The organism is Streptomyces sp. NPDC000594 (assembly GCF_040299965.1).
Lineage (GTDB): Bacteria > Actinomycetota > Actinomycetes > Streptomycetales > Streptomycetaceae > Streptomyces.
On record NZ_JBEPCY010000013.1, the window covers coordinates 135,605 to 190,668 of the forward strand.

Annotated in this window: 61 protein-coding genes (1 of these 61 cut by a window edge); 26 read left to right on the forward strand and 35 right to left on the reverse strand. The window is 72.7% G+C overall.

Annotated features, from left to right (window positions below):
• Positions 1-30: 30 nt before the first annotated feature.
• From ABT354_RS20025 to ABT354_RS20085, 13 genes are all read right to left on the reverse strand, one after another.
• Positions 31-405, reverse strand: coding sequence for a hypothetical protein (locus ABT354_RS20025; RefSeq protein WP_351495545.1), 375 nt, complete (start codon positions 403-405; stop codon positions 31-33).
• Positions 406-434: 29 nt separating this feature from the next.
• Positions 435-797, reverse strand: a complete 363-nt coding sequence (locus ABT354_RS20030) for a hypothetical protein (RefSeq protein ID WP_351495547.1) — start codon at positions 795-797, stop codon at positions 435-437.
• A gap of 52 nt (positions 798-849) precedes the next feature.
• Positions 850-1,098 (reverse strand): hypothetical protein, encoded by a 249-nt coding sequence (locus ABT354_RS20035; RefSeq protein ID WP_351495549.1) that lies wholly within the window; start codon positions 1,096-1,098, stop codon positions 850-852.
• A 90-nt stretch (positions 1,099-1,188) separates the two neighbouring features.
• Positions 1,189-1,803 carry a hypothetical protein gene (locus ABT354_RS20040; RefSeq protein ID WP_351495551.1) on the reverse strand — a complete coding sequence of 205 codons (615 nt, stop codon included), beginning with the start codon at positions 1,801-1,803 and terminating at the stop codon, positions 1,189-1,191.
• Positions 1,804-1,873: 70 nt separating this feature from the next.
• Positions 1,874-2,503: a vWA domain-containing protein gene (locus ABT354_RS20045; RefSeq protein ID WP_351495553.1), complete on the reverse strand. Its 630-nt coding sequence runs from the start codon at positions 2,501-2,503 to the stop codon at positions 1,874-1,876.
• 288 nt (positions 2,504-2,791) lie between these two features.
• Positions 2,792-3,028, reverse strand: coding sequence for a hypothetical protein (locus ABT354_RS20050; RefSeq protein ID WP_351495555.1), 237 nt, complete (start codon positions 3,026-3,028; stop codon positions 2,792-2,794).
• Between the two features lie 61 nt (positions 3,029-3,089).
• Positions 3,090-3,467, reverse strand: a complete 378-nt coding sequence (locus tag ABT354_RS20055; protein ID WP_351495557.1) for a hypothetical protein — start codon at positions 3,465-3,467, stop codon at positions 3,090-3,092.
• A gap of 24 nt (positions 3,468-3,491) precedes the next feature.
• Complete coding sequence (locus tag ABT354_RS20060; RefSeq protein ID WP_351495559.1) at positions 3,492-3,842, reverse strand: hypothetical protein; 351 nt, start codon at positions 3,840-3,842, stop codon at positions 3,492-3,494.
• 319 nt (positions 3,843-4,161) lie between these two features.
• On the reverse strand, positions 4,162-5,247 hold the full coding sequence (locus ABT354_RS20065; RefSeq protein WP_351495561.1) for a DUF6744 family protein: 1,086 nt from the start codon (positions 5,245-5,247) through the stop codon (positions 4,162-4,164).
• A gap of 64 nt (positions 5,248-5,311) precedes the next feature.
• Positions 5,312-6,931 (reverse strand): vWA domain-containing protein, encoded by a 1,620-nt coding sequence (locus ABT354_RS20070; RefSeq protein WP_351495563.1) that lies wholly within the window; start codon positions 6,929-6,931, stop codon positions 5,312-5,314.
• A gap of 27 nt (positions 6,932-6,958) precedes the next feature.
• Positions 6,959-8,173 (reverse strand): AAA family ATPase, encoded by a 1,215-nt coding sequence (locus ABT354_RS20075; RefSeq protein WP_351495565.1) that lies wholly within the window; start codon positions 8,171-8,173, stop codon positions 6,959-6,961.
• Between the two features lie 275 nt (positions 8,174-8,448).
• Positions 8,449-8,736, reverse strand: a complete 288-nt coding sequence (locus tag ABT354_RS20080) for a hypothetical protein (protein ID WP_351495567.1) — start codon at positions 8,734-8,736, stop codon at positions 8,449-8,451.
• A 34-nt stretch (positions 8,737-8,770) separates the two neighbouring features.
• Complete coding sequence (locus ABT354_RS20085) at positions 8,771-12,475, reverse strand: coiled-coil domain-containing protein (RefSeq protein WP_351495569.1); 3,705 nt, start codon at positions 12,473-12,475, stop codon at positions 8,771-8,773.
• A 546-nt stretch (positions 12,476-13,021) separates the two neighbouring features.
• Here ABT354_RS20085 and ABT354_RS20090 point away from each other — a divergent pair.
• The 6 genes from ABT354_RS20090 (at position 13,022) to ABT354_RS20115 (ending at position 15,813) form a co-directional block, all read left to right on the forward strand.
• The gene (locus ABT354_RS20090; RefSeq protein ID WP_351495571.1) at positions 13,022-13,339 is read left to right on the forward strand and encodes a hypothetical protein; all 318 of its coding nucleotides are present in this window, start codon (positions 13,022-13,024) and stop codon (positions 13,337-13,339) included.
• The gene (locus ABT354_RS20095) at positions 13,336-13,521 is read left to right on the forward strand and encodes a hypothetical protein (protein WP_351495573.1); all 186 of its coding nucleotides are present in this window, start codon (positions 13,336-13,338) and stop codon (positions 13,519-13,521) included. The genes ABT354_RS20090 and ABT354_RS20095 overlap by 4 nt, the downstream gene beginning before the upstream one ends.
• A complete protein-coding gene (locus tag ABT354_RS20100) occupies positions 13,518-14,783 on the forward strand; it encodes a site-specific integrase (RefSeq protein WP_351495575.1) in 1,266 nt (421 codons plus the stop codon). The genes ABT354_RS20095 and ABT354_RS20100 overlap by 4 nt, the downstream gene beginning before the upstream one ends.
• Before the next feature lie 24 nt (positions 14,784-14,807).
• On the forward strand, positions 14,808-15,089 hold the full coding sequence (locus tag ABT354_RS20105; RefSeq protein ID WP_351495577.1) for a hypothetical protein: 282 nt from the start codon (positions 14,808-14,810) through the stop codon (positions 15,087-15,089).
• 183 nt (positions 15,090-15,272) lie between these two features.
• Positions 15,273-15,497 (forward strand): hypothetical protein, encoded by a 225-nt coding sequence (locus ABT354_RS20110; RefSeq protein WP_351495579.1) that lies wholly within the window; start codon positions 15,273-15,275, stop codon positions 15,495-15,497.
• Positions 15,463-15,813 carry a hypothetical protein gene (locus ABT354_RS20115; RefSeq protein WP_351495581.1) on the forward strand — a complete coding sequence of 117 codons (351 nt, stop codon included), beginning with the start codon at positions 15,463-15,465 and terminating at the stop codon, positions 15,811-15,813. Before ABT354_RS20110 ends, ABT354_RS20115 begins: the two co-directional genes overlap by 35 nt.
• A gap of 239 nt (positions 15,814-16,052) precedes the next feature.
• On the opposite strand, the gene ABT354_RS20120 is transcribed toward ABT354_RS20115, so the two are convergent.
• A complete protein-coding gene (locus tag ABT354_RS20120) occupies positions 16,053-16,469 on the reverse strand; it encodes a hypothetical protein (protein WP_351495583.1) in 417 nt (138 codons plus the stop codon).
• A gap of 193 nt (positions 16,470-16,662) precedes the next feature.
• Entirely contained in the window at positions 16,663-18,120 is a 1,458-nt protein-coding gene (locus ABT354_RS20125) for a hypothetical protein (RefSeq protein ID WP_351495585.1), read from the reverse strand.
• Between the two features lie 222 nt (positions 18,121-18,342).
• Between ABT354_RS20125 and ABT354_RS20130 the strand changes: the two genes are divergently transcribed.
• Complete coding sequence (locus ABT354_RS20130) at positions 18,343-18,819, forward strand: hypothetical protein (protein ID WP_351495587.1); 477 nt, start codon at positions 18,343-18,345, stop codon at positions 18,817-18,819.
• Positions 18,820-19,259: 440 nt separating this feature from the next.
• Here the strand turns inward: ABT354_RS20130 and ABT354_RS20135 are convergent, their stop codons facing one another.
• Both ABT354_RS20135 and ABT354_RS20140 read right to left on the reverse strand, forming a co-directional pair.
• Positions 19,260-19,922 (reverse strand): hypothetical protein, encoded by a 663-nt coding sequence (locus tag ABT354_RS20135; RefSeq protein WP_351495589.1) that lies wholly within the window; start codon positions 19,920-19,922, stop codon positions 19,260-19,262.
• A 183-nt stretch (positions 19,923-20,105) separates the two neighbouring features.
• Positions 20,106-20,363, reverse strand: coding sequence for a hypothetical protein (locus tag ABT354_RS20140; RefSeq protein ID WP_351495591.1), 258 nt, complete (start codon positions 20,361-20,363; stop codon positions 20,106-20,108).
• A gap of 4 nt (positions 20,364-20,367) precedes the next feature.
• On the opposite strand from ABT354_RS20140, the gene ABT354_RS20145 reads away from it, so the two are divergent.
• Genes ABT354_RS20145 through ABT354_RS20155 form a run of 3 tightly spaced genes read left to right on the forward strand, consistent with a single transcriptional unit; the run spans position 20,368 to position 21,652 of the window.
• Complete coding sequence (locus ABT354_RS20145; protein ID WP_351495593.1) at positions 20,368-20,559, forward strand: hypothetical protein; 192 nt, start codon at positions 20,368-20,370, stop codon at positions 20,557-20,559.
• Positions 20,560-20,564: 5 nt separating this feature from the next.
• Complete coding sequence (locus ABT354_RS20150) at positions 20,565-21,188, forward strand: hypothetical protein (protein WP_351495595.1); 624 nt, start codon at positions 20,565-20,567, stop codon at positions 21,186-21,188.
• Positions 21,185-21,652: a hypothetical protein gene (locus ABT354_RS20155; protein ID WP_351495597.1), complete on the forward strand. Its 468-nt coding sequence runs from the start codon at positions 21,185-21,187 to the stop codon at positions 21,650-21,652. The genes ABT354_RS20150 and ABT354_RS20155 overlap by 4 nt, the downstream gene beginning before the upstream one ends.
• 256 nt (positions 21,653-21,908) lie before the next feature.
• Here ABT354_RS20155 and ABT354_RS20160 read toward each other — a convergent pair whose 3' ends face one another.
• The 3 genes from ABT354_RS20160 to ABT354_RS20170 all read right to left on the reverse strand — a co-directional run bounded on the left by ABT354_RS20160 (position 21,909) and on the right by ABT354_RS20170 (position 23,511).
• Positions 21,909-22,229, reverse strand: a complete 321-nt coding sequence (locus ABT354_RS20160; protein WP_351495599.1) for a hypothetical protein — start codon at positions 22,227-22,229, stop codon at positions 21,909-21,911.
• A 139-nt stretch (positions 22,230-22,368) separates the two neighbouring features.
• Entirely contained in the window at positions 22,369-23,130 is a 762-nt protein-coding gene (locus ABT354_RS20165) for a hypothetical protein (protein ID WP_351495601.1), read from the reverse strand.
• Between the two features lie 150 nt (positions 23,131-23,280).
• Positions 23,281-23,511, reverse strand: a complete 231-nt coding sequence (locus ABT354_RS20170) for a hypothetical protein (protein WP_351495603.1) — start codon at positions 23,509-23,511, stop codon at positions 23,281-23,283.
• Positions 23,512-24,052: 541 nt separating this feature from the next.
• On the opposite strand from ABT354_RS20170, the gene ABT354_RS20175 reads away from it, so the two are divergent.
• The gene (locus ABT354_RS20175; RefSeq protein WP_351495605.1) at positions 24,053-24,748 is read left to right on the forward strand and encodes an HNH endonuclease family protein; all 696 of its coding nucleotides are present in this window, start codon (positions 24,053-24,055) and stop codon (positions 24,746-24,748) included.
• Between the two features lie 279 nt (positions 24,749-25,027).
• On the opposite strand, the gene ABT354_RS20180 is transcribed toward ABT354_RS20175, so the two are convergent.
• Complete coding sequence (locus ABT354_RS20180) at positions 25,028-25,975, reverse strand: serine/threonine-protein kinase (protein ID WP_351495607.1); 948 nt, start codon at positions 25,973-25,975, stop codon at positions 25,028-25,030.
• A 1,012-nt stretch (positions 25,976-26,987) separates the two neighbouring features.
• Between ABT354_RS20180 and ABT354_RS20185 the strand changes: the two genes are divergently transcribed.
• The 3 genes from ABT354_RS20185 to ABT354_RS20195 all read left to right on the forward strand — a co-directional run bounded on the left by ABT354_RS20185 (position 26,988) and on the right by ABT354_RS20195 (position 30,069).
• Positions 26,988-27,632 carry a hypothetical protein gene (locus ABT354_RS20185; RefSeq protein WP_351495609.1) on the forward strand — a complete coding sequence of 215 codons (645 nt, stop codon included), beginning with the start codon at positions 26,988-26,990 and terminating at the stop codon, positions 27,630-27,632.
• A gap of 368 nt (positions 27,633-28,000) precedes the next feature.
• Positions 28,001-28,876 carry a radical SAM/SPASM domain-containing protein gene (locus tag ABT354_RS20190; protein WP_351495611.1) on the forward strand — a complete coding sequence of 292 codons (876 nt, stop codon included), beginning with the start codon at positions 28,001-28,003 and terminating at the stop codon, positions 28,874-28,876.
• 41 nt (positions 28,877-28,917) lie between these two features.
• Entirely contained in the window at positions 28,918-30,069 is a 1,152-nt protein-coding gene (locus ABT354_RS20195; RefSeq protein WP_351495613.1) for a methyltransferase domain-containing protein, read from the forward strand.
• Positions 30,070-31,964: 1,895 nt separating this feature from the next.
• On the opposite strand, the gene ABT354_RS20200 is transcribed toward ABT354_RS20195, so the two are convergent.
• The 3 genes from ABT354_RS20200 to ABT354_RS20210 form a co-directional block, all read right to left on the reverse strand.
• Positions 31,965-32,174: a DUF8847 domain-containing protein gene (locus ABT354_RS20200; protein ID WP_351495615.1), complete on the reverse strand. Its 210-nt coding sequence runs from the start codon at positions 32,172-32,174 to the stop codon at positions 31,965-31,967.
• Positions 32,175-32,180: 6 nt separating this feature from the next.
• The gene (locus ABT354_RS20205) at positions 32,181-32,840 is read right to left on the reverse strand and encodes a lambda-exonuclease family protein (protein ID WP_351495617.1); all 660 of its coding nucleotides are present in this window, start codon (positions 32,838-32,840) and stop codon (positions 32,181-32,183) included.
• 214 nt (positions 32,841-33,054) lie between these two features.
• Positions 33,055-34,290, reverse strand: coding sequence for an IS110 family transposase (locus tag ABT354_RS20210; protein ID WP_351495697.1), 1,236 nt, complete (start codon positions 34,288-34,290; stop codon positions 33,055-33,057).
• 150 nt (positions 34,291-34,440) lie between these two features.
• On the opposite strand from ABT354_RS20210, the gene ABT354_RS20215 reads away from it, so the two are divergent.
• Together ABT354_RS20215 and ABT354_RS20220 are read left to right on the forward strand one after the other, a co-directional pair.
• A complete protein-coding gene (locus tag ABT354_RS20215; protein WP_351495619.1) occupies positions 34,441-34,857 on the forward strand; it encodes a helix-turn-helix domain-containing protein in 417 nt (138 codons plus the stop codon).
• Positions 34,858-34,985: 128 nt separating this feature from the next.
• On the forward strand, positions 34,986-35,879 hold the full coding sequence (locus ABT354_RS20220; protein ID WP_351495621.1) for a hypothetical protein: 894 nt from the start codon (positions 34,986-34,988) through the stop codon (positions 35,877-35,879).
• 137 nt (positions 35,880-36,016) lie between these two features.
• Here the strand turns inward: ABT354_RS20220 and ABT354_RS20225 are convergent, their stop codons facing one another.
• The 3 genes from ABT354_RS20225 to lexA all read right to left on the reverse strand — a co-directional run bounded on the left by ABT354_RS20225 (position 36,017) and on the right by lexA (position 38,055).
• Positions 36,017-36,499: a hypothetical protein gene (locus ABT354_RS20225; protein ID WP_351495623.1), complete on the reverse strand. Its 483-nt coding sequence runs from the start codon at positions 36,497-36,499 to the stop codon at positions 36,017-36,019.
• Between the two features lie 176 nt (positions 36,500-36,675).
• Positions 36,676-36,951, reverse strand: coding sequence for a hypothetical protein (locus ABT354_RS20230; RefSeq protein WP_351495625.1), 276 nt, complete (start codon positions 36,949-36,951; stop codon positions 36,676-36,678).
• Between the two features lie 417 nt (positions 36,952-37,368).
• Complete coding sequence (gene lexA, locus ABT354_RS20235; RefSeq protein WP_351495627.1) at positions 37,369-38,055, reverse strand: transcriptional repressor LexA; 687 nt, start codon at positions 38,053-38,055, stop codon at positions 37,369-37,371.
• 229 nt (positions 38,056-38,284) lie between these two features.
• On the opposite strand from lexA, the gene ABT354_RS20240 reads away from it, so the two are divergent.
• The 3 genes from ABT354_RS20240 to ABT354_RS20250 all read left to right on the forward strand — a co-directional run bounded on the left by ABT354_RS20240 (position 38,285) and on the right by ABT354_RS20250 (position 40,059).
• Complete coding sequence (locus ABT354_RS20240) at positions 38,285-38,659, forward strand: hypothetical protein (RefSeq protein WP_351495629.1); 375 nt, start codon at positions 38,285-38,287, stop codon at positions 38,657-38,659.
• 203 nt (positions 38,660-38,862) lie between these two features.
• Positions 38,863-39,366 carry a hypothetical protein gene (locus tag ABT354_RS20245; RefSeq protein WP_351495631.1) on the forward strand — a complete coding sequence of 168 codons (504 nt, stop codon included), beginning with the start codon at positions 38,863-38,865 and terminating at the stop codon, positions 39,364-39,366.
• A gap of 45 nt (positions 39,367-39,411) precedes the next feature.
• Positions 39,412-40,059 carry a 2'-5' RNA ligase family protein gene (locus tag ABT354_RS20250; protein ID WP_351495633.1) on the forward strand — a complete coding sequence of 216 codons (648 nt, stop codon included), beginning with the start codon at positions 39,412-39,414 and terminating at the stop codon, positions 40,057-40,059.
• A 127-nt stretch (positions 40,060-40,186) separates the two neighbouring features.
• Here the strand turns inward: ABT354_RS20250 and ABT354_RS20255 are convergent, their stop codons facing one another.
• Positions 40,187-40,708 carry a hypothetical protein gene (locus tag ABT354_RS20255; protein WP_351495635.1) on the reverse strand — a complete coding sequence of 174 codons (522 nt, stop codon included), beginning with the start codon at positions 40,706-40,708 and terminating at the stop codon, positions 40,187-40,189.
• A 377-nt stretch (positions 40,709-41,085) separates the two neighbouring features.
• On the opposite strand from ABT354_RS20255, the gene ABT354_RS20260 reads away from it, so the two are divergent.
• Positions 41,086-42,009 (forward strand): tetratricopeptide repeat protein, encoded by a 924-nt coding sequence (locus ABT354_RS20260; protein WP_351495637.1) that lies wholly within the window; start codon positions 41,086-41,088, stop codon positions 42,007-42,009.
• Positions 42,010-42,311: 302 nt separating this feature from the next.
• On the opposite strand, the gene ABT354_RS20265 is transcribed toward ABT354_RS20260, so the two are convergent.
• Entirely contained in the window at positions 42,312-43,253 is a 942-nt protein-coding gene (locus tag ABT354_RS20265; protein ID WP_351495639.1) for a hypothetical protein, read from the reverse strand.
• 227 nt (positions 43,254-43,480) lie between these two features.
• Here ABT354_RS20265 and ABT354_RS20270 point away from each other — a divergent pair, with 227 nt between their 5' ends.
• The 4 genes from ABT354_RS20270 (at position 43,481) to ABT354_RS20285 (ending at position 46,891) form a co-directional block, all read left to right on the forward strand.
• A complete protein-coding gene (locus ABT354_RS20270) occupies positions 43,481-43,819 on the forward strand; it encodes a DUF6087 family protein (protein ID WP_351495641.1) in 339 nt (112 codons plus the stop codon).
• Positions 43,816-44,295: a hypothetical protein gene (locus ABT354_RS20275; RefSeq protein WP_351495643.1), complete on the forward strand. Its 480-nt coding sequence runs from the start codon at positions 43,816-43,818 to the stop codon at positions 44,293-44,295. Before ABT354_RS20270 ends, ABT354_RS20275 begins: the two co-directional genes overlap by 4 nt.
• Before the next feature lie 301 nt (positions 44,296-44,596).
• Positions 44,597-45,115: a hypothetical protein gene (locus ABT354_RS20280; RefSeq protein ID WP_351495645.1), complete on the forward strand. Its 519-nt coding sequence runs from the start codon at positions 44,597-44,599 to the stop codon at positions 45,113-45,115.
• Positions 45,116-45,361: 246 nt separating this feature from the next.
• The gene (locus tag ABT354_RS20285) at positions 45,362-46,891 is read left to right on the forward strand and encodes a nuclease-related domain-containing protein (protein ID WP_351495647.1); all 1,530 of its coding nucleotides are present in this window, start codon (positions 45,362-45,364) and stop codon (positions 46,889-46,891) included.
• A 232-nt stretch (positions 46,892-47,123) separates the two neighbouring features.
• On the opposite strand, the gene ABT354_RS20290 is transcribed toward ABT354_RS20285, so the two are convergent.
• Entirely contained in the window at positions 47,124-47,375 is a 252-nt protein-coding gene (locus ABT354_RS20290; RefSeq protein WP_351495649.1) for a hypothetical protein, read from the reverse strand.
• 369 nt (positions 47,376-47,744) lie between these two features.
• Between ABT354_RS20290 and ABT354_RS20295 the strand changes: the two genes are divergently transcribed.
• A complete protein-coding gene (locus tag ABT354_RS20295) occupies positions 47,745-48,893 on the forward strand; it encodes a hypothetical protein (protein WP_351495651.1) in 1,149 nt (382 codons plus the stop codon).
• Between the two features lie 36 nt (positions 48,894-48,929).
• Here ABT354_RS20295 and ABT354_RS20300 read toward each other — a convergent pair whose 3' ends face one another.
• On the reverse strand, positions 48,930-49,310 hold the full coding sequence (locus ABT354_RS20300; protein ID WP_351495653.1) for a DUF6907 domain-containing protein: 381 nt from the start codon (positions 49,308-49,310) through the stop codon (positions 48,930-48,932).
• A gap of 265 nt (positions 49,311-49,575) precedes the next feature.
• On the opposite strand from ABT354_RS20300, the gene ABT354_RS20305 reads away from it, so the two are divergent.
• Positions 49,576-51,948, forward strand: coding sequence for a hypothetical protein (locus ABT354_RS20305; protein ID WP_351495655.1), 2,373 nt, complete (start codon positions 49,576-49,578; stop codon positions 51,946-51,948).
• Here the strand turns inward: ABT354_RS20305 and ABT354_RS20310 are convergent.
• The 4 genes from ABT354_RS20310 to ABT354_RS20325 all read right to left on the reverse strand — a co-directional run.
• Positions 51,863-52,522, reverse strand: a complete 660-nt coding sequence (locus ABT354_RS20310) for a DUF6461 domain-containing protein (RefSeq protein WP_351495657.1) — start codon at positions 52,520-52,522, stop codon at positions 51,863-51,865. The two genes, ABT354_RS20305 and ABT354_RS20310, sit on opposite strands and share 86 nt — an antisense overlap.
• Before the next feature lie 5 nt (positions 52,523-52,527).
• Positions 52,528-53,484: a DNA polymerase Y family protein gene (locus ABT354_RS20315; RefSeq protein WP_351495659.1), complete on the reverse strand. Its 957-nt coding sequence runs from the start codon at positions 53,482-53,484 to the stop codon at positions 52,528-52,530.
• A gap of 19 nt (positions 53,485-53,503) precedes the next feature.
• Positions 53,504-53,761, reverse strand: a complete 258-nt coding sequence (locus tag ABT354_RS20320; protein WP_351495661.1) for a DUF8825 domain-containing protein — start codon at positions 53,759-53,761, stop codon at positions 53,504-53,506.
• Between the two features lie 85 nt (positions 53,762-53,846).
• Positions 53,847-55,064, reverse strand: the 3' portion of a protein-coding gene (locus ABT354_RS20325) for a hypothetical protein (protein WP_351495663.1). 873 nt of this gene lie beyond the right edge of the window; 1,218 of the gene's 2,091 nt are visible here — the last part of the coding sequence; its start codon lies beyond the right edge, outside the window; the stop codon is at positions 53,847-53,849.

A 55,064-nucleotide genomic window follows, 5' to 3' on the forward strand; every position in this document is an offset into this window, starting at 1 on the left:
GTGGCCCGGTCGGGCCACCGCGCGGTTCGGTCACTTCGCGGGGGCGGTCCCCTTCAGGAAGCACGCCGCGAGCGGGATGACGTCGATCTGGTACTCCATCTCGTCCTCCGGTATCCAGTAGCGCTGGCGGAGGCGTTGGGTGGACTCGGCGTCGAGACGGATGACCGTGCTCTGCCTGCTGCCACGGGACGGTGCGGAGATGTGGGTGAGCGTGCCGTTCAGACCAGCGAAGTACTTCGGCCTGATCTCGGCGGTGGTGATCTCGTCACCGACCTTGAGCGCGGACACGCGCATGATCCTCAGGGCCTCCCGTCGCTTCCTGATGACGGGGCGGAGGGTCTCGATGTGGCCGTCGTTCGCCTGCTCGGCGAGGAAGGCGTTGACGGCGTCGGCGGTGGTGGCCATCGCGGTCTCCTTTCGGTGGTGGTCGGGCGTCAGGCCGGGTAGCAGCCGGTTGCGTGCAGGCGGGTCACGGTGTGCTCCTTCTGACCGTCCGGGACGGGCTGGAAGGACGCGAACCGCTGGGTGGACTCCTCGTCGAGGCGTACGGCGGCGTAGACCGTCTTCCGCGGCTGGCGGTCGAGGTGGGTGATCGTGCCCGTCAGCCCGTTGAGCCGGGCGTCCTTGTACTTGTCGAGGCGGACCTTCTGGCCGGGGGCGAGGTTGTCCACACGCTCCGTCTGCAGAGCGCGGCTTCGCTTCTGTGTGGTGTCGTCGAAGCGGTCGAGGTCAGCGTCCGTGGCCGAGTGGCGGACAAAGGTGAGCACGTCGTCGAACGTGATGGTGGTGGCTTCCATGGTCTTCTTTCCGGGGAGTGGCCGGGGCCGGTCTCCCGGCCCCGGCGGCGGGTCAGCCGAGGTCGTTCAGGAACCGGTGCACTTCGGACTCGGTGAGGGGGCGCAGGGTCGGAGGGCGGGTGCCCTGCGTGTCACGCGCGGTCGGGGCGCCAGCTTCGCCGGGGCCTCCGGGGGCACCCGGGCAGTCGTGGGTGAGCAGCAGCGCGGCGAGGAGGTCGGGCGGAAGGAGCACGGTCGTCGGTTCGGGGGCGGCGCGCCGGGTGATGACGACATGCACGGTGATGTGCCGGAGTGTGGTCACGAGAGTCCTCGGTTTCAGTAGTGCGTGGCGTTCGAACCGGGGTTTGCCCTCCCCGTTTCGACATGTATTACTTTACCTTGCTGTCGGTGGTTACGTCAACTCTTCGACCCGGCTGGACATCGAGCGCACCAGTTCGGCCACCCTGACGGCTTCGTCCGTCGAAAGGCCGCTGATGGAGAGCGTCACGGACGCTCCGCCGGCGTCGATGACGGCGGCGACCCAGGGAGACGGCGCGAGCGCGAGGCTGACGGAGGTCTGGCCCCGCATCGGCGTATCCGGTGAGATGGTGGCCCGTCCTGCCACCGGCGAAAGGGTGTAGGCCAGTCTCCGCGCGCTCTCCGCACGGCCCCGCCGCTCCGAATCCCGGGCGGCCACCAGCTCCGCGAGCCGGGCGCGGGCGGTCTCGTACTTCGGCAGCAGCCGCCGTGCGATGTGCTGGGCGACGTGGGCGGGACTGTGGGGGGTGACGCCGATCTCGGGAGAGGAAGGGCGCCGCTTGAGGGAGTAGGTGTCGTGCACCTCCGGGAGGATGGCGCGTACCGCTCCGGGCAGCAGCACGAGGTGCGAGCCGCCGCCGTCGGTCAACTGGTAGCGGCCGGGGTGGGTGGCAGAGGGCTCCGGGCTCCACTGCGGGCCGAGGTCGGAGGCGACGGCGCTGGCGAACTGGAGGCCGGCGGTCGGGCTGGTGTCGGGTTGGCTGGTCACGGCATGGCGCCTCTCGCGGTGAAGGGGGCCGCCCCGGGGTCTCGCGCCCCGGGGCGGCCGTACGGCGGGCCTACTCGCCCGTACGGGAGGCTGCGGACCGCTCTTCGTCGGAGAAGGTGAACTCTCCGGTGCGGGTGCCGCGCGCGATCATGTGGCCCGTCGCGGTGAGGGTGTCCTGCGTCCGGCTCGTGTCGAAGCTCATCGTGGTCGCCCGGGAGACGCCCAGACCTCCCGCGACTTCGAAGGCGTCCTGGTTGGCCCCGAGGAACAGGGTCGTCCAGCCCCGGCCCGCGACTCCGTCGAGAAGGTGACGGACCAGTCCCGGTTCATACTGCCTGGACACGTTGTCCTTGCCGTCGGTGAGGATCACGAGGATGACCTCGGACGGCCTCTCGGAGGGCGGCAGCTTGCCGATGCGGCTCTCCTCCTTCCATACCGTGGTGCCGATGGCGTCCATGAGGGCGGTCATCCCGCGCGGCTGGAAGGAGAAGGCGGGGATCTCCGTCAGCGGCTTGCCGCTGTAGACGGTTTCGACCTCGTCGTCGAACTGGACGAGGGTCACGGTGGTGCCCTCGCGGTTCACCTGGCGCTGCTCGTCGAGCAGGGCGTTCAGACCGCCCTCGGTGTCCTCGCGGACCCGGTTCATGCTGCCCGAGCGGTCGAGGATGACGATGATGTGGCGACGGTCGGGGGTAGACATGCGGACTCCTTGATCGGGGTGTTCATGGTGCTCGGACCGGGGTTTGCCCTCCCCGTTCCGACGTGTACTAATTTACCCGCTCTGGTGATGCGTGTCAACTCGGAGTTCCCTGCGCCACAGCCTCTCTTCGGCGCGCTTCGCCTCCCGGCGGTTCCAGCGATGCGTACAACGCCGCCTGACAGCGCTGGCGGGGCCCGGCTGCCTCTCATCGGGCCAAACCGGCGTGATGCGGTAGTTCAGAACAGCCATGTACCCTCCTTCCGGGCGCTGCGGCTTCGCCGCCGGGCCCTACGGCTTCGTCGCGTCCGGGGCGGCGGGGGCAGGCTCGTTCCGGCACTTGTGATGAAAGATGCTCTTCCGGGTGGCCAGCACGCCCACGAGTCCGGCGGCGGAGATGCGCACGCCGCAGGCGCAGTCGAGTTCCGCGTACGGCGGGGTCGAGGGCTGGCGCCGCCCCCAGAAGCGGGGGAAGCGCCGCTCGGCCGGACGGGCGGACACGGCGGCCGCCTCGGGCAGGGCGCTCACCGCTCACCTCCGGAAAGGCTGCGGGGGCGGTCGAAGAGGGGCTGGACCTCGGTGAGCGCCATCAGCTTGCAGCCCAACCGAACAGGAGCCACGCCGGGCAACCGCCGACCGGGTGCAGCGGCAGGGCGCCGGCCGGACCCCACTTGTTCCGGATGCGGCCGTCGTCCAGGTCGAGCAGCCTCTCCACGCGAAGGCGCGCGTCCCCCTCCTCCCTCGGCGGTTCGTCGATGAGCGTGACCTCCTGCTTCATTCCGATCGTGCCGGAGTACGAATGGGCACCGTACTCACGCTGCGCTTCCGCCACCGCTTCGCGGAACGCCGCGTCGAGCGTTGGCCCGGTTGCGACTTGACTGAAGGGACGGCCTGCCATGGGGATCTCCTTGAGCTCGTTGGTCGTGGTGGTCGCCGCGAGGCTTGCCCTCCCCGTTTCGACATTCATTATTCTACCATACTTGGGTGGGGTTCACACTCCCGGGGCCAAGGTCGGACGGCGGCGCCGGGGGCGTCCCCAGAGCCTCAGCACGGTCCGGTAGGCCAAGCCGGGGGCACCCCCCTCGCAGAGCTTCTGGTACGCGGTGCGGCGGGCAGCGTCCTCCCTGGCCTGACCGGTGAAGTCCTGGGCGATGGCGAGCGCGTACCCCTGGTACACGGCACCGAGCATTGCGTCCGACAGGTCGCTCAGGACGGCTTCTTCCGTGACCTCGTCCCGCCGGGCCGCGCGGTGGACGAGTGCGGCAACGTCGTTCACGGCCTGGCTCTGGGCCTCGGCAGGGATGACGTGGTCGGTGACGGTGGCGGACTGCTGCGGCTTCATCTGTCTTCTCCAGTTGGTCGTACGGGTTGGTCGGGTGCGGCGGGATGTTCCCCCGGGCCTCTGCCCGCGGACCGTTTCTTTCCCGCCTTCCCTGCGCTTGTAGATGTCGGGGGACGGGGGACGGAGTGCAGGGGAGGCAGGGAGTACCGCAGCCGGTAGAGCGACGAAGGAGCGGGCCGGCGAGGACACGCACCGAACGACCTTGCACGCAGCCCCCCGACCCCCAAAATCGAAAAGCAGGGAAGGCGAAACCCCGTACGGGCCGGAGCGCAGCGCAGGACCGTACGCGACAGAACGGCCCCGGCAGCGCCGGGGTCCGCTACTCCTCCTCGGTCGCCGAGGCGAGCAGTCCTCCCAATTGGATCTTGACGAGCTGGAGGGCGGCCTTCGTGTCGTCCAGAGAGGTGGAGAGCAGGTCGGAGTGCTCGTTGGTCGCGACCTGGAGGGTGGTGAACCGCTGGTAGAGCTTCTGCGCCTCTGCGACCTTCCCATTCCGCTGGGCGGCGGCGATGTCACGGGCAAGCTCGTCCAGCTCGTCCTTCGCCTTGGTGGTGAAGGCCGTGATGATCATTTCGCGCATCTCCTCCTGGTCCGGGAGGGGGACTCGGACGAAATGGCTGCCCTGGCCGAAGCGGCCGACGAGTTCTCTGAGCGCGCCGAGCACTTGGGCGTGCTGCCGGTGGACGAAGTAGACGCCTCCGGTAGGCCGGACCCGAATGGCGTTGAGGTTCTCGACGTACTGGCGGACCACCGAACGGAGCCGGTCGCTGGTCAGGTAGGTGCACCGCCGGCTGAAGGAGTCAGCCACCTCGGCGAGCATCTGACGGACGGTGGCCTGCTCAGCCTCGGGGAGACGGGCGATGGCGGACCGGTTCTCTTCGACCGTCAGCGTGCCGGCCCCTTCGGCACTGCCTTCGGAGTTGTCGCGGTCGAAGGTGCAGATGGCGATGCGGGTGTCGTACTCAAGGTTCGACCGCTCTTCGTCCCGGATCTCCCGTACGACGTGGCGGACGATCTGGCCTCCGTCCCGCCGGACGGGGCGCACCATCAGGGTGACCGTCGTGACGTACTCATTCCGACCGCGGCGCCGGCCGTACTTGCTGGCCGGACCGATGGCGCTCGGATCGTCCAGGGGGTAGCTCATCTTGACGCCGTTGGGTCCGGTGACGCGTTCGTAGGCGTCGGTGTGCCGCAGGGGGGGCGGCAGGAGGGATTCGTCCAGGTCAAGCTCGGCGAACCATCTGGCCAGGTCGTCCCGCGTGACCTGGCCATCGAAGACGCTGTAGAGCACGAGGTGACCGAGGAGGGGCGCCTTGTCGCTCCCCATGGCCTCGGCGTAGGCGTCGAAGGTGGCGTCGCCGGTCCTGAGCTCCGGACCCGGGGTATCGGGCGGGGGTGTGGACATGCGTTGCGGCTCCTTTGCGAAAACGGACGTTTGGGTACTCGACGGCGGGACTTGCCCGCCGCTCTCAGATGAGACGGAAGAGGTCGGCTGCGGCCCGCGGGTCCGCGAGGTCGGTGAGATTGCGAAGGTTGTCGCAGAGCGCGTCGAGCACGGATCCCGTGCCGGTCGAGGCACCGTTCCCGATGGCGATGCCGAAGGTGCGGAAGTCCAGCTGCCGCTTGGCCTCGTTCCAGCGGTGCATCCACTCCTCGCTGACCTCGCACTCTCCGTCGGTGATGAACACGATGTCGCCCCGGGCCCGGCCGGCCTCGTTGAACTCCTTCTCCAGGAGGTCCGCCGCTGCAGTGAGCGGGGTCTCGAAGTCTGTTCCGCCGGCGAAGAAGGTCTCGGCGAAGTCGATGACATCGCTGATCGGGGGCACGGTGGCGGCGGGGAAGCGGTGGACGCTGCGTTCGGTCGCGGAACCGAAAAGGATGCCGACGAAGTCGCGTTTGGACTGCCGGGCCTGGTCAAGGAGTGCGAGGGCGCAGGCTTTGGCCCATGCCTCCCCGGTGGTGCCGTCGGCGCCGAGGGGGAGTTCCATGGAGTAGGAGGTGTCGATGCAGGCGATGATCGCGCCCTGGCCGGTGTTCTGTTCTCCCCGGCTGTCGTAGAGCATGAGGCCGGCCTCGGCGTACCGGGCGGCGAAGACGGCCCGCAGGGCGGGGACGGCGAGGTTGGGGAGTTCGGAGGGGACGAGGCGGGAGAGGTCGTCGCCCAGGGTGATCCCGACGAGTTCGCCCGGCGCGTGTTCGACCCTGCGGGCCCGTTCGCCGACGGCCATGATCCGGAACCGGCCGATGAGGTCGGCGAAGTCGCCGAGGCGGCTGGTGCGGAGGCGTTCGGCGAGCCGGGCCCGTTCCTCGAACGGCATCCGCTCCAGCCGGCCGGGGTCCAGGCCCCAGGCCCGCATCAGGGCGTCCTCCTCCCGGGCCGCCTCGGCGGCCCGGGCTGTCGCGCGGCGGATCGCCGTCCGGATGGCCGGAGTGACGGCGCCGAGGGCCTGCGCGGCCGTCTGCTCGGCCCCGCGGGCCGCTTCGTCCGCGTGCTCAGCTCCCTCGATCGACTGGTCCACGGCGGCGGCCGACCCGTGGGGGACGGTGCCCTTCGCGTCCTCCGCTTCACCGGCCCGTGCCAGCGCCTCAGCCACGGCCTGGGCGGCGGAGACGGCGTCCTGCTGGGCGTCCCGGGCCTCCTGCCCCTTCTCCTGGGCCTCCCGGGTCTGTTCGAGCAGACGCCGCAGGGCCTCGGCCTGAGCGAGGACCGCCATGGCGGCGGCGTACGGGTCGCCTGCGGTCTCGCGGTGGAGTTCCTCGTACTCGGGGCTGGTGAGCATCGACTCGACGACCTGGTGGTTGACCAGACGGGAGGGGTCCATGTCCGTGCGGCCGCGCAGACGCGGTGCCGCCTTGAACGCCGCGAGGAACAGATCGCGGATCAGATCCGTGGTGTGGTCGAACCGGTCGGCGAGTTCGTCCGCCAGGTCACGGAGGGCGGGGGCCTGGTCGTAGGTCTCGCGCCAGGTCATGTCGTCGAACCGGTCGGACACGACCGCGGTGGTGGCGCGGGCCGGCGGCTGCGCGAGCCCGAGCCACCGTCCGGCCCGCGCGGCCAGGTCCTTGAGCTTGGTGAGCGTCTTGCCCACGATGTCCTCCCTCTTCCCCGGTCCCGGTCAGACCTGGGCCTGGATCACCGAGGCGTCCAAGCCGAGGGCCTCGGTCAGCACACGGGAATGGACGGCCTTCTGCCGGGCGATGACACGGTCGATGGACACCGTCGACCGGCCGGCCGCCTGCGCGTCCGAACGGAGCTGGGCGAGCTTCTTCCCGGCGCGGCTGAGCTTGGCGTTGGCCTCCTTGATTGCCCAGTCCGACAGAGCCTCGCGGGACTGGCCCGCCTTGGCGTCGAGTTCGGCGCCCAGTTCCTCGATCGCGTCGGCGATGTCCAGCGCTTCGCGCGCATCAGGGTTCACCATCTGCAGGACCTCCCGCTCCACGGCCGGCCGCTGGGCGGGGGAGTCCCACAGGACGTGTGTGAGCAGCGCGAGGTCGTTCTCGGCGACCTCCGCCCGGCCGTCGAGGAGCGCGGATGCCTGGAGCAGCCGTACGGAGATTCGCCAGCGCCGGTCGGAGGCGATGATCTCCCGGTGGCGCAGGGCGGCCCGCAGGGTGCACAGGGCATCCAGGATCATGTCAGGGACGCCCACTCCCGGCACCCCGGCGGATACGGCGTGCTGCAGTTCGGTGAGAGTGACCGTGGTGCGCCCGGCCGCCGTCGGCTGCTCTACTGCGGAGCGGACGAGGGCGGCGAAGTTGCTCGGGTCGGTCAGGTAGTCGACTTCCAGCCGGACCAGGAGCCGGTCGTAGATCGCCACACTGTCCTCACCGGAGGGCAGCTCGTTGGAGGCGGTGATGGCGCTGATCAGCGGGCACCGGATCGGCGCTCCGCCGTTCTCCGGGTGGTAGATCCGCTCGTTCAGGAAGCCCAGGGTCTCGTTGAGCGCGGCCGTGGAGCACTTGAAGATCTCGTCGATGAAGGCGATGTGCGCGGTCGTGGCCCGGCCCTCGAACACCTGCCGGTACTCGCCCCGGCTCAGGGCGGCGACGTCGATCGGGCCGAACATCCGGGTGGGGGCGGTGAACTTCGACAGGAGGATCTCCCAGAGGTTCGCCCCCTCGACCCGGGAGGTCAGCTCCCGCGCCAGCTCCGACTTCGCCGTACCCGGGGGGCCCAGCAGCAGAGCGTGCTGCCCGGCGAGCATCGTCGCGACCAAGGTCCGGACGACATCCTCCCGCTCGTAGAAGGCGGCGGACAGCTCCTCCACCACCGCCCGCAGACGGCCGGCGGTCTCCACCGCGCCCTTGTCAATGCCTGATGCCACCGTCATTCCAACCTCCCAGATACACAACCCACTTGGACTCCACAGCGTAGCGAACGTGGATGCAAAAACGTGCGTTTTCGCATTCTTACGTGGCGCTGTCCAGACGGGGAGGCCCCTCCGTTCCGGCTGGTTTCCCCGTGGGGGAGACTGGGGGTGCCCGGTGGCCCTCCACGCGTCCGGCCGATGCTGCCGCCACCGGGCACTTCACCCGATCGCGTCAGCCGCCCGCATGCCCACGCGTAGTTGCCGGCGCACGGTGAGCACGTTGACAGGAATCGCGATCAGCGCGACACCGGCCGCAGTGGCAGCACCAGCTCCTTGAAGTTCCCCAGCGGAATCGTCCCGGATCCTGACCGCCGGCAAACGTCCTTGTCGTAGGAGGGATCGTGGCGTGGCCCGCCAGGAACGGCCGAGCGGATGTGCGCCACCGCCGCCCCGGGGGACGGCAGCCCATCGATGAACACGACGACCGGAGTGTCGCAGCTGGGGAAGGCACAGTGCACGGAGGCTCCGAAGAGCAGCCGCTCAGTACGGGCAGTGGGTCTCTTCGGCGTCTTGGGCTTCGGCATGAACGGCGTTCCTGGTCGGGTGGGCGCGGCTCGGTCAGACGCTGTCGCTTCCGGCACTCCGAGCGCTGGTGTAGTGCTCGCGGACCTTCTGCAGGGCCGACCACAGCCGGGTCGCCGGATAGCTGTCCGCGGCGCCGAGGTCTTCCCGGGAGACGTCGAGGAGGAGCGTGAGCTGGTCGCCGGGGATGCCGTCCGACGCCCGGGCCGCCGTCTGGAGCGCGGCGTGGAGTGCGGTTCGGTGCTCGGTGGGCCTGATCTCTGCGAGTCGGCCCGCAGTGATGTCCATGCGGGCCGCGGCCCCGGTCAGCGCGGCGCGGAGGTCGGCAGGGATCCGCTGGTGCGCGGCGTCGTCGAGCAGCGGGAGCGGCACCCAGATGCTTTCGGCCCGGATGATCGAGCGGACTGCCGCGTCGTCGCTGGTGTGGCGTCCGGGGCCGGGGGCGGTGGTGCGCCGCCGGTGGGTGGCGGTCCACCGGCCGCTCGGCTTGCCCTGGTGGAGGTGTGGGGTGATGGCCCCGACCGGGGTGTCGTCGGCGAGGACGAGGTGGCCGCCTTTGTGGTCGGGGTCGGGGCGGCGGGTCCAGCGCCGGCCGTCGTGTTCGCCCACCTCGACGGTGTCAGGGTGGTCCGGCTGTTCGGTGCGCGGGGCGGGAAGGCCGGGGGACGGGGAGGGGGGGCGGACGGAGGCGAGCGCGGTGGCGAGGCGAGTGGCCTCCGGTCCGAGCGCGCGCACCTGGGCCCCGGTCAAGAGGGTGAGGTCGTCGTCGTGGGGGGCGCGGGTGGCGAGCCGGAGGGCCGCCTCCCGTACGGGCACCGGCGCAGTCGTGGCGGCAGCGAGCGGCACGGCGGCGCGGGCGATGGTGGTGGCCTGCTGCGCGTCGAGAGCCGTCCACCACCCCGGGCGCCCTGCCGACGACTGAGGCACCTGCCGCAGCACGGCGCGGATGGCCGCCTTCGCGGCGTCGCCGCGCTCGCCGAAGTACCGGCCTCGCTTGGGGCGCACGGGAAAGGCGTTGCCGTCGGCGCTCCAGCCGAGATCGGAGGAGTCGTCTGCTGCGAGGGCATGGCGCTGGACATTGCCGGTGCGCTGACCGTCGCGCAGCAGGGTCCACAGGTGGTGGTGGCTGGCGCTGCGGGCGAGGGCCCAGCCGGAGCCACCGTGCTCACCGAGGTCTTCGATCCGGTCGTACATCGGCCCGCGGGCGGGCGCGGTGTCCTCGTGCGGCGCGTGTTCATCGTGGGCCCCGCTCTCCGGGGCGCCGACGGCGGCGTCGGTGGTCCCGTCGCCGGGGGCGGGTTCTTGGGCGGTGGGGGCGGGGGCTGTTGCGGTCCCTTCGGTGTCCGGGGCGGGCTCCGCCCCGGACACGGGCGAGCCGGCCGTGTAGTGGGCGCGGATCATCTGGAGATACCCGTACAGGTTCGGCGCGGCAGTCCCGGGGAAGTCGGCCGGAGCGGCGTCGAGCAGGATGTTGAGGCTGGTGCCGCGGATGCGCCCGGTGGTTGTCCGGGCGAAGTCCTTGAGTGCGGCCAGGAGCGCCTTCTTGTACGCGGCGGGTTCCACTCCGGCGAGGGGGTCCTTGCGGCGCCGGCGGCCGAGGAGCTGCTGGACCTCGCCGAGGGCGGCGCTGCGGGGCCCGCGCGGCATGGTCTGGTACGCGCTGTCGTCCAGCGGCGGGAGCGGCACCCACTCCTGCTCGGCCGTGAGGATGGCGTGGGCGCCGGACTCGACGCCGGGGAAGTGGCTGCCGCCGGTGGAGGAGGGCAGGATGCGGCGCCGGTGCGCGGCCGTCCACTGCTGCTGGCCCCGGGCGCTCCCGCGGGGGGTAAGGGTCCCGACGGGGGCGCCGTCGGCCAGGACGAGGTATCCGCCCTCGTGGTCGGGGTCGGGGACGAGCTGGCAGCGGATACCGAGCATCGTGGTCAGTTCGGTGAGTTCGACGAGTTCGGTCGGTCCTGACGGGGGCCCGGCGGGCGGAGTGTTGGCCGCAGGTGCGGGGTCCGGGAGGGGGAGGGGCTGGGCGGCGCTCAGGGGCTGGAGCGCGGCTAGAAGGTCGCGGGCGTGCCGGGTGCGGCCGAGCGTCCGCGCATCGAGGCCGGCGAGCAGGGGGAGGTCGCCAGCCTGGGGTGCCCGGGTGGCGGTGCGCAGGGCGGCGGCCCGGTTCGTGTCCGCGAGGCGGCCGAAGGCGCTGCCGTCGTCGGGCCGGGCGGTGATGAGCGGGATGAGCGTGGCGACGAGCTGGGCCGCGGCGTCGTCATCCAGGGCGGCCCAGTCGGCGGGCGGCAGGGGGGCGGTGCGCTCGGGAGTGCGCCGGACGGCGGAGTCGATGACGGCGTTGGCGGCGGCATCGCGGCTGGGCCAGTGCCGGCCTCCGCGCAGCACGGGCACGGTGAAGAATCCGTGCTTGGCGGACCACCCGAGCAAGGAGCCACGCCCGGTGATCGCGCGCTCCGGCTCGACCGTGCCGACGTGCTCCGCGTCGCGGAGAACACTCCAGGTGTCACCGCGGTCGGCGTAGCGGACGAGGGTCCAGCCGGACCCGTGCCGGATGCCGAGATCGACGAGCGCGACGACCGAGGTGTCCCTCTCCTCTTCACCATCGTCGTCGGTGCCGGTGGAGTCGACCGGGGCGTCGTCCTGGTCCCGGGGGCCTGCTGGGCGGCCAGCGGCGTCGGCGAGGTCGCGCCGTATGGCGTCGAGAGCGTTGAGGTGCTCGGCCCTCTGCCGGGCGATCTGCTCGTCGTGCGCGGCCCGTACCTCGGTGAGCTGCCGGTCGAGCCGGTCGGCCCGGGCCGTCTGCTGCTCCGCCTGGCCCGCGAGCTCCTGGGCCCGGGCGGTGGCCGCCGCCAGCTTCCCGTCGGCGGTACGGAGTTCCTTCTCCAGCTCGGCGTGCCGCTCGGTGAGCGCGGCGTACTGGGGACGCAGGGCGTTCAGTTCGCCCTCCAGCCGCCCGGCCCGGTCGACTAGGACAGTGTGCCGCTCGGTGAGGCTGGTGTGCGCGGTCTCCAGGGCCTGGTGGCGGTCGGTGAGTTGGTCGTGGGCCCCGATGAGTTCCTGGTGGCGGCCGAGGAGGGCCTGGTGCTGGGCGGCGAGTTGATCGAGCGCGGTCCGGGCGGCGCAGGCAGCGGTGTCCGCGGCGGCGGCTTCCTTGAGCGCGGTGGCGGCCTCCCGGGTGGCGGCCTGCCGCTCGGCCTCGGACTCGATGGCTGCTCGGTCGCTGGCCTCGGCCGTACGGCGGGCGGTGTCGGCGGCCAGGAGGGCGTGGTCGCGTTCAGCGGCGGCGTCCCGGACGCGTTCGGCGGCCGCGGTCTCCACGGCGGCGAGGTGGGCGTCGACCGTGTCGGTGTCGGCGGCGGCCTCCTGAGCGGCGGTGATGGTGTCCACGGCGGCGAGGAGGCGGGGGAGGAGCGCGGTGAGGACGCCGGTCTCGCGGGTGCGGCGGGTCAGGAGCTCGGGGAGCGGGTCGCGCTCGGCGGCGGCGCTGTCCTGTGCCGCGCGGGCTTCCGCTTCTGCTTTGCGTTTGTCCCGGGCCCGGTAGGCGCGCTGTTTGTCGGCTGGATTGTTGTGGGCAGGACAAAAAGCGGACGGGCGGCCGGGCTTCCCCTGCCGCGGGAGCTCGCGCTCCTTGGTGCACCCCTCGAAGAGACAGTCGTCGGCGACGCCGTAACCCGCCTGCCGGTACTTCCGCTCGGTCCACGTGTCGGGGCCGCCGGCCCCGCCCGTCGTCTGCTCGTCCGCCACGCCCACGCCTTCTCCCCTGAGTTGCTGCCGCAGAGGCTAGCGGTCCGGCGGGAGCGGCACGGCGTTCTCCGGCCGTTCCGGCGGGCCGGGGTCCGGCCGCACGTCCTCGTCGGAGCCGGCCCGGGCCCCGAGGGGGGTAGTCGCGCGCCGTCCGGCCGCTGATCTGCGGTTTCACTGACCCTAGTCGCCCCCTCATTCTTTTTCAATTCAACTCACACATGATTAACGTTGAGATTAAATATATGAGTAAGAACCTGCGTTGACCTGCATAGATTCACTGTGCGGCGATCTGAGACGTGATGAAGATTCCCGGCGCGAAGGGGCGCGTGAGGGAGCATCGAGCGCTCAGAGAGCCCCTCGCGCGGCGGAGTGTTTCGGACGGGGGCGGGTTCCGGCCGGATTCGGCGGGTGGCGAAGGGGTCGCCCGGGTGGGCGCGTTGGGCTGCGCGCGGTTCCTGATTCCGGATACGCTTCCCTTAGCTGGAATCAGAAACCGGCGCGGACATGACAACGAATCCGGGGGAGTCCGGGGACCAGGAGGGGAAGATGACCGGCGAGATCCCGCAGACCCCAGGCTCGGCGCCGGCGGCGGTGACGCCCGCTCACCTGGGCGCCCTGACCCCGCTGGTGGACGAGCCCGCCCGGGACCGGTCCGTGCTGGTCGCCGACCGCGACGGGAACCTGACCGTCGCCGCGGCAGCGGGCTGCCTGGCGGGGGAGTGGCGGCTGCTCGCCACCCGCGCCGACCTGCTGGACGCCGGACTCCGTGAGCCCTGGCGGGCCGGACGGCTCACCGGCCCCGTGGTGGACGTCTGCACCCGCGAGGCTGCCGCCCTCAACTCCTACGAGCGGAGCGTCGCGTGAACACCCGCCGGCCGACCAGCCTTCCGGCCGTCCGTACCGGGGGCAGCCGCCTCCTCCCCCCGATGGTGCCGGTGCTCGACGAAGCCGCCCACCTCGCCCGGCTGGCCGCTCCCGGCCCGCAGGCACCCCTTGACCGTCTTCTGCGGCAGAGCGCCACCGCCGGTGAGGAGCAGCCGTCATGACCGCCCTCGTCCCCGCCGCCCCGGGCACCGCCGTACCCCGCCGGGCCCGCGCGCATCCGGATGTCTCCACCGGCGGGATGCGGATGACCGGGGCCGCCGCCCGCCGGCTCATCGACTCGGTGCCCCGCTCCAGCCGTGACGCCCGCACCAGCCGCTGGGGCAGCTACACGGACTGGTGCGCCGAGAACGGCTGGACGACCACCGAGCCGGGCGCCGTGCTCTCCCACCTCGCCGACCTGGCGGACCGCGGGCACCCCACCGGCACCCTGGAAGCCCACTTCGGCACCCTGCGCGGGCTGCGCGCCATCGGCACCGCCCCGCTCGGCGACGCGGAGATCAAGGCGTGCCAGCGGATCATCGTCCACCGGGCGGGGGAGGAGGCCGACGACCCGCTCGTCGAGCCCGGCTCGCTTCAGGCCGACGGGGTCACCCCCGACGACCTGCGCGCCATGGTCCGCAAGCTCGACCGGACCGCCGTCCGGGGCAAGCGGGACGCCGCCGTGCTGCTGGTCTCGTGGTGGATGGCCGCCCGCGCGAGCGAACCGGCCCGCCTCAACCTCCACGACGTCAAGATCACCACCGTGAAGGTCGACGACCCCGCGGGCGGCACCGCCCGGGTGAAGGCCCTGGTCATCAAGCTCCGCCGGTCCAAGGCCGACCAGAAGGCCCGCGGGCACGAGATCCGCATCCTCGCCCCCGGCGACGACGAACTCTGCCCCATCCGCGCCCTGGAGGAGTGGCTGGCCGTCCTCGCCGACGACGGCCAGCTCACCCCCGGGCCGCTGCTGCGCCGCATCGACCGGCACGGCAACATCGGCGCGAAGGCGGCCGGACGGCACACCGCCGACCCCAAGCGCCGGGGCGGCATCACCGCCGAGACCGTGAGCGACATCGTCACCGCCACCGCCCGGGCCGCCGAACTCACCCCCACCCCCACCCCGGAGGAGACGGCCGCCGCCGCCCAGGCCCGCCAGGCCGCGTACGAGGCCGCCGCCGCCGCGCCGACCGCCGAGGACGCCGGCGTCATCCTGAAGACGTGGCGGTCCGCCAAGCGCGCCGCCCAGAAGGCGGTCCGGCGGATCACCGGACACTCCATGCGGCGCGGCTGCATCCAGGCCATGCTGGCCGCCGGACACCCGGCCGAGAAGGTCGCCCTCCACTCCCGGCACAGCCCGTCCAGCAGCGCGTTCGACGTGTACCGGAAGAAGACGCTGACCTGGAACGAGGCCACCACCCGCGGCGTCCTCGACCTCGCCGCCTGAACCACCACCGCGAAGGAGCCCATCGTGCCCACGACGTACCCGACCAGCCTCCCCGCCGTACCGGCGGACCGGTGGGACGCCGAGAAGCTGGGCGACCTCGGGATCGAACGGCCCGCAGTGGGCCGGCCGGTCGCGGTCGCCGACTTCGTCCTCACCGCCGACTCCCCGGAGCAGGCCGAAGCCCGGCTGCTCGCGTACATCGACAACGACTACGACGACGACCTGCGCGGCGCCAGCGCTACGGCGGCGGGGGAGTCGGCGCCGGGCAGATGGAAGGTGATTTTGCGGGTGCCGGGGGAATTCTGACCCAGCGCCGTACGAGAAGTATCGCGATGTGGGGCAGGCGGCGGGACCCTCCGAGCACAGGGCTGGGTTGAGGGGCAGGACCCTGCGTGCGGCGTCCACCGCGAGACGGGGCAGTCACTCGTCCGAGCGGTTCGGCCCCTGTTCCGCCGCATGTCACCCCGCCGGGGCGTAGGACATGGTGGCATGGGACTCGGAGACCGTCACCAGAAGAAGGACGTGGAGGCCGCCCTCAAGCGCGCAGAGGCAGCCGGGCTGAAGGTGAGGCACGACAAGAACCGCCACAACTGGGGTGCCGTTCTGTGCTGCCCCTGCAACGATTCCGTGCGCATCTCCTGCACCCCCCGAAACCCCGGAGACGAGGCGAAGAAGATCGATGCCTTCATCAACGACCACCGAGCCTGTGCCTGAGCAGACCTGGCACTTCAACCTCGTACTGGACGCCCCGCTCACCCCGGAGCAGTCGGACACACTGGACGGACTCGACCGCTTCCACGAAGGAGGCATCGGGCTGGCCGAACGACCCGGGTATTCCCGGTTCATCTGCGTCGTCCAAGCTGAAACCCTCACCGGTGCCATCGCCGACACACTGAGCCGGTTCGAGGATCTGCCCGGTGTTCTCGTCCGAAGCGTCGAGCTGAACCACATCGCCCTGGCCGAGAACGGCATGGCCACCCCCGCCGTGGTCCCCGTGCCTCGGTTGGGCTCAGTCCCTCCGGCGGCGTGACGACGAGGGTTAACCGCACTCGTCGCCCCCCTCCTGAGAACAACCGGACGGCGAACGGACGCTCTCGGCCCTGTTCTCCCGAAGCTACGGCGAAGTGGCATGTAGCTCTCTGTGATCAGAGTGACGCTGGGTCAGGCTGATGGGGAACGGGTCCGGGGCGGGGCGCGCGCGTGCTTGACGTGGGTTCGGGGAGGCGGGGCGCCAGGGCCCGCACGCTCCGGTCATGAGCGGTCACCCGTTCACGATCGGTCCCCGTACGCGGCCTCCTGCATCGCCCGCAGGACCAGCCGGAACTCGCTGTCGTCCACGGCCCGGATCACCTGTCCGAGCTGCACCCCGCAGCGGTTCACCAGGGAGGCGGCAACCTCCAGCACGGCCAGCTCGCTGCTGGAACCGCCGAACGCCAAGGGCCTGGAGAGCATCAGCAGCCCGATCGCGTCCCAGTCCACTGAGGGGTGCGTGCCGCGCCGGTCGATCACCGGCTTGTCGGCGGCCGTGGTGAGCTCCTGCTCCTGGTCAAGGAACCGGCGCAGCCAGAACCCGCCACGGTGGCGGCCGAGCAACGTGGTGGCCGCCCTCATTGGCTCGGCGCCCACGCCCTGCAGCAGGCTGTCGGCGAGTTGCTCGCCCGTGATGCTCTCGCTGATCGACGTCACCGTGGTCTCCGTCTCCTGGGAGGTCGGGGCCGGAGCCGGCCCCGGCACTCACTCTGCGCGACCGTGCCCGTCCTTCCGCGCTGAACACGCCGGACGATCGCCCTGGTGCCTACCCGTCGGCCCCTTTCCCTTCTGTTCTGGACGCGGGCGGTGTCCGACGGTGTACGGGCATTCGTGGGAGAGAACGGGCCGGTCAGGGCTTTCCCCACGGGTAGGCGCTCCACGCTTCGTCCAGGACCGGGTTGATGACGGATCGCCCGTCGGCGAGGGCCCGCAGCGACCATCCCACGGGCTCTTCGATCCAGGTGAGCAGGGCCTGTTCAAGACCGGGGTCGGTGGCCGTGACGGCGTCTTCCAGCTCGCTGACCGAGGCGATCAGTGTGGGCACGTCCGTGTCCGGCAGGACATGACGGAAGTCGGGGGAGTTGATCAGGTGGTAGGGCTCCATGGTCACGACCAGGCCGAAGACGGGCCGGTCGTGGGGGATGTGGGCGAGCTTCGGATGCCGGTCGCGGATCAGGCCGGCGGTGGTGGGGATCTGCTTTCCCACGGCCTTGCCGAGCTTGGTGAGCAGTTCCTTGCCGAACTCCTGCTGAGGGCCGAGGCGCAGGCCGGCGGTGGGGCGGGCCGATTTGGCCTCCACCAGCAGGACGAGGCCGGGCAGGACCACGATCCAGTCGACGGTCTTCTCCCCGTTCGGGCCGTAGATGATCTCGGGGTGGACCTCGGTGCCGGGCAGCAGCCGCAGGTGCCGGCCGACGTACTGCTCGAACAGCTCGCCCAGGTCGCGGGTGAACGCGGTGAACACCTTGTCGTCCGTGTAGTGGTCGCGGCCGGTGTAGTAGAGGCCCATGGGGCTGACCTTGCCGAGGACGGCAGGGGTGACCGGGACGAGGTAGTCGCATCCGTAGCCGCGGACCAGGGGGCGGGCCCGCAGCGGGTTGGGGGCGTACCGGCGCAGCCGGGGATCGGCGGCGAGCGGTCCGGTGGCGGCCCGGGCGCGTTCCCGGGCGGCGTCGGTGGCGAAGTGCCGCTCGATCACCGCCTCGATCGACGCCCTGCTGGTCAGATCCTTGAAGAAGGTGAGCTCCTGCTCGGGCAGCCAGGCGAGGTCGAACCGGCCCTCCCGGGTGGTCGCCGCGGTGTGGAGGAGCTGTCCGAGCCCGACGTAGTCGGACAGCGGGCAGCCGAGGAGGTCCCGTTCCCATCCGGGGGTGAGAACCTCCAGCGGCCGGGTCGGCTCGGTCTGGACGAGCAGGGCGAGACTGCGGGCCAGCTCGGAGAAGTCGTCCTCCTGCCAGGTGAACTGCTGCCCGGCGACCCGCAGGAGGAAGCCCTCCAGACGCTCGCCGACGGGCAGTTTCCGGTACGGGTCGTCCAGGGCCAGGTATTGGGCGAGGATCTCCCGAAGGTCGTCCTCGGTGGCCTGCTGCTGGCGGTGTTCATTGCCGCGGGCCAGTGATACCCAGGCCGCGTCCGCGAGACCCCACGGCCGGGACAGCCCACTGGGATCGGTGGTCCACGCCTCCTTCGTCGGCCGCCGCGCGCTCTCCCGGGCGATCAGCGGCAGGAGGGAGCTGGGCGGGTGCCGGCGCACCCGCTGCACGTACTCGTGGTCGGGGACGGGGAAGTGAAAGAACGAGCGCGCCATGACCGTGATTCTCCTCCACGAACACACCCGGGCAGGCCGAAATCCCAGACGCAGCTGCCCCGGCGGGCGTGTGCTGTCTGGGCACCTCGCCCCCTCGACCGCGGAACTGCCCGTCTGCCACCCGACCGGGAACTCGGTCTCGGGTGATCCCGGGTCGGGAGCAGGTCGAGGACGGGCCTGGTGGGGGCAGATACCCCGGGCGGGATGTCTCGTTGTATCGGTATGGCTCAGACGACGATTCCGATCCGCGCGGCGCTTGGTTGGGCGGAGGACGCCAGTGGCTGGGAGATCGCCTATGCCCTGGTGGATCAGAAGCCGGTGCGGCCCGCCTGGCTGTCCGCCGGCGGGGAGCGGAGTACGGCGATCGTGTCCCGGGCCCTCGCCGCCGGGCTGCACCTTGCGACGCTCGGCGGGAACACCTGCCGGCGGGCGCCCGCTTGCCGGGCCTCCTACCGGCAGGGCGTGTTCTCCGTGACCTCAACACGGCTCGGCGGGGCACTGGTCGATCCCATGCCGCTCGACGTTCCTTCCGGGTGGGTCAGGGCCGCCCGGAAGAGGGGAGTCGTGAGCGTGATCGTGGGGGACGACATCGTGGAGCTTCTGCCGCAGAGGCCGGCGGCGAGCGAGGCATTCGAGTTTCTGACGCCGGCGGCTGCCCGGGGTGCGCTGGCCATGGGGTCCGTGCCTTTCGGCAGCTGAGATCTGTGAGCGGGCCGGGGAGCCCGACCGCGGAAACCGAGCCGCGCGAGGGGCCGGCCGCCCAGCGCTCCGCGCGGCACCGAAGCCGACCGCGAGCAGGGCCACCCGTGATCCCCCACCCCGCCGGATGAAAGGCAGTGCGCTCTCCCCGGGGGCGCCACCCGGGCAGGGGTGAGAGGGAAATGATGGCGACTCGGAAGCAGCGGGCGCCCGGGAGGCGTCGAGGATGCGATCGGACGACGAGTGGCTGGAGGTCGCGGCGCCGTACAGCGGGCGCTGGGTGGAAATCGCCCGCCATCTCCCCGACTTCCTCACCGAAGTCCTCCACCCCACCTACCTCCTGCTGCGCTGCGGCTCCCGTCCGGACGGGCCGGACGGGAGCCCCGGTTTCCGGGCCGAAGGACCCCCGGTCCGCGTCGGGGCGCGGGGAAGGGCCGTTCTCAGGCGCGGTCGTACTTGCCGAGCAGGTCGGAGTCGAGCACCGGGAACTCGCGGGCCCACACCCAGCCGTACCGGTCGTTGCCGTATTCGATCAGCGCGTCGCACAGGAGGTACTCCATGCGGGCCGCGTCGTCCGGGGTGTCGGCGTTCACGACGCCGGCGAAGGTCAGTCCTTCGAACACCATGCCCGCCTCGGCGTCCGCGGCGCGGAGTTCGTCCAGGCGCCGGTCGGCCGCGGCGACGTCCCGCAGGAACTCGTCCTGGGGGATCCCCTCGTCCTGGTAGTACATCAGGCGCTGGAGCCGGGCCGGGGTCTGGGCCGCCAGATCGGCCCGGGTCTCGGCGTCCTTCTTCTCCCAGGGTTGGAGCCCCGGGCCGGTCCATCCCCGGGCGATGACGGCCGGGGTCGTCGTCCCGCCCGGGCCGACGACCGCGGCCACGAACAGCTCGCCGGGAACAGGCGCCGGCGGGAGCGGTGGAACCGGGGTCCGCGCGATAGCCCGGCACTCCTCGGAGCCGGGGGCGTGGAAGTGCATGGTGGGCCGCCGCCGTCGGCTGTGGTGCTCGCAGGTGCGGCTGAGGCGGGTGACACCTCCGCATGGCTGGAGTTCGCAGGGGCAGGGGCCGCGGAAGCCGCTGACCGGGATGCCGTGGTAGTCCACTCTCAGATCCTCTCGTCCGGAACGGTCACCTATAAGCCGCCACGTCAAGGCACAAAGCAGCACATATCGGTCACGATGGCGGAAGGATGGCCGCTTGCTTGCGGAGAAGGGCCGGAACTCGTCCTCCGGGAGGGCATCGGGAGCCGGGCGTCGCGAGGACGGCCGGAGCTCTGGCAGGCTCCGTCACCGCACCCGGCTGTTCCGCTCGATCCCGTAGCGGGCCAGCACGCGGTACAGGGTGCGCTCGTTGATCTCGAAGGACTCCGCGATACGGGCCATGGGCTCGCGGCGCCAGTAGCGGCGCGCCATCGCCCCGATCGGCAGGAACCCTGCCTGGGCGAGCAGGCTCTCCAGTTCGCCGGGCTCCAGACCGTGATCCTCGGCCAGGTGTTCCAGCTCGCCTCCGGCGAGGTAGTCCGCGGCGATCACGCGCAGACGCAAGCGCGTGAACTCCCCGATGAGGGAACGATGCGGAACCGGCACACCCTGTCAACGCCGAGCTCTGCGGAAAGTCGCGCACCGGGGCCCCGACGCTCCCGGCCTCGCCCTGCTGGAAGCCGTCCGCGCGGGCGACGACGGCACCGTGCGGGACGCCGCCACCGGCGCGCTGCGCCAGCTCACCACAGAAGTAAAGTGACTGCCATGCAGCTCACCACCGTCACCCTGCCCGACGGCACGGCCGCCGTCGTCCACACCGACAGCACTCTCTGGAGCGACGGCGACGGACGCCGGGGCGGCCGCGCCGCGCTCGTCCAGGAAACCCTGGGCCTGGTCTCCACCGAGGCTGCGGCCCTTGGATGCGCCGCGCTGCGCCGAGCTGGCACAGAGGCCGGGAGCGTCTCCGTCGAGACGCTGGACCACGGTCTGCTGTCGGCCACCGTGCGGGTCCTGTGCACCAGCGCAGAGTGCCGGTCCCTCGCCGAGCACTGCGAGCGGGCCGGGGAGCCCGACCCCAGCGCCCCCGCCGCGCGGACCTGGGCACTGGCCCAGATGCCCGCCGACGAGGAGGCCATGGACATGGCGTGGGAGCGGACAACCGCCGCGGTGCAGGACGCCAACCTCGCCCGGCTCCGCTCCACCGACCCGGACGCCGACCTCCTCTTCACGGAGGGGTGCTTCACCGCCTACCTCGCCGACCCGCGCTCCGGCTTCGACCTGGGCGGAGCGCTGGAGAACTACGGGGCCGCCAAGCACGCCGAAGGCCGTATGGACCGGTTCTACGCTCTGTTCGCCGGACTCGACGACGTCGAGGAGGTATCCCGGTGAGCCTCGGCGTCCGCACCTGGGGCATCTGGCACCCCACCGGTGAAGAGATCATCCCTCCCGGCGAAACCGGCGCCCGCCCGCTGGAGTGGTGGCCCTCGGCCCGGGCCGCCGGGGCGTCCCTCCGGGCCCGCACCCCGCAGGCCCCGGGGCGCAGGATCAACACCGACACCGAGCACCGGGCCGACGGGACCATGACCCCCGACGCCCAGTTCTACGGCAGCCTCCGGTCCGTGATCCACCTGTACGCGGTCGAGGGCGAGCCCGGTGCCGACCCCCGGATCACCGGCGGGCCGTACGCGGTGCTGGGCTTCGGGCCGCGCGGCGGCATCCGCCACCGCCCCTTCCCGGCGGCGACGCCGGGCACCAAGGGGGCGGATGATGACGACGAACCCGCGACGGCGACCGATGTGCCGGTGCCGGGCAGCCACGGGGCGCTGTCAGAGGTGTGTGCCATGGTGTGCTGACAGCGAAACATGACGAAGTACCTCCGCGTGGCAGAGATCGACTTTCTTCTCACCTGGCAGTTTCCCGCCATGGTGACGGCGGCCGCGACGGTAACGGGCGTGGTGGCGTTGGCGGTAGGCGGGGGCACCGGGGCGACGGGTACGGCCTCGGCCGCCGCGCGCCGCCTGCGGGGCCGGAGCCGCTCACGCGGATCGGCCGCCACCAACCCACGGCCGGACTGTCTCCGCCCGCCGGGGGCATGTCCTGCCCCCGGGGTCACACCGGGGGCAGGGTGTCCGGCAGGACGGCCCCTGCTCTGCGGGACAGTTCGTCGCGCAGCGGCAGGAGCCGGATAAGACGGTCGGCCGGACGCTCGTCCCACGCGTCGAAAACGCTCTGGATCCGGCTCAGCAGAGCCGGGTCGGCGATCTCCAGCACCTCTTGGTGCGCGGCGAGGCGTGCGCGGGCATGGGCGAGGTCACCCGGCGGGCCATCCGGTGCGGCCGGGAGGTCGCCGAGCGTGTGCGAGGCGGCGAGCAGATCCAGGGCGAGGTACAGGTCCCAGGCGACGGAACGGTCAAGGGGGTTGGTGTCCACCCTCCGGATTCTCCCTCCCGCCCCGGCGAACCCGTCGTGCCGGGGGCTGTCCGGCAAAGCCGTTTCCCCGGGTACACCGACGCCACGCCCCGACCGGGCCCGGCCCCTGGCGGCCTGGACCCGGAGCGGGCGCCCGGGGTCAGGCTGTCCGCGCCGCCTCGCGCGGGTCGCCGATCGCCGCGAACAGCATCCTCAGCCCCACACGGCCCACCGCCGCTTCCTCGTCCTGGTCCAGCTCGACGCTCGCCCGGTGTCCGGCGTGCCGCAGGATCGCGGACAGCATCTCGTGAGTGGCGGCGCCGCCCGGGCCCTCGAAGGGAGAGACCAGGACCGGCGACAGGGCCCGCCGCATCCAGAGGGCGACGGTCGCCGCGCCTCCCCGGGGCCACCACTCGTAGGGGTGCGCTCGGCCGATTTCACGCAGTGCCCTGGCCAGCGCCGCGAACTGCGGGCCGGGGTCCGGACCGGCGGCGCGGTCGAGGGCGTCGGCGAAGGCGCCGAGCAGGGCGAGGTCGGCTTCGCCGACCTCGATGACCGCCAGCTGCATCGCCGGCTCGCCGGCGGGGTCGAGCAGCATCAGCGCGTCGGGCAGTTCGTCCTCCTCTCCGTCGACCAGTTCCTCCGTCCCCGCGGGCAGCGCGTTGCGCACCCGCCAGTACGCCTCGTGGACGGCGCCGACGGGCGCGCCCGGGACCGGGACCGCCCCGCCCTCCGGGGCCAGGGCAGTGATCCGGCGCACCAGCGGCAGCAGCGACGGCGACAGCGCGTGCACAACGCCGTGGCTCTCTTCCAGGTCGGCCAGGACGTTCGGCTGGAGCACCAGCAGCGGCATGTCCAGCTCGTACAGACAGGCCAGCGCGTCCGTCACGATGGGCAGCAGCAGCGTTCGGGTGGGAGGCATCGGTCTCCCTCTCTCGGTTTCGGGGGAAGGGGCTGGGTGCGCTGGCGCGTCCCGGGGCCTCACTTCCGGTGGCTTGTCGTGGTCGTTCATCGGCAATCGCTCCACGCCGGCCGATCGGCGATCAGCCCGTGCGCGCGGAGGCGGGCGGCGTCAGCGGCCGGACGAGCGCGGGGACCTGCGCCGGCGGCGCGGGCCGCCGCTGTACGGCGGGAGCGCGGCCCGGTCCACGCCGTTCGCGCGAAGGCGTTCGGGGTGCACTCCGTTCGGGGGCGGAGTGCGGGGCCGGTCGCGGCACTGCTCGCCCTGCATGGCGAAGCACTTCGGGCAGGTGCCCTTGCGCCGCAGGTCCGGCGGCCGCCGGGGCAGACGGTGAACGGTCATCGGCGTGCCGTACTTCCCGCGGACCACTACGCCTCCATCACGGTGTCGGTCGGGCCGGACACCGGTGTCCGGCCAACTCTCTGGTCACGCCCCGTCAACGCGGCAGCCAGCGCACACGTCACGGCCTGCGAGCCCCAGGGACCGCGGGCCGGGGAGCGGAGTGGACACACCTGGGTGCCCGGGGTCCCACGGCGGGTGTCAGCACTGCTGGGGCCTGAGGGCACGCAGCCGTTCGGCGCGCTGAACGAGGCGGACGTGGACCACAACCGCAGCCCGCTGAAGCAGGCCGGACTTCCTGAGCCACGACGGCCGCGCGGTCGAGCGCCCCCGGCCACCGTCCAGTGCAGGTGCGTGGACACGGTGCCCGAGAATTCGAGCACGAGACCGCACAGTCGCCGCTCCCCGGCGAGCTGCCCGCCGGTCCAGACGGGGCGCCGCCCGGACGACTACCGGCAACCCACGACATGCCCGGATCCCCGGTACGGGTGGCAGTCCGCCAAACTCCGGCCCGTGCAGCGGGCGTTCTGCTCTAGTGCGAGACATGATCACGACATTCAGGCGCTGCGCCGTCGCGGCCACCCTGCTCGCACTGCTCCCTCTACCCACCACCGTCGCGCACGCCGCCGCCCCCGCCGAGGCGTCCAGCGCCGAGGCGGTCGAGACCGCCCCGCTCACCGTCGCCGCCGCGCAGCTGCCCGTCGCCGACGAGAACCGGACCGGATACGACCGCGATCTCTTCCGCCACTGGAACGCCGGGCTGATCCCGTCCGACGGCTGCAACACCCGCAACGAGATCCTGATCGCCGAAGCAGCGGCCCCGCCGGCGGTCGGGGCCCGCTGCGCGCTGACCGGCGGGCTGTGGTGGAGCTACTACGACGAGGTCTCCGTCACCCCGGCCAGCTCGCTCGATATCGACCACATGGTCCCCCTCGCGGAGGCGTGGGACTCCGGCGCCCACTCCTGGACGGCGGCCCGGCGTGCGGCGTACGCGAACGACCAGGGCCAAGCGTCCTCCCTCGTCGCGGTCACCGCCCGGTCCAACCGCGCGAAAGCCGACCAGGACCCGGCCCAGTGGCTCCCCCCGGCGCCGAGCGCGCTGTGCCGCTACCTCTCGGAGTGGACGGCGACCAAACTCCGCTGGGGCCTCACCGCGGACAGCTCCGAGCGGAACCAGCTCATCACCCTCGCCACCGACCGCTGCTCCGGCACGAACGTGACCTGGACCCCCGCGCGCTGACCCGGTCCGGACACACGGGTCTGCACGAGATACCGGGGTCCGTACAGACCCGCCCCGTGCCGGCTGCTCCCCGGGGCAGGGCGGCACCGCTGCCGCCTCACACCGGCGCTCCGGCAGGCGGCAGCGGGCGGGGCTCCCTTCAACTGGACCGGGCCGCGCAGCGGCTCCGGCGCGCGGGGGCGGTTTCAAGCCCCGGCGCCGCAGGCCCGCCGTCATCAGCCCTCGTGCGGTGCACGACTGGCTGTGCGGGCAGGATCCCGGGCCTGCGGCTGCGGCACCCTACAGGTCATCCGGCCGCCAAGGCGCACCCGCCCGGACCGGCCTAATGAGATAGCGGATGCCCTGATTGTCGTCCGGGTTGGTCCAGAGGCCGTTGTCGAACACGGCCGCAGCCCGTGTCGTCTCCCCGAGCCGCCACCAGGTCAGCCCGAGGCCGTGGAGTGCCCGGTGGAAGGGCCGGTTGTTCAGGTCGGACCAGGCCAGGACACCGTTGAACGCGTCCGGCAGCGACAACTCGGCCACCGCGACCGCGGTCTGGTAGAAGCCCAGGGCTTCCGTCAGCGCGGACTCGTCCGCGTCAGCCCGGGTCAGGGCCTCGCCGCCCAGGTGCGCCCAGCAGTCTACCTGCCGCGCGTCCCCCCGCACCGCCGCGAGGAGAGCCGTGCGGTACGCGGCCTCGTCGCCCGTGCCCTCCCGGACATCGAGTGCCCGGTCGACCGGCGGTGCGCCTTCCCCCGCGTACGGGTCGGGCATCCGCCACAGTGGCCGGGGTCCGGCCTCGCGCACCGCGCGCCACCAAGTCCAGGACGGCTTTCCGCCGAGGTCCGCAGCCGCGGACGGGCGAGCGCCCCAGCCGCGTTCCGAGCGCGGGTCGTAGTCGCCGCCCCCGAACGCCGGCCCGGCCGGGGTGGTCCCGGCACGGAGGATGCGTTCGAGGATGCCGCGGGTGTCACACCGCTCGTACCGGTCCGCGATCTCGGCCAGATACACATACCGCCGCGCACGGTCCTCCTGCCCGTCGGGCAGGGGCGGCGGCAGTACGTGGCACAGACCGTCCAGGAGGCCCGCCAGCACCTCCTGGGCCTCGTCCCCGGTCAGAGGCCAGGACACGCCGAACCTCCGCGGCACATCCTGGACCGGGAACCAGAGCGCGTCACGGTCCAGACCGCTGCGCCGGCACAGCAGGGCGCGCAACTCGTCCTGACTCACCGAAGAAGCGGTCGCCACGGACACCCCCCGTTTCTGTTCCGGCCGCGGTTCCGTGCCCGCAGCGCACGGGCAGTTTAGCCGTCCACGGCCCGGACCGACTGTCCCTCTTGACCCGTGAGCAGAGAGCCTGTTGGTGATCCGGTCGGGCTCGCGGCGGGCGCCGCTCGTGAAGACCGGGTGGACGGACGAGGCCGTACCATCCACCCGGTCCCGGTCCCGGCCCCTGCTCCCGGGGCCCGGACCGCGGTCCGGCGAGGTCAAAGACGGCACGGGATCCGGTCCCGGCCACCAGGGCGGGGCTGGGTCTGCCCCGCGCGGTGGCCCGCCCCCTTCGTCCTCAAACGGCGGGTGTGCCCGCTCGTCCCCGGCCAGCGGGGCTCAGCCGGGCAGCATGATCACCAGCAGGGCGCCCGCCTCCGCCAGACCCTGCACCGCGAACGCCGCCCGCCGCAACGTACCGGCGTGCCGGAGCCGTTCGGGCAGGAAGGAGCACGGCGAGGAAGGCGACGGCGGCGAGCGGCGCCCACCAGAGGATGCCGGGAACCGCTCTCGCCCGTCAGCGAAACGAACCAGACGGCGAATGAGGCGGCACCGGCGGCCGGGGCGAACAGCGCGGCGCAGACGAAGGACCACCAGCGGATCCGGTCCGCACTCCACCGGCCCCCGGCCGGTGCGCTGGTGCTGTCGGGGGTCGCGGGCGCGCTCGTGGTCATGACCTCATCCCAGCGCGGCCGGACCCGCCCCGGCATCAGTTCCCGTACTCAGCCGGACGGCCCGGGGTACTCACGCGCACTTCCGGCACCCGCGCACGTGCCGCGGGTGTCGGCCTCCCCGCGCGGCGCCCGGTGGGGCACCGCCGGTCCGGTGCTCCGCGTCCCGCCCGGACCGGATCACGGCACCGCCCCGGGGCAACGTTCCCGCCGTTTCCCATCCGAGGTGGAAACCGGAAACGGCTTCCCCGGGCAGGGGCGGGGACGGCACCGTGGTGGTGAGCCGGGCACCCGTGCCGCCGAGAGAACTGGAGAAGCCAGTGACCACCGTGAACGCCGTCATCATCCCCGGTCTCGCGCTGGACGAGGACCTGCACGGGGCCGCGGCCGAGGGCCTTGCCGCGCACGCCCCCGCTCAGCCCCCGCTCACCTGGGACGCGTTCACCGACCCCGTGCGATGGTGGCTCGTGCCGGGTCCGGACGACGACACCGGTGTGCCGCTCGGCTACAAGGCGGAGTTCGTCGTGACGCAGACCGCCGCTCTCACGATCAAGATCAACATCTGGTACGGGCCGGACCTGAGGAGTGCGGAGACCTCGAAGCCCCATACCCACCCGTGGGAGGTGATGGAGGCCCACCCTGTGCTGGGCGGATACGAAGACGAGCACTGGCACCGCAGCGCCTCCGGGCTACTGGTCGAGCGGGGCAGCGTGCTCCATCTCCCCGGCGGGGTGAACCGGATCTTCGCCCGTGACTACCACGAGGTGACCGCGATCGCGGACCCCGGCCGGACCGTGTCGGTGATGATCTGCGGCCGGTGGCTCCACGACGAGGCCCGTCAAGGTGTCTGGGGTCACCTGGACCTGCACACCGGGGAACACCTCCCCGCCCAGCGCGACGAAGCCGAGCGTGAACGGTTCCTCGCCCGCCTCTACCGGATCAACCCCCAGCACGCCACCGCCTAGAGTCGCGGGGGCGGGGTGGGGTGCGGCAGCAGTTCACCGGATCAGCGTCCAGCCTGCCAGGCGCGGTGAACCCCGTCCGAGCCGACGGGCCCAGCGCGGGGGCGCGGGGGCGATCCCGGCCTCCGCCGAACCGGACAACCCGGCGCCCAGGAACGGGCGAGGGGCGATCTCCGCCGTTGTCATCCCGGTCACGGGTCCAAACCCCGGCGCCCGCCGGAAGAGCGCCGCGCCCGACCTCCAGCGTTGTGGGCGGCCCGGCGGCGAACCGCACGGTGAGGCGGCGCGCAGCCCGGCCGGTTACCGCCCGATCGGACCAACTTTCCTGAAAACAGGCAGGGTTGGCCGCTCAGGTGTCTATCCTCTGCCCTATGACGACCGCGCCGGAGGCCCCCGCCACCACCCCCCTGCGCTTCCTCTCACTGGAGCTGACCAACCGCTGCAATCTGGCCTGCCCGTCTCACTGCTACGCCCAGGCTGGCCCCACGCGAGGGCACGGCCAGATGACGACCGGCGACTGGCGCCGGGTCATCACCGAGGCCGCCACTCTCGGCGCGGCGACCGTGCAGATGATCGGGGGCGAGCCGAGCCTGCGGCCGGACTTCACCGGGCTCGTCGAGCACGCGCTGGAAGCCGGCCTGCGCGTGCGCGTCTACACGAATCTGCTGCGGGTGCGCGCGGCACACTGGACCCTCTACGAGCACCCGCGGGTCGACCTCGCGACCTCCTACTACAGCGACAACCCGGCCGAGCACGACCGGATCACCGGCCGGCCAGGGTCCCATGCCGCGACATGGGACAACGTTGCCGAGGCCGTACGTCGCGGCATCAAAGTCACCGTCGGCATTGTTGACCTAGGCGGCGGTCAGCGCGTCGCGCAGGCCCGCGCCGAGATGGAGGCCCTCGGCGTCCACGACGTCCACGTCGACCGGGTCCGCGCCGTCGGCCACGCGGCCGCCGGCCGGCTGCCGACGACCTCCGCCTTGTGCGGACGCTGTGGCCACGGGAAGGCGGCGATCCTCCCGGACGGGACCATCGCCCCGTGCGAACTCGCCAGGTTCCTTCCGGGCGGCAGCGTCAAGAACGCGACCCTGGCATCGGTCCTGGCGAGCGACCGGTGGGCCCGGGTGACCACGAGCATCCCGTACCGGGCCGAAGGTGAGCCGTGCGGTCCGGACTGCTCACCGAACAAGGACACCTGCGGACCCGGCAAAGGCGGCACAGCGGACGACGAAGAAGAGGACTGACCCGGGCGTAGACACCACAAGATGAAGGACGACACAGAGACATGGACGTGGACTGGAAGCCGTACGCGCGCCGCATGGCCGACGCCGTACTACACCGCCGCGAGTCACGCTGGTGGGACCCCCTGGCCTCCACACCCCGACACGTGTTCGTCCCGCGCTGGTGGGAACGGGGCACCGACGGCCGGGTAACCCGTGACGGCGCCGCCGACCCCGAGACGTGGATGAAGACCGTCTACGACGACACCACACTGGTGACCCGCATGGGCGCCCAGCACGCCGACCACGCCGACCCGGGCACCGTCCTCCCGTACGGATCCTGGCCGACGTCCTCCTCGACCCTGCCCGCCCTCCTCGTGATCATGTACCGGCACGCCATGCTCGCCCAGACCAGCCACACCCTGGTGACCACCGGCACCGGATACGGCACCGCCCTCCTGTGCCACCGCCTCGGCAACCCCCAACTCGTCACCAGCATCGACATCGACCCCTACCTCGTCCAGGCCGCCACCGAACGCCTCGACACCATCGGCCTGAACCCCCGCACCGAAACCCGCGACATCACCGGCCCCCTCCCCGGCCAGTACGACCGCATCATCTCCACCGTCTCCGTACGCCCCATCCCCGCAAGCTGGCTCACCGCGCTGCGCTCGGGCGGACGGCTGGTCACCACCGTCGCCGACACGGGCCTCCTTCTCGTGGCCGACAGGACCGAGGACGGCGGCGCCCAGGGGTACGTCACCGGTGACCGGGCGTCCTTCATGCGAACCCGCCGGAGCGACGACTACGACACCGTCTCCCCGGGGCCCGAGGTGTGGGCGGCGGCGGACGATGAAGGCGAGACCGTGACCACCAGCCGGTATCCGGTCCTGGACGTCCAGAACACCTGGGACATCCGCTCGATGCTGGAGCTGGAGGCCCCGGGGATCGAGCACCGCTTCCAAAGGTCCCCCGAGGGACCGCGCACCATGCTGATGGCGCACCCCGACGGCTCCTGGGCCCGCGTGTCAGCAGCCGACCGCAACGCCTCGCCGCTCGTTCACCAGGGCGGGCCCCGGCGCCTGTGGGACGTCCTGGAATCCATCCGCGACCGCCTCAACCGCACGGGCGAACTGCCCGTACACGGAGCACAGGTCACCATCACCCCCGACGGCACAACCACCCTCACCCGCGGACGCTGGTCAGCCACCCTCTGAACCCCCAGGCCAACACCCACTGCGCCCGCAGGGCGGTCACACCCAGGCAGTGTGACCGGTCGGCTCCGGAGCAGGGGCCGCCTGGAACACGCGGGACCCGCTGGTCCTCATCGCACGGCAGACGGTTGCCAGCCGCCCCACCGTCATGGCGTCGAACGCCTGCTGCTGGAGCAGGCGAAGGCGCGCAACCCGCAGACGGCGGCCCGGCTGGCCAGCCCGCTCCGGGCCGAAGCCGTCCGCACCGACCGCCCGGCGGAGCCCGGGCAGGGACAAATGCTGCTACCGCCCCGGCGAAGAGGACACGGAACGGCCGTCCGCGGAGCCGAGAGCCGCGCGGTCCCCCGCCGCCGGCGGCACCTCCGGCGAGCCGGGACGGCGCGAACCTGGCGCAGCGGGGGAGTGAACGGCCGCCGCCGGGGACGGCCCGGCGGGCGGCGGCACTCCTGCGGTCCGGACCCGAGCACCACCACGGGCCGCCGGGAACCGCTCGCGAACCCCAAATCTCGCCCGAAAGAATACGATTCATCCCGATTCTTTTATTCTTTCTATCCCGCTAAAGACATCCGATACCCCTGTCTTTCACGGTAACGTAAGCAATTGAGGCCAGACATTGAGAGCAGACATTGAGGCTAAAGATTGGGACTAAGCATTGGGGCAATGACATTGGCCGCAACATTCGCCCTAAGCTAATGATTGCTTCCCATGTTCAATGTTCTCAGGGTCGGCACATGATGAAGCCCGCCGCATTGGCTATGCGGCGGGCCCCTGAACGGCCGACCGGGCCTGTCTGCAGCAGGTCCGGTCGGCTACCTCATACCGAGCACCACGACCACTAAGGTCGCGGCTGCCGCGAGCAGTTCCACCAGCGGCTTGACCGCGCGGGCGGTCCGGGCAACCCGGTCCCACCACGGCTTCCGGGCGGACGGCTCGCAGCCGCACGGTTCCCCTTCGGGCACAGCGCCTCCCTTCCGGGCACGGGACGCACCGACCGCGCGCCCCTCGAAGCGGAGCGCCGGGCAGCTCGAAAGCACCCGGCACTCCCCGCCAAGGGGCGGCACCGCACAGGTAATTCCCGCTGTGCGACTGTATCCATTCGCGCGGCCCCCTGGGCGGTGAATCCCCAAGGCGGGGCGATATTTTCTTTCCTGGCCGGGAATCAGGCCGGCGCGGCACCCCGGGAGTCGTTTACCTGTTCGGGCCGGTACGGCAGACCGGGCGGGCCGTCGCCATATCGGCGCAACGCGCTGCCCATCCTCCGGCGACGCTATCGCGCGCACTGACCCTGGCCACCGGCAAGGAAGTGGTGACGGCGACTCACCGCAAGGAGTTGGCGGGGGGGCGGGCGGCGTTCACCGCGCGGACCCGCGCCCGCCGGCGGACCTGATCCGCCCGCCGCGGTGCGGCCGGCGGACAGGGCGTCCCGGGGGCCGGGTGCACCGGTTCCGGAAAGGGGTCCGGGGCCAGAGGTCACGGGTCGGGTGAGCTCTGGCCCCGGGTGGCACGGGCGCGGTCTCCCGCTCGCGGGGGCCTGCCTGTTCGCGGCGTGCAGGTGCCTGTGCGCCGCGCTGGGGTCACCCCCGCTGTCGCGGGGACCAACGGCTGGTCCAGTTCCCGGAGGTCGAGACCGGGTGATGGATCACCCCCGCAGTGCGGGGACTGTCGTTCGACCAAACTCTCTGCGAGAAGCCGAGAGATGGGTCATCCCCGCTCCGCGGGGTCTACCCCCCCCCCACATGCGTGGGGATGTGGTCCCGGCCCGTGCCGGTGTAGGGCGGGGGCTGGGGAGCTGCGGGCTCAGGCCCCCGCCCTACTGGTAAACAAACGTACCACTCGGGGGTGTTGGGGCCGACGTGATCACCACCACACCAGCCGCCGGGAGGGCGGCCCTGCGGGGCTCACAGCCATTCCCAGGGGACCTGCCCGCGGTAGTGCCAGACGCCGTCACCTCCGTCGTCGTCCGGGGCGTAGACGGCGCGCCCTGCGGGCGCGCCGTCCGTGATGATCGCGATCCACGGTTCGGGGTCGTCCCGCTCGACCTTGACCTCCAGCCCGTCGTACGGACCCCCGTACAGCGTCACGGTGATGTCCCCGGCGCCGGGGTCCATGGCCGGTCACGCCCCCGGGCGGCTGGGCTCCGGCTCGCTGGCTTCGACCTCGGCGAGGAAGAGTTCGGCCTCGGCCCGTGCGGCCGCCGCCTCCAGGGGCACATGGCCGATCCGGTACTCCCGGTACTCGCGGCACGTCTCCTCGTCGCCGATCCGGAGTCCGACGTAGGCGAGCGGGACCGACATCGTGTCCATCTGCCACAGGACTTGCACCCGACAGTAGGCGGGGATCTGGTCGGTGCCGTGCGGGCCCCAGCCCTCGCCGGTGGGGTCCGTCTTGATCTCCAGCAGGGCCAGGATCCTGCGTGCCGGGGACAGCAGGAGCCGGTCGGGGGAGGCGAGCTGCCAGTGCCTGCGGATGTGCTGCCACATCCCAGTGGCGACCACGGTGAACTCCGGGTGCCGTGCTGCGAACACGCCAGCGACGTCCGGTTCGAGGCGCAGTCCCAGGGCGGCCAGCTCGGCGTTCCGCGGCGGAAGCGGGGCCGGCGGGGCGCCGCGTTTGCGCGCCAGGAGCGCTTCACGCGTCTCCCAGGGCGACAGTCCCAGCACGGCGGCGATCTCGCTCGCCGCCACCCCGGAGCGCCGCACCGCGTGCCACCCGGGGCTCCCCGGGGGCAGATCGCTGTGAAGGACGGCGGTGGGTGCGTGCAGGACTGCGGTCATGATGCTCCTCAACGGGGTTGGGTGTGGTCGGTGGCGGGCGGGCGGCGTGTGGGACTGCCGTTCCCACGTGGGGGCTCTCGGGCCCGGGTTGTGCACGGGCATGTCCCGGCCGCCCGCCCGCGGGCCGCTCCTGGCGCCGGGAGCGGAAGAACCGCCCGGACCGTCGTCCGGGCGGCACCAGCGGCCCCGGCCACCTCTCAGGACAGGGCGAGCCTCACCTGCACCTCGCCCCTGTGCGGGGGTGCTGCCTCGGCCAGGCCGCGGCCTCGTCGTACAGCACACCGTGCCGCAGGCAGTGGTACAGGGAGGAGGCGATCCGCACTCCCATGTTCCGGATCGTCGTCGCGTGGTCCGCGCCCCGCGCGCGCCGCGCCCGGTAGTACGCCTTCGCGCCGGGGGAGTGGGAGGTCATGCAGAACGCCGCCTGGAACAGGGCCGCGCGTAGGGGCTGGTTCGCCGAGCGGCGCATCGCCACCCGGCTGAGGGTGCCGGAGGCCCAGGTCACCGGTACCACCCCGGCGTAGGCGCACAGGGCCCGCGCGGACGCGAACCGGTCGAGCCGGTCGCCGATCTCGCCGAGCAGCTGCCCGCCGACGACGTCTCCGATCCCGGGAAACGAGGCCACGGTCCGCGCCCAGGGGTGTGCGCGAAACCTCAGAGCGAGCTCAGCCTTCAGGGCTGCCGCGCGCTCGCACGCCGCGGTCAGCGCCCCCAGTAGCGAGAGCATCTCCAGTGCGCGGGCCTCCTCCACCTCCGGGTGCGTCAGCAGCGCCGGCCGCCGGAAGTGCAGCCTCAGGCGGTGCGCCTCGTCGTCCACCGTCCGCCAGCGCCCTGCGGCCTCCAGCGCGCGGGCGTAGGCGGCGCGGTCCAGCGCCGCGGCCCGACGAGGAGAAGGGGCGGCCGCCAGGACCGCGCGGGCCTGCGGGTGGCGCAGGCCGAGCTTCGGCCACGCGGTGACCGCCGCCCGGAAGTAGGCCGAGAGCACGGCCCGGAGCTGGTGCATGACCCGCGCGCGGGCGGACACCGCGTGGGTGTATGCGTGGGCCACCACCTTCAGGCCCCGGATCTGCGGGGAGGGGAGCACAATCCGGGGTAAGGACCCGACTCCGGTGCGGAGCATGTCGGCCAGCAGATACGCGTCCGCCCGGTCGGACTTGATGCTGTCCAAAGTAGCGGCCTTCCGCGCCCGGGCGGCCAGCGTGGCGTCGACGTGGACCACCGGCATCCCGCGGTCGGCCAGACCCTCCACGAACAGAAGATGGGGATCCTCGATCCCGGTAATGATCGTCCGCCACCGCGTCCGGTTGTGCGCCCGCAGGAAGGCGAGGTAGTCCCCGACCGGGTCTGAGCTCTCCTCATACACGATCCGCACATGCCCCAGCCGGCCCCCGTCCCGGCGGACCACCGCGCAGTCCAGCCAGCCGTCGGCCCAGTCCACCCCGGCGAACATCGTCGCCACGCCCGCCCCCTCAACCAGCCGCCCCGGGCACCCCGAATGGTAAACAAACGTACCACCCGTGGGGCGGTCCCCCCAGCGCCGCCGACCTCCTCGGACAATTGGGTCTAGTCAACTGCGGATCTTGACTGAGGACGGCCCAGCGTGCGCGTAAAGAAGGACCCACCACCCGTCTCGTTCCTGGAGGAAGGCGAGTGGCCCAGCGGCCGGCTCGCCGCCGACGCGCCCCCCACGGCGCGCCTCGGCCAGATCCTGGCCGCCCGCCTGGCGCGGGCGCTCGCCGACCAGGGCCTGAGCGCGCGCGCCATCGGCGAGCGGGCACACTGCACCCACCCCACCATCGCGCGGATCCTGGACGGGACCGGGTCACCGGACGCCCAGACGGTTCTCCACCTGGAGATCGCCCTCCAGCGGCACCTGTGGCCGACAGATCTCCACGAGGGCCTCACCCTCCCCCCGGCGCCGGAGCGCGAGACCGCGGACGGCCGGAAGGAGGGGGTGACCGGGCCGGCCCGCCGGGAGGGCCGCACGACGACGGGCAGAGCGGACCGCAAAACGTGACACACCCCGGGTGTCACGATCGAGGCGGCCCTCCGGTATAACGTGACAGCCGGGACTTGTCACGATAAGAGGGGGGCGCGATGCCGGCGGACGGGATCTGTGCCGGGCCGGAGTGCAGCCGGCCGATCGTGACCGCAGTCGGCGGCGGACGCCCGAAGCAGTTCTGCGGAGCCACCTGCCGGCAGCGGGCCCGCCGGGCCAAGGACAAACCCTCGCTGCACACTCTGCGGTCGGAGGCCCTGGCCGCGCTGCGCGAGGTCGCGCCCGCGGCGGACGAGACGGCCGTCGCGAACATGGACGAGGCCCGGCTCGCGGCGGTCCGGACGAAGGCCCGGGCAGCCCGGGCGGCGATCCGGGCGCTGGCCGCCGAACTCGGCCACGGTCCCAACGCCATGCCGCTCATCCTCCCCGCGGACCCTGCCCGGACAACACCCCTTGCCCCGGTGCCGGTTCCGTCGACGGAGCTGGCGCTGGTCGAGCCGGAGATCGTGGAGGGAGAGATCGAGCCCGACCTCGATTTCAGCGAGGAGGGGCGGATCCGGCGGCTCGTGCGCCGCTACGAGGAGGAGGGCCCGCTCCCGCTGCCCCCGTACACCGAGTGCCCGCAGTGCGGCCTGACCGGCCCCGCCGGATCCGTCACCGCACCGCTACTGCCGGACGGCGCCGTCGGCTGGCCGGCCGAGATCCGGTGCGTCTTCTGTTCGTCCCGGTACCGGATCGGAGCCGACGACGTCGCCGGGCCCGACCGCACCGAGACGTGCTCCCGCTGCCACAAGCCGGTGCCCCACCCCGCGGGCGCCTCCCTGATCGAGTGCCCCTGCTGCCGCCTCCAGTTGCCCGGCCCGGCCGACCGGGACCCCGCCCTGCACGAGCGGCGCCGCCAGGCCGAGACCGGCACCATCCGCCAGCAGCAGGACCGCCTGCGCCAGGCGAAGGAACGCAACCCGGAACGGGCGGCCCTGCTCGCGGGTCCGCTCCGGGTCGAGGCCGTACGGCTCGACCGCGCGCCGGAACCCTCATAGGAACGGGCGGGGAGCATACGGCTCCGTTCTTCGGACGGGGGCGCGCTCCCGGCAGGGCCCCCGGGGGAGAGGGCGGATGCCGTGGGGGTGTGCGGGTTTGCGGCGCGGTGTGCGGAAAGGGCCGCGCCCCCGGGTGGCTAGCTCTGCGCCGGGGGCCAGCGCTTGACGATGCGCGGCGGGGAGAACGGGGCCGGCCAGATCTGGAGCCGGACCTCCTCCATCGCTTCGGGCCCCTCTTCCGACTCGGACCAGCGGACAGCTTGGGCGAGGTTCCGGCGCGAGGCCCGGGCCCGGGTCCAGCCGGCGGCTACGTCGAACCGGGCCGCGTCGGCCAGGTAGTCGGTGCAGCCCATCACGACGAGTCGTCCCGAAGGGGTGTGGAGGCTTGCCTCCACGACGTGGTCGAAGTCGGCGCTGTCGTCGTCCGGCTGGCGGTCATGGCCGCGGACTTCGACCGCCACGGTGTCGTTGACGGCCGTGCCGATGGCCAGGGCGTCGTCGAGGACGGCGAGCCCGTCCAGGACGCTCCGGCCGTTCCACACGCCGCCGAAGTCGCCTTCGGACCCCTCGTCCAGGACATGGAGCTGGAAGTAGTCCGCGAAGAGCTCAAGGGTTGTCACCAGGGCATCATCCCCGCCGCCCGGCACAGACAACGCGGCGGGGTGAGGCCGCTCCCGGGCCGTCCGGCCCCTGACGCGAGGTAAGGGCGCGACTGGGGAACAACAGGCGTGATCATTCTGAAGCCCTGGATTCGAAGGCGGTAGTGCGGGTCCGTGTCTTCGAATACGGGGCGGTGTCAGCTCTCGTCGTGGATGGTGAGGCCGTCGCTCTCGGTCCAGGTCCGCAGCCGATCCCGGCGACCGTCGGAGCGTTCCCGCCACAACACCACGGCAGTGCCGGGCACGCTCCCGTGGGAGCCGATGAACTGGGCGAGCTTCTCCAGGGCGGTCGCGCGGTCCGACCAGGTGCCCTCGACGGCCGGGCCTCCGTCGCGGAACGTGAGAACGACGTGGAACCGCTCGCTCTCCTCCCCGGCTCCCGCCGGGAGGCCGCCGGTCCTCTTCCCGGTCACCGGCGGGGCCCGTCCCCGAAGGCGATGGCGGCGTCCGGCGCGGTGCCGGCGGGGTACGGGGTGCCCATCAGGCTCCCTCTCTCCACCCCCGGGTTGATCTGTCCCGTCCGGAGCGTAGGACAGCGTCCCGGCGCCCTGGACCACCGACGCGCGCGGGACCGGCGGCGGGCGGGGTGGTGTCCCGCCCGCCGCCGGGTGTTCTATCGCGGCGGGAAGCTCCACGCGTGGCGATGTGCCCGGAGGCGGGGCGGCGCCGGCACGCACTCCCGCGAGCAGTGATCGGGCGGGAAGCCGGGGACACCGCCGCCGGCCGGGAGAGGCTCGCGGCAGCTGGGGCAGGTGCCGGTCTTTTCCCGGATCCGGCGGACCGGCGGGTTCCTCAAGGCCATGCGCCCGGCGCGGGCCTGGGCGGAGCGATTAGACCAGGGTGCGCAGGACGGCGACGACTCTGCCGAGGATGACGGCGTCCTCGGCGGGGATCGGGGCGTAAGCGGGGTTCTCGGCCGCGAGCCAGACGGCGCCGGGCTCGCGCCGGAGGCGCTTGACGGTGGCCTCCTCGCCGAGGAGCGCGACCACGATGTCGCCGTCCTCGGCGTGGGCCTGCCGGCGGGCGGTGATCACGTCCCCGGGGCAGATCGCGGCGCCGGTCATGCTGTCCCCGACGACCGTGAGCGCGAACAGGTCGCCGTCCCCGACGAGCCGCCGGGGCAGAGGGAGAACGTCTTCGGTGTCCTCGTGCGCGAGAAGCGGCGCTCCGGCGGCAATCCGCCCGACGAGCGGCACATGGGCCGTCCCCGGCTCGCCGCCGGTGTCCGGCCCGTGCCCGGCCGCCCGGCCGGGGAGCACCCGGTAGGCGCGCGGCCGGTGCGGATCCTTGCCCACGACCTGCTTCCTCTCCAGCGCACCGAGCTGGTGGGCGACACTGGAGGTGCTGGAGAGCCCCACGCCCTGGCCGATCTCCCGCATCGACGGCGGGTATCCGTGCTCAGCTGTATACGCCCGGATAAGGCGGACAATGTCCGCTTGCCGTGCCGTGAGGCCGTCCGGCCCGGTGTGCACGCCAGCGGGGCGGCCGGGCCTTCCCGCCGTACGGTCAGTGGTCACGGGCCGCTCCCCTCCGGGGTGGTGGTGATGGTGCTGGTCATGGACATTACCCCCGTGATCGGGACAAGGGGAAGGATCTTTTCCGGTACCCCACCAAACCTCGTGAGCCCGGCGGCTGCGCCCCTGAGCCACTGGACCCGGCACTGAACGGGTGAAGCGGGGGCGTCCGGCACCCGGCGTCCTCTCGTGGCGCCCCGCCCTGGACCCGCGCCCCTGCTATTCCGTACGCATGACGAACCCTCTTTTCGCACGGCCGGGCCGCTACCGGCGCGAGGTGACCGTGCGGCTGGCGGAAGAGTACGGCCCGCGCGAGGACTGGCCGACCGGGCTCGAAGCCGCGGCGAACGTGCTCCTCGCCCTGGACGAGCGCCTGCCCCGTCCGTCCTATACCCGAGTCCTCGCCGCCCTCTGGCACGACCGACTGCACCCCGGTACCCCGCCCGCGGCCGCGCTCCGGACGGTTGACGAAGCAGTCGCCTTCGCCGCGCTGAGCGCGATCCCGGCGGCCCTGCCCGTCCCCGACGGCTATTCGATGCTGCTCCATGTGGCGGGAGAGGTCGATGATGAACGGTCAGGGCCCGGGCCGGTTGCCGGGGCCGCCTGAGCTCCGGCCTGGTGCGGCGGTGAACACGCGGGGTGCCGGGCCCGGGGCAGCAGCCACGAGGCGGTCGGCGGTCTTACCGGCCCGGGGCCGGCAGCCTCCCGCCGACCCGCCCGCTTCGCGCACCGGCGACCCTCGGCCCCGGGCGGACACCTGATCCGGCCGAACCCCTCCCGAGACGCCCCGCCGGACGCGAGGATGGGCCCATGACCACGATTATCGAACAGGTGCAGCGGTGGAAGGCCGAAGGCGGGCCCGACGTGTGGCAGGCCGCCTGGGAGCGCGTTATCGACCTCGGCCGTGTCCCGTGGGACGGGAAGGACATGGTCCTGGACGCGCCGGTCGCTGCGGACGGCGCCGCTGCCCTGGCGACCCTTCTCTACATCACGGCGAGCGAGGAAGGGATCCATCCGCGCGACGTGACCCACGACCAGGTCATCCGGTTCCGCGAGGCGTCAACCGCCGGCACCGCACCCGGGTTCGGGGAGGAGCAGGCGTACTGGGAGCGCCGGCTGACCGCCCTCGGCCACGATCTGGAAGACCCCACCGACCCCGTGGCCGTGATGTGGCGCCGCATCACGATCGACTACCGGCCGCCACGAGACGCTCTTGACGAGGCGTGGGAAGACTCCTTCACCCGCTGGGGCCCCGGTTTCAGCTCCGGTCTGCGCAAGGTGTTCACACCCCCCTACAAGGTCACCCTGGACTGACCGGAATCGCCACCGCCGGGCCACTGCGGCGATACGTTCGGCTCCGTGAAGCCATTCCAGTTCAGAGATGGCCAGGGCTCCTGGCGCACCGGCGAGACACTCCTCCACTTCTACGCGGAGGTGGACTGGACCGACCCCCGCCACCGGGCCCTCGGTGCCCTCGTCGGTGCCTCGAACGAGGCCCTGATCGCTGCGGGGTTCCCCATCACCCCGGTCGAGCCGGAGTGGCTGCACATCACCATCGACCAGATATCCAGCCGCCCAGCAAGCCGGATCGGCCCGGCCGACCGGGCCCGGCTCGTCGCCGAGGTCACCGCCCGCCTCGACGGCGTCGCCCCGTTCGAGGTCACCGTCGGCTCACTGCTGTCGTACCACAGCGGCGTGATCGCCGACCTCCACCCGGACCAGCAACTCGCCCACCTCCACCGGGCCGTACGGGACGGCATCCGCGCCGCCTACGGCGACGACGCCTGCCAGTACCCCTGGGGCCTGCAGCACCTCACCACCGCCTACGCCCACGACCACGCCGACTCCGACGCGGCCCAGCGCATCCTCCGGCGCGTCCGTCCCGGCCACGCCCCGCTGCACATCTCAGCCGTCCACCTGGTCGACGTGGCCGCACGGACTACCGCCCAGGGCAAGACCGTCACCTGGGACCACCTCGCGGAGATCCCCCTCCGGGGAACCCGCTGATCCGCCCGGAGCAGGTCACGCCCCCGCCTGCCCGCCCGCCCGGCGGGCGGGCAGGCGGGCAGGCAGGCAGGCGGGCCGCGCGCCGGTGGTGAGGTGCCCCGGCCCTTCTGCCGAGGCGGGGGAGGGGTCAGTGCGGGCCGGGGAGAAGCCCCAAAGGGGCGCGGGTGGTCTCGGCCAGCGTGTGGCACTCCCGTGCCCCGGCCATCCACTGCGCTTCGCTGCGCGCGGGCAGACACACCACGGACACCAGCCCCGAGGCGGCGCCCCTCAGCCGCTCCTCCCACAGCCCCCGCAGGGCGATGGCCACCTCGGTGGCGTCCGCGGGCAGCACCGCCGAGGGACGGAACCACAGCCGGGCGTACAGCTGGACCAGGTCCTGGGCGGCGGCGGCCTGGTGCTGGCGCTCGCCGAGTTCGCGCGCCCGGTCGCGGATGTCCGCCGGTATCGTCCCCGCTCCGATCATGGCCGCGGCCGGCACCGGCAGGTGGACGACCGCGTCCGCGAGGTGCTGGGCGAGCGCGCCGGGGTCGGTTCCGGGGACCGTGCCGGCGGTCACCAGGACGAGGGCCTCGCTCACCTCCCCGGCGGCCGGCCCGGCCCCGTCTTCGGGGACATCGTCCTGGGCCGCTCGCCCACGGTGGGTTGACACACCGTCACCACCTGTTCCTGATCGCCGTTCCGACCGGGAAGTGTCCCACCCCGCCGCCCCCGGCCGCGACCCTGTCCGGACCCCGGGGCGAGCAGGGGAGCGGCGGGCTGCCGGGAGGGATGTTCAGTCCTCGGCGTCTTCTCCGGCTCGGCCCGTCCGCGCCGCGCCGGAGCCCGCACTCCCCACGGCCGTGCCGCACTCCCCGGGGGCCGGCTCACCGCCGCCAGCCAGAAGGGTCGCGCGGCACCGGGCGGGGACCGGGACCGTTCACCCTTCCGGGGGAATGACGCCGGGGGAGGGCCGGTGGGTACGATCCGGCCGGAGTGCGCCGGGGCGGCGCGCGCGGGAGGGCGGTGACCCGGGTGTCGGCTGGGGCGGTGAGCGAGGACGGCCTGCGCGCGATGCTGGCCGAGCGCAGCGGCCTGGACGCCGACTCGCTCTGGTATCCGGTTCACGAGGTCCCGCGCCGATTCGGGCTGTCGTGGCCGCTGACCGCCGGACAGGCTGAGGACGTGCTGGCTGGTCTCCTCGACCGGCTCCGCCTTGTCCTGCCCGCACCCCGGCACGAGGGCCCCGGCCCACGGTACGTGTGCCTGTCCGAGATCACCGGCCGCTACCAGCGGACCGACACCCGCCGCGTCCTGGAGCGCGTCCGCCGCCGCGGGGCGACCCCGGCGGTCCCGGCCTTCGGCGGCGGGGACTACGACCCGCGCTCCGAGCGGGGGTGGGGCGCCCGGCCCCCGGCCGCGCCCGAACACGCCGGCACACCCGACTGGTCCTGGTGGCGCCTGGTCCGCAAGGCCGGTCCCCGGCCGCTCTACCGGATGCCCGACCCGCACATGGGAGAGGGCGCGCCGCCCGTCGACCGGGCGCTCGCCCTGCGTAACCGTACGGGCGACCCCGCCGCCTACCGCGCCGCACTGACCGCCGCGCTGCGCGAGGACCCGCGGCACACCGACTGCTGGGCGCACCTGGGCTCCGCCGCGCTCGACGGCACGGGGACGGACCAGGCCGCCCTGGAACAGGCCCTGGGCTACTACCAGACGGCCGTCGCCGTCGCCGAACTGTCGCTGCCACCCACTTTCACCGGGGTCCTGGCCTGGGACGAGCCGGACAACCGCCCCTTCCATCGGGCGCTCCACGGCCTCGGGCTCACCTGGTGGCGCCTCGGCGAGACCGCGAAGGCGACGGCCGTCTTCACCAACAGCCTCTTCACCAACCCCGACGACCAGCAGGGCATCCGCTACCTGATCGGACAGACGCGCTCCGGCGTACCGTGGCGCGCGGCCGACGGCCTCTGACGCAGAACACCCTTGTCCGCGCGCTCCGTGCGGGAGGTCACGCCAGGTCTCGCTCTCCGCCGGTATGGCGAGGCCCGGCCGACGTGCTGCGTCGGGGCAGTTTCTCACCCCCCGGCCGTCCGCCGCTGGAGAACCCCGCTGGTTCCCCCGTCCGGGTGAATTCCGGTGCGTCCGTCTCCGGCCGCTCGCGCGACCCGGTAGAAAGGGTGTCTGCTGTGCGATCTGGGCCCGGCGGCTGCTCCCGAGGGCGGTCATGGCACGGGCCCGGGGCGGTGCGGCCGTGAGGACGGCTGCCGGCTCGTCTATGCCTGGCCGGGCAACCGGTTCAGGTGGCGCAGCACGGCGGCCCGCTCGGCGGCGGACCGCTCCCGGGCGGCGGCCAGCGCCTCCAGGTCGACGGCGGCCTCCAGGCCGGCGCGGACCTCGGCCACGAGCTGCGCGGGGGACAGGGCCTCGGCCTGTACCGTCGCGGGCATGTGAGCGCCCCGGCGGTCGGTGCTCTTCTGCGGGGCGCTCGGCAGCCGGTACCGGCGGATCTGCTCCGGTGTCACGGCAAGCCGTGTAAACCGCGGCGCAGGACAGGAGCCGAGCTCCGGGGCGAACGCCAGCACGTCGGCGGCCGCCGCGTCCAGAATGGACAAACCGGACGGATCATGGTCCCCGATCGACAAGACGTGGGTCTGCCTTGCCCGTCCGGCGATCCGCAGAGCCGCGTCGTGCTTGGCCGTCACCGACTCGAACCCGCCGGAGCTGTAGGTGCTCACCCCGTACCCGGCCGCGACCGCGCCCACCATGGCGACGGCGCCCTGGCTCTCCACCCACACCTCGACCACCACCGGCTGCCCGTCGGTCAGATCATGCTGGTAGCCCCGGGCCTGGAGCCGGAGTCCGTCGAAGAACTCCTCCGGCCCGGCGTACCCGCCGGCCGGCCAGGACGACGGGCCCTCGTCCCGGACCGCCCCCATCGGGATCATCCGCGCCCTGCGGGCGCGGTTCAGCGTCTCGATCAGCCGGTCGTACCCGGCCTCGGTCTTCTCGTACCCGAACGCGCCCACCATCCGATAAAAAATCTGGCGAGCCGTCAGATTTCCGTATTCCCGGTACTCCTCCAGGACGCTCTGGATCTGGCGGACCAGCTCCACCGTCCGCGGCCGCGGCCTCCACGGGGCGAAGCCCCGCACCCGCGTACGGGTGTACGCGCGGCCGGACACCGGCAGGCCCCGGGACTCCGCGGCACCGGTCACGACCACAACCTCCGCCCCGGGGAGAGCGCCCGGCGCGCGAACCGGCGCGGGCGCTCTCCCTGCGATCCGTGGGGGACGGAATCGTGCACGCCCGGTCAACGACCACCACCCCCGCCGGTCACGCCCCCGCCCGCCAAAGGCGGGAACCAGCCCGCACAGACCGTCAATTGGCCGGATCCACTCCTATCCGTCCCGGACGGGCGCCCGGGTACGGAAGGCTGACGCCCATGAACAACGACCAACCGGAGCCGGAGCCGCTGGGGGAGTGGCTGGCCCGCCGCGAGGCCCGCCGGGAGTCGTCCCGGGGCCGTCTGCGGGCCGTGCCGCTCACTTCCGGTCCGCACCGCGGCGCCCACGTCGACCCCGCAGCGCCCCGCGCGATCCAGAGGTGGGACGGCGACAGCTGGGTCCCGGTGACCGTCGCCGCGAACCTCGCCGAGACGAAGAAGCTCATCTACCCCGCACCCCCGCCCACCGCGGCACCGGCCCCGTCGTGGGACCGGCCGGCGCTCGGGCCCGGCACGGGGCGCCACCGCCGAACCGCGCCCCGGGACGGCGCCTCATGACGGGCTGGGCAAAGGACCCGCGCCGGCCCGCACTCGTCCGCGCGCTGCTCCCGTTGCTCAAGGACAGCTGCCCGGCGGACGGCCGCGGCTACGGCGGGGCGTTCGAGCTGCGCCTGCCGGACGAGGAGGTGGCGCGGCTCGGCGGGGTGGAACTGTTGCGCTCGGCGCTGCGGGCCGCCGCCCGGGAGCTGGGCTGGCGTGTCGAGTCCTTCGCCCGGGCGGGGACGATCCACGGGACCATGGCGGGAGTCCGGGACCTGCGCGAGCCGCCCCCTGACACGGCGGCGGCCGTGGAGGCCCACTGGGAACGGCGGCTGCGCGCCGCCGTCGAGCTGGGCAGCCGCTCCCGCCCGGCGGATGCCCCGCTGCCGCCGGGCGCAACGGACTGGGACGCCCTCGCCGCCGCGTTCCGCACCGCCCACGCACGGGCCCTCGACGCAACCGGGCCCACCGCGCCCCGGACACCGCAGGGGTGAGGGTCGGGCGAAGCCAGCAGGGCCGATCCTCTTCGACATGCCCGCGCGGAGCCGGTACCCCTCTCCGCCCGCCGGTCCACCGGCTCCGGGGGAGCACCCGCGCGCCGCTGTCACCGCCCGGCGGTCATACCGCTTCCCCCGGACACACCACCGACCGCGCCCCGGCGTACCGGAACCGTCCCGAACGGCCGGACGATTGCCGGGCCCCGGCCAACCCCGCCGGCTCACCGTGGCCGGTCTCACAAGAGGTCAACACGGCGCAAAGTAGCCTTGAGCAGCGATAACGGGGCATCGTGGGGACATGTTCGCCAAGCTCCACCAAGCCCTGACCCGACTCCGGAACCCGGACCGCACTCCCTCCCCACCCCCTGCCGCTCCACTCCCGGCACCCGCCCCCGACGCCCCGGCCACCCCTGCTGCGCCGGTGGTGATCGACGCGGCGTCACTGACCCGCATCGAGCGCATCCGGGCCGCCCTGGAAGCGGTTGGCCCGCACCTGGAGCCGGTCCCGGCTCCGCAGTGGCTCGCCACCGTCGCCGCCGGCCGCACCGTACCCGCGGACGACGGCCGGCTGAAGGAGATCAGCACCCACCTGTGGGGCGCCCCGGCAGCCGCCGCCCTCACCGACCACGACTGCGCGAAACTGCTCGACCAGATCGAGGCCCTCGGCGTGCTCAAGGAGATGCGCGCGGCCGGCATCGAGATCCTCTGCACCCGCGGCGCCACGTTCAAGACCGCCGCCGACCTGCGCGCGGCCTACGAGCACGCCCTGGAGCTCACGGCGCGGGCCGAGCGGGCGCACGGGAACGCGGCGGCCTGATCCGCACCAGGTTCCCGGTGCGGGGATTGAGGAACATCGCTGCCGGATCGTGCGCCTGTACGCTCCGTGATCGCAATGCCGCAGACGAGGTGCTGGTGGCCCGGTCGGGCTGCTGACGCTCACAGGCCGAACACCGTGCGGGCCTGCTGGGTGAGGGCTTGCCCGTAGCAGCCCGGATTGGGCGGGCGTGCCGACGAACGGAAACCCGGTGCGCGACGAGTGCGGCGGGGTGCAGAATCGTCGGCCATGCGGCGAACCCTCTCCCCTTACCCCGTTCTGGAGACCCAGTACTTCGAACGGGTCCTGCGCCACGACCCGAACTCGCTGACGCAGTTGATCGCGGCCACCAGTGCCAGCCTTCCGTCCGCCCGCAACCTGGGCTCCAAGGGCCTCGGCCTGTACACGCCGGGAGCCCTGCTCGACGCGGCCTGGGTCTCGCTGGCCCGCGGCCGGGACGGCCGACCCGCCGCCACCGACCGCGACCTCCAGCAGATCCTCGACCTGTACCTGGCCCTGGACGACCCGGTCACCCAAGCCCCGGAAGGCATGAAGCGCTGGGAGGGGTACCTGCAGCGGACCATCCACCAGCAGGGCCCGTGGCAGGAGGACGAGTACTCGCAGCTGAGCCGGTCCATCGCCATGCTGGAGCAGACCCCCTACCCGGACGACGCGGACAACCCGCTGGAGGTCATCCTCCCGGGCTGGGACCGCGACGTGCTCGGCTGCTCCTTGGCGGACTACCTCGGCATCGCCCACCTCGTCTGGGCCTGCGCCACCGCCCACCCGAATCCGCGCCGCCGCGGCCGGTTCGCTCTGGACTGGTACCCCGCCGAGGACTACGACCAGTTTGACGGACTCCGCTCCCCCGCCCAGATCAAGGCGGTCCTGAACCGGCACTTCGTCACCACCAAGACCAAGCTCCGTGCGGCCTTCCCGGCCGACAGCGACCCGCTCTTGCGCCGCTACACCCACAACCCGCTCCGCTCCCGCCCGCTGGTCGGCGGCGTCCCGGGCGGCTACCTCATCCCAGTGCCGGCCGCCGTGCTGGGCAAGGCCACCCCGCTCGGCCTCTACTACACCGGGGGCGACAACAACTCGGCCTGGGGCAAGGCGTTCACCAACGACCTCGGCAACCTCTTCGAGCACTACGTCGGCCGCCACCTCGACCTGCTGCCCGACGCCGAGGTCCACCCCGAGATCCAGGTCAAGATCTCCAAGAAGGTAAGCAAGAAGACGATCGACTTCTTCGTTGTTTTCCCCGACCTGGTCCTGTTGGTGGAGGTGAAGTCGTTCCGGCCAAGCGAGCAGCTGCGGCTCGGCGGGCCCGACTTCACCACGCTCCTCGCCAAGCAGTTCACGAAGCCGTTCGAGCAGATCAACAGGTCGGTCCGCCTCCTGCGCTCCGGCGAGCACCAAGAACTCGCCGGAATCCCCACCGACCGCCGGATGCTCGGGATGGTGGTGACCATGGAGCAGTTCCACCAGATCAACACCCCAGCCCACCGCGTGGCCCTGCCCGACACCGACATCCCCGTGATGGTCACCTCCATCGCCGACCTGGAGGACGCGGTCACCATCACCGGGACCAGCCTGGCCGATCTCCTCTGCGCGGCCTACGACGCCGACGCCGTGTACCTGCGCCAGCTGTTCCCCCAGTACGAGTTCCTGGAGTACAACGCTGTCCTGGAGCAGGGCTGGTCCGCGATCCCGTTCGCTCGCCCCCGCCAGCCGCGGGCCCAGGAAGCTCGTGCCGCCGAGTCCGGCAGCACCGGCTGAGCCGACCCCGAGCCACCCGGAGTTCGGGGGTCGAGGAACAACGCTGCCGCACGATCCGGCAGCGTTGTTCCTCGACCCCTGGTGCCCGCCCACGCCCTTGCCGCAACCAGCCCGCCAGCGGCACTCCCACTCCGTACGCACCGCCGTCGGCAACGGGAGGTGGTGAGACCCCACCGGACGCGTGCCCGGCACGCCTACGCCCCTGGGTTCCCGGGAGCGCCCCCGATCCGGTTCACCGGCGGACGCGGTACCACGGGGCGAGACCGAGGAGGAGCTGGAGGGTGCGGCGGGCCGCTGTGCGGTGCTCGGGACGGCGGGCGTAGGCGGCGCCGACGGCGAGCACGGCCAGCAGCAGCACCAGAAGCAGGATCGCGGCCCCGCACACGGCTGCGGCCGTCCGCCCTCCGGCGGTGGAGGCGAGTACGGCGGGCACTCCGATCGCGCACAGGGCGACGGTACGGCGGCCGGTGGGACGGGTGTTCATGATGAAGGGGACCTCCCGGTTCAGACGGTGGACGCGGTGCGGCCGGAGCCGTACCGCTGGTGAACCCCAGTCAGCCAGAGGCCGTTTTTCTGTTGTGCGGGCACTTCGCGGGGTTCTAGGTTCGTTGCGGACAGGCCTGTGGACTAAGCGCGCCTGTCCTGTCCCGGGGAAGTCGGGACTGCGCAGGTCAGGACCACGGCGATGGCGCGGGCCGCCGTGGTTCTGCCTCGACGTGAGCGGAACGCCGTACGGTCGGCGTTCCGCTCAAGTCGAGGCATCCAGGTCAGGGAGCCGGAGTCGCGGATCGGCGGGGCGCGGCAGATGGGCCGGGTGCCGAGCGGTTTCGGGGCGGACGAAGGAGGCGGAGCGGTGGTGCGGACGGGGCCGAGCCGGGCGGACGGGCAGCTGATCGGGCGGCTGCGGGAGCGGGACCTTGTGGTGTCCCTCGCGCAGTTGGAGCGCTGGCGCCGGGCGGGGGTGCTGCCGAGGCACCGGCGGCGGGGCCTCGGACGCGGCCGGGGCTCGGTCTCGGTGCTGGACGATGCGGTGGTGGAGATCGCCGCCGCGCTCGCCCGGCACACCCGCCAGGGCAGGGACCTGCGGTACGCGGTCATCGGCTGGTACGCGGAGGCCGGACGCCCCGTACTGCCCGGCCGTGCGGGGGTTCCGGAGCCGCCCTGGCCCGCTGTGCGCGAGGCCCTCGTCTGGGCCGCGGGCAAGAGCATGGAGCACCGGCTGCTCGACCAGGCCCGCGCGGCGCACGGCGACGAGGAACAGACCGACGCCCTCTACGGGGACGCCGACCGCTACCTCGCACGGCACCCCGCGGCCCGGCTCCACCCCGGCACCGTCCGCCAGGCGCTGGAAGCCGGGGGCGACCTGCCGCTGCGCGGCGACGGCAGCGGACGGCGTCTTGTCCACCTCTTCGCGGCGGCCGGCGGAGCGGACCGGGCCGACCCCCACCTCCTGGCCGACGCCCTGAGCACCCTGATGCCGCCCGTGGGAATTGACGCCGCCCAGTTCACCCGGTTCCTGGAACAGGCGGAGCATGACGGAACCCTCGCAGACCTCCTCGCCCCGCTGGCTCTGCCCGACCGGGACCGCATCGCCGCGGCGACCGAGGAGGAGACCGCCCGCGCCCGCCACACCGCCCACATCCTCGCCGGAGCCGGCGGCCTGTACTTCTTCCACGGGCTGCTCATGCCGGACACACCCGCCCTGGCGGACCTCCGGGAGACGGTCGACGGCCTCGGCCTCGGGACGCTCCTCCAGCTGATGCTCGGCATGGCGACCAGCCCGCAGGGCTTCGCCCGTCTCCTGCCCTCCTGCCTCCACCCCGGCATGGCCGCCCTGGCCGAGTACCTGATGGAGGTCCTCACCCGGCACGAGCACGGCATTCTGCACCGCCCCGGCCACCCAGGGGGCGCGCAGGCGTACATGGCGGAGTGGCTCAGCACCGTCAAGGCCCTCACACCCGGCGGAGCACCGGTGCCCGAAGGCTCCACCGCAACGGGATGAACCGGCACCGGGCCCCGGACGGGCCGGCGGGCAGTTCTACGCGGCGGCGGGCAGACGGCCCCGCCACGGCTCCAGCGCGTCGGCGGCCCGCCGCAGACCGCTGATCAGCTCGTCCAGCTCTCCCGGCGCGCGCACGGGGATGTAGTCGTGGGTCGGCTGGCCCTGCCCGTCGTTGAGCGAGATCTCGACCCGGTCGGCGCTGCGCCCGCGGTCCGGGGTGTGGAAGTCCTCGTCGGCCACGGTGACGACGGTCAGGGACAGCAGCTCGCCGCTGACCTGCGGGGGCATCGGGACGGTGACCGGCTCGGACACGTGGAAGATCGCCTCGTCGTCGGGGTTCTCGTGGTGCGCCGAGACGCACCACGCCGGACAGTTCCCCACTCCGGTGACAGATTTCTTCCACTGATCAGCGTTCATGTGAAGATGATGCCATCTGCACCTTTTGGATCTTCCGAGTAGCGGTCCGGGCACCGCGCGGCCTCCCGGGCGGGTGTGGCGCGTCCCGTGCGGGGCGCGGGGGCGCTATCCTCCCCGCAGGCAGATTCTGCTGCCGCCCGCCCGCACGACGGCCCGGACCCGCGTGCACACCAAGGGGCGTGAAGGGGGAGACCTCACAGCGGAGTTCACGCTGTCGACATCCTCGGCGTGCCGGTCCGGGCGCCACGCCGGGAAGAGCAACCCGATGTCCTCCAGGTCCGACCGCAGCGTCACGGCCCGCCGTGACGCGACCGGCGAGAACCACGCCCAGGCCCTGAACTCGATCCGCACCCACGGGCTCCGTGATGGTGTCGTACCGGACGCCGCCGATCCCGGGCAGCAGCGCCTCGAAGCTGGCCTGCTTCACACCCTGGCCCGGCCCCGGGGGCCCCTGCCCCCGCACGACGCCGCCGGCCTCCTCATCGCCGCGGGCCTTCACCCCCTCACCGCCACCCCCGGCCCCGGGGAGACGGCGGCGTGGGACGCGCTGCTCGCCGAAGTGGGCGAGGACGCCCCGGGGTGGAGCCGGGCCCTGCGCCGCCCGGCCCTGGCCCGGCGCCTGGAACCCGGACTCGACCGGGCCACGCCGCACCCGGACGCCCTCGACAGCCGGGCCCTGGCACCCCGCCCGCACGGCCCGGCCGCACCCGGGAACCCCGCGCCCCGGGTGATCCGGGTCGTCAGCGAGAAAGGTGGTTCGGGCTGCTCGTGGGTGAGCGTGCTGCTCGCGTACGGCCTGGTCCGCGCCGGACAGAAGGTGGCGCTGCTGACCGAGCCCCACCTGCACCCGGCGGCAGAAGCGGGAGCGGCGGGGGAGGTGTGGCACCCCGCGCCGGTCCCGCCGGGGGACGGACGGCTGCTGGTCGCCCCCCGGGGAGAGCACGGCCAGGACACCGGGCCCCGCCTGGTGGAGGCGGGCTCGCGCGCCGACATCGTGATCACCGACACGCCCCACGGGAACAGCCGGCCCGGCGCGGGGGAGACGGCTCCGGATCTGACCGTCCTCGTCCAGCGCGACCGCCCGGCCCTCTGGCGGCGCGAGGAGGTCACCGACCGGCGCCCCGCGCACATCCGCGCCTTCGCCTGGCTCGACGACCGCTTCCGCAGGTACCGGCCCGCCCCCGGCCCCGCCGGTGAAGCCGGCGCTCTTCTCGCCCTCCTCGACTACGCCTTCCTGAGCTACGCGCTCTTCCGGACGGACGATTCGGACGGTCCGGCCGGGGCGGACGGTGATCTGTGGGAGGAGCTCACCTGGGGCGGCCCCGGTGACGCGGAGGACGTCCTTCCCCCCGAGGGCACCGCGCCGCTGGAGCGGTGGCGGGCCGAGTTCCTCACCCTCCTCGACCCCGACGGCCCCCGCCACCACCCCGCCCTGTGGCAGCGGGTCCGGGGCGCCTGGCCCGCCCGCAGCCGGCGCCGCAACCTCCAGCGGCTGGGGACCGACGGCTCCGTCGACTTCGCCGGACTGGTCGCTGAACTCGACCGGTTCACCACCACCATGGACGCCGGAGCGGATCCCCGCTGGTCCGGACTGGGCCCCGAACGGCAGGCCGAGTGGCGCACCGCGCGGCTCACCCGCTGGCTCGACGAACGCTTCGACGCCCACCTCCGCCTCGACACGGCCCACCACCCCCGCACCCCCACCCAGGCCCTCCTCGCCGTCCTCGACGCCCGCTACATCCCCTACGCCGAAGCCCGCCTGGACGACCGGGACACCGGGCGCACGCTGCCGCCCGCGCCCGGGGACCCCGCCGCCGACCGGTGGTGGGACCCGGTACACGCCGCCGCCCCCTTCTCCGGGCCACAACCGGTGACCGACACCCCGGACGGGTGGCGGGACGTCTTCCTCGCCGCGGCCGACGCCGAAGGAACCCGGCGCCACGGCGGCCTGTGGCAGGAGGTCCGCGCGACGTGGCCGGACCACAACAAGGCCCGGGCGCACGACAGACTCGCGCCGTTCGAGGCGACCGCCGCCGAACGGGACCGGCTCCGGCTGGCATTCGTCCGGGCGGTCCGCGAGGCCGCCGGCCCGGCCTGGGAGACCGCGTACGGCCAGCACACCGACCGCTGGATCCGCGGCGAGCGCACCGAGGCGGAATCCCTGGAGCGCTTCAACGACCTCGTCGAACAGAACTGGCGAGCCGCGACCCCCCAGGAGGTCGCGGACGGGCTCCTGGACACCGTCCACCGGGCGCCGGAGGGCCCCTGGATGCTGGTGGCCAACCTCCACCGCCCCACAGCCCAGGGGGCCGACGCCCGCGAGGTCGCAGCCGCGCTCCACACTTGGGGCCCGCCGGGTTCGCCACCGTACGGTCCCGCGCACCACGCGCGGGATGGTTCGAACCGGCCGTCTGGAAGGACCCGGGCTTCCGCACGATCCAGCAGGACCTCGCGGACCGCGTCCAGGAGGTACTCAACACCCCGGTACGGACGCCCGCCCCGCGACCCAGCCGCTGACCACCGGCCCCGAGCACGCCGCCCCGTTCCGGCGGTCAGAGTCCGGGACCGTCCTCGTCATGGGTCCCCTCCGGAACCAACCCGGTCCGGTACACCGCCTGGTCCAGCAACTCCCCGGTGATCCGGACGCCGGTGAGGCGCTCAGCCAGGGCGAAGAACGCGGCCGTGCGGTCGGTGCCCGCCGGCTCGTCCCCGACGGGGTTGAGGCCGACGGCGGTGATCAGGGCAGTCAGGGCGTCCGGGGTGGCACCCTCCCGGTGAGCGGGGTGCTCGAAGCCGGTGCGCAGGGCCCTGTCCTCGTACCAGTGGAGGAACGTCATGGGTTTGCCGGCGTTGCCGGTGACGGACACGGCGCGCGTGCCGGCGGAGACCGCCTCCATGAACCGAGGGCTCAGCCCCAGGGCGTCCCCACCCAGCTCCAGAAGGAGGGTCCACTCCCCGCCCTCGCCCGGTACGGTGATGACCCCGGCGAGGGTGGAGTCCGGCCAGCCGTCGTACTCGTCCAGGAGATCGGCGTGCTCCGCGGCCAGCGCGCCGAACCCATTGAGGACGCCGTCCGGTTCGGCGCCCGCGTGCCGCAGCACATCCTCGGGGTCGGTCCCGCGGACCAGCACCAGGGAGTACCCGGCGCCCAGCGCGTAGCCGAAGGGTGCGGAGGGGGAGATCCAGCCGTAGTCGGCAGTAGCGGAGGTCATGGGCTTCATCGTGCCAGCCGGGCGGGCCGGATGATCCCGGGACCCCAGCGGGCGCGCGCCCGGTCCGCGACCTCCTCCAGCACACGCGCGCCCTCGGCGGCGCGGTCGAACGACAACTGCGCGGCCGCCTGCTCGGCCGGGATCAGCTGCCCGGCACGCAGATGGACGCCGCGCACCCGGGCGCGCTGGAGGCCGAGGGAGTCGTAGATCCCGTACGTGGTGCGGGCCAGCAAGGGGGCGTGCGCCGTTGGCTCCGCCAGGGTCCTGGCACGGGTGGTGGTGCTGCCGTCGGCGTACCGGACCGTCAGCTCCAAACGACCGGTGACCTGCTGCTCGGTGCGCAGCCTCCAGGCGGCCTGTTCCACCACCGTTCTCACGGCCTGCTGGTGGCGGGCGGGATCGAGTTCGTCGCGGGGGAAGCTGTACTCCTCCGCGACGGACCGGGCCGGGGCCGCCGCGGTGACCGGGCGGAGGTCGAGTCCCTGGGACCGCTCGTGGACCAGCCGGCCCTGCGCGCGGCCGAGGATGCGCTGGAGGGTGCCCAGCGGGGTGTCCGCGAGAGCTCCGATCGTGTGGAGCCCGTACCGGGAAAGCTCCCGTACGGCGACGGGACCCACTCCGGGCAGCGCGGCGACGGGCCGGGGGCGCAGTAAACCCTGCACGTCTACGGGGTCGAGGTGGACGATGCCGCCGGGCGGAGCCGCCGCGCACGCCATCGCCGAGAGGCTGCGGTTGGGCGCGGAGCCCACGGTCACCAGCGCCCCGAACAGAGCAGCGGCGCGCATCTGAACCAGGTGACCCAGCCCGACCGCGTCCCGCCCGAAGAACTGTCGCGCGCCGGTGACGTCGCAGTCGGCGTCGGTGGGCGGCAGGGCCTGAACCCGCGGGGTGATCCCGCCCAGCACCCCGAGCAGTTCCTCGTACCGCTCCACTCCGGCATCGTCGGCTCCGTGAAAATGCACACGCAGGACGTGCCGCCGCTCAGCCACTGCCGCTCGCCACCCCGGCCTGGGACGCCCCGCCGGCCCGGGCAAGAGCGCGCACGCGTGAGCGGCGGACGCTCACCGTGCCCGCGGGCACCGTTCGCCAGTAGGGGTGCCACTGAATCCGCGCCGACAGCTTCAGCAGCCGGCGGCGCAGCACGGTCCGGCCGTCCGGCGCCCCGGACACGAGCCGAGCGTAGGTGTCGTACCACGCGCGCTGAAGCAGGACGAGGTCACGGGGGATCAGAGTGTCCATGGGCACAGTCAAACACGTAATCGAACTTTCGTACGAATTGATGGAGGACTGCTCTCCGGGCCCTGGCAGGGTCCTGCGCGCATCGTCACGGGGTGAGCAGCTCCGCCCTCAGTAGGCGTTCGGCTGCTGAGTGGTCGGCTGCTCCGCAGGCCCTGCGCGGATACTGCCGACCGCTCGTTCTCCTCGCTCCGTCCGGGACGGCAACGGCCTGCTGCTCGGCGGGCACCCGGGGGGTCAGGCGTTTGGCCTTGAGCGGCAACCTCCGCCACTCCACCTCGTCGGTCCACCAGCCCCACATGATCCGGTCAATCATGTGCCGCACGGCCCGGGCCTCACGGGTCCCCGCCGTCCGGCACTGCCGGCTGGCCTCCTCGATCGACTTCCCCGTCGCTGTCCACCCGGTCGTCGGATTTCCCTCCACGAGTCCGGCCCGGGTGAAGGCCGCGAGGTGCCGGAGGACGGTACGCTTGCCGAATCCAGTCTTCTGGATCAGGCCACCCAGGGATAGAAGGCCCTGTGCGGTTTCCATGATCATCCAGGTGTGGGCACCGAAGTGACCGACCTCCCCGCCGTGGGCAAAGAAGTCGCTGGCGATGAGCTCGACAGCCCACTCTCCGTGATCACGGAGAGTCGTTCGGCTACCACCCACTCCTTCGTCGGGTCCCCCCCACACCCCCCTCCCCCCCCGCCCCCCGTTCAGACCTTGTGTCAGACCACTGTTTGAGGGTTCGTCAAGGGCTTTGGCCATGAGATCAGCGACGAGCTCGGGGGGGAGGGTGAAGCGCCGGTTCGCGTGCCGGGCATCGCGTTCGAGCTCCAGGAGGAGTCCCGCGTCGATGAGCCGGTTCATGGCGGCGTTGCAGGTCTCGTGGGAGAAACCGGTCGCATCAGCGGCTCGTCGGCAGCCCAGGGAGACCGTGAGGGTGGCGGCCGCAAGCATCTGAAGGCCCGTGAACCATGCGTTGGCGAGCATGGAGGGACGGCCGCGGGCGCTCCAGTAGGCGGGGCCGAAGGAGTTGATGTGCTCCCACCAGGCGCCGACGGCCTGGGTGACCTCGGGGGCGGGGTCGCCTGCTTCCGCGTGACCGAGAGGCCGGCGGGCTTCGACTTCGACCGCGAGCATCCACTGCCGGTCGAAAATGCGCCGCGACTCCACGGTGGAGCGCTTGGTTCGGTTGGTGGCGCCGGCTACGCGCGCGGTGGTGATGTAAGCCAGCCCCGGGTAGATCCCGGAGAGCGCCAGTTCCCAGCCCTGGCCGTTCGAGAGGTGACTGCGCACGATGCCCCGGATCGCCGCGAAGGC

Bases quoted from the DNA above. Each gene is read 5' to 3' on its own strand.
- ABT354_RS20025 (WP_351495545.1), bottom strand. From the start codon at position 405: ATGGCCACCACCGCCGACGCCGTCAACGCCTTCCTCGCCGAGCAGGCG.
- ABT354_RS20030 (WP_351495547.1), bottom strand. From the start codon at position 797: ATGGAAGCCACCACCATCACGTTCGACGACGTGCTCACCTTTGTCCGC.
- ABT354_RS20045 (WP_351495553.1), bottom strand. From the start codon at position 2,503: ATGTCTACCCCCGACCGTCGCCACATCATCGTCATCCTCGACCGCTCG.
- ABT354_RS20055 (WP_351495557.1), bottom strand. From the start codon at position 3,467: ATGAATGTCGAAACGGGGAGGGCAAGCCTCGCGGCGACCACCACGACC.
- ABT354_RS20060 (WP_351495559.1), bottom strand. From the start codon at position 3,842: ATGAAGCCGCAGCAGTCCGCCACCGTCACCGACCACGTCATCCCTGCC.
- ABT354_RS20065 (WP_351495561.1), bottom strand. From the start codon at position 5,247: ATGTCCACACCCCCGCCCGATACCCCGGGTCCGGAGCTCAGGACCGGC.
- ABT354_RS20075 (WP_351495565.1), bottom strand. From the start codon at position 8,173: ATGACGGTGGCATCAGGCATTGACAAGGGCGCGGTGGAGACCGCCGGC.
- ABT354_RS20080 (WP_351495567.1), bottom strand. From the start codon at position 8,736: ATGCCGAAGCCCAAGACGCCGAAGAGACCCACTGCCCGTACTGAGCGG.
- ABT354_RS20090 (WP_351495571.1), top strand. From the start codon at position 13,022: ATGACCGGCGAGATCCCGCAGACCCCAGGCTCGGCGCCGGCGGCGGTG.
- ABT354_RS20100 (WP_351495575.1), top strand. From the start codon at position 13,518: ATGACCGCCCTCGTCCCCGCCGCCCCGGGCACCGCCGTACCCCGCCGG.
- ABT354_RS20110 (WP_351495579.1), top strand. From the start codon at position 15,273: ATGGGACTCGGAGACCGTCACCAGAAGAAGGACGTGGAGGCCGCCCTC.
- ABT354_RS20115 (WP_351495581.1), top strand. From the start codon at position 15,463: ATGCCTTCATCAACGACCACCGAGCCTGTGCCTGAGCAGACCTGGCAC.
- ABT354_RS20125 (WP_351495585.1), bottom strand. From the start codon at position 18,120: ATGGCGCGCTCGTTCTTTCACTTCCCCGTCCCCGACCACGAGTACGTG.
- ABT354_RS20130 (WP_351495587.1), top strand. From the start codon at position 18,343: ATGGCTCAGACGACGATTCCGATCCGCGCGGCGCTTGGTTGGGCGGAG.
- ABT354_RS20150 (WP_351495595.1), top strand. From the start codon at position 20,565: ATGCAGCTCACCACCGTCACCCTGCCCGACGGCACGGCCGCCGTCGTC.
- ABT354_RS20165 (WP_351495601.1), bottom strand. From the start codon at position 23,130: ATGCCTCCCACCCGAACGCTGCTGCTGCCCATCGTGACGGACGCGCTG.
- ABT354_RS20170 (WP_351495603.1), bottom strand. From the start codon at position 23,511: ATGACCGTTCACCGTCTGCCCCGGCGGCCGCCGGACCTGCGGCGCAAG.
- ABT354_RS20175 (WP_351495605.1), top strand. From the start codon at position 24,053: ATGATCACGACATTCAGGCGCTGCGCCGTCGCGGCCACCCTGCTCGCA.
- ABT354_RS20190 (WP_351495611.1), top strand. From the start codon at position 28,001: ATGACGACCGCGCCGGAGGCCCCCGCCACCACCCCCCTGCGCTTCCTC.
- ABT354_RS20195 (WP_351495613.1), top strand. From the start codon at position 28,918: ATGGACGTGGACTGGAAGCCGTACGCGCGCCGCATGGCCGACGCCGTA.
- ABT354_RS20200 (WP_351495615.1), bottom strand. From the start codon at position 32,174: ATGGACCCCGGCGCCGGGGACATCACCGTGACGCTGTACGGGGGTCCG.
- ABT354_RS20205 (WP_351495617.1), bottom strand. From the start codon at position 32,840: ATGACCGCAGTCCTGCACGCACCCACCGCCGTCCTTCACAGCGATCTG.
- ABT354_RS20210 (WP_351495697.1), bottom strand. From the start codon at position 34,290: ATGTTCGCCGGGGTGGACTGGGCCGACGGCTGGCTGGACTGCGCGGTG.
- ABT354_RS20240 (WP_351495629.1), top strand. From the start codon at position 38,285: ATGACGAACCCTCTTTTCGCACGGCCGGGCCGCTACCGGCGCGAGGTG.
- ABT354_RS20245 (WP_351495631.1), top strand. From the start codon at position 38,863: ATGACCACGATTATCGAACAGGTGCAGCGGTGGAAGGCCGAAGGCGGG.
- ABT354_RS20270 (WP_351495641.1), top strand. From the start codon at position 43,481: ATGAACAACGACCAACCGGAGCCGGAGCCGCTGGGGGAGTGGCTGGCC.
- ABT354_RS20275 (WP_351495643.1), top strand. From the start codon at position 43,816: ATGACGGGCTGGGCAAAGGACCCGCGCCGGCCCGCACTCGTCCGCGCG.
- ABT354_RS20280 (WP_351495645.1), top strand. From the start codon at position 44,597: ATGTTCGCCAAGCTCCACCAAGCCCTGACCCGACTCCGGAACCCGGAC.
- ABT354_RS20285 (WP_351495647.1), top strand. From the start codon at position 45,362: ATGCGGCGAACCCTCTCCCCTTACCCCGTTCTGGAGACCCAGTACTTC.
- ABT354_RS20290 (WP_351495649.1), bottom strand. From the start codon at position 47,375: ATGAACACCCGTCCCACCGGCCGCCGTACCGTCGCCCTGTGCGCGATC.
- ABT354_RS20300 (WP_351495653.1), bottom strand. From the start codon at position 49,310: ATGAACGCTGATCAGTGGAAGAAATCTGTCACCGGAGTGGGGAACTGT.
- ABT354_RS20305 (WP_351495655.1), top strand. From the start codon at position 49,576: ATGTCCTCCAGGTCCGACCGCAGCGTCACGGCCCGCCGTGACGCGACC.
- ABT354_RS20310 (WP_351495657.1), bottom strand. From the start codon at position 52,522: ATGACCTCCGCTACTGCCGACTACGGCTGGATCTCCCCCTCCGCACCC.
- ABT354_RS20320 (WP_351495661.1), bottom strand. From the start codon at position 53,761: ATGGACACTCTGATCCCCCGTGACCTCGTCCTGCTTCAGCGCGCGTGG.